Genomic DNA, 53,584 nt, shown 5'->3' on the forward strand with positions numbered 1-53,584 from the left:
GATGATTGCCGTGGCCCTGGCCGAGTACCCCAAGGTCAGGGTGATTCTCGCCGGTGGCCAGCTCAACCCGGCAACCCTGTCCGCCAGCGGCCATGAAGCACTGCGCATGATCCAGGGGATCAAGGCCGACCTGATGTTCACCGGCGTCTGCGCGATCCACCCGGAGATCGGTATCAGCTCCCTGCATTTCGACGAGGTGCCGATCAAGCAGGCAATGTTCGACAGTGCCAGCGAGGTCATCGCCGTGACCACCGCCGACAAGCTCGGCGCCATGGAACCCTTCGTCGTGGTGCCATGCAACCGCTTGCACCGGCTGGTCACCGAGCAGGAGGCGCCGGGTGTGGACATCGAAGGTTATCGGCAGTTGGGGATCGAGGTGCTGCAGGTCTGATCCGGCAGCGACCCCCCGTTGCCGGGGGCGGTGCAATTGCAGGGGTCAATTCCTGGATGGCGGCGGGGTCAGTGCCTGGCTCATCCACTGCGCCATCTGCCGCAAGCGGTCGCTGAAATCGGCGCCGGCGGGGGCCGTTGCCTCGGCGGCCTGGCGAAACACGTCGATGGGGCCTGCCATTGCCGGGTAGTGCTGCACAAACAGCCACACATGCTCATCCAGGCTCTGGGGCCAGCTCGGCTCCTGCTCCTGGCGCAGCAGGTTGGTGGCGCGAACGAGTTTGCGCGAGGCCTGCCGTTGCAGCCGGAGGACTTCGGCGGGCATCTGTTCGCGGTCGATGCGCTTGGCGTAGTCGTCCAGCACTGCGAGAAAGTCACCGTTCACCGCCAGGGCAATCTCCCGGCTGGGCCTGAAAGGTGCAAAGCGCGAGCGCAGGTCTTCGCCCCACAGGCAGCGGCAATGGTGCTTGAGCCAATAGCCCCAGCTGTCGAGGTTCCGCGTTTCCAGTACCTGGTTGAGGTCGCCGATATCGAAATCGATCTTCGACACCGGCGGGTGGCGCGCTTGCAGGGCCTGGCGCAGGTTTTCCAGATGCAGGCACGCGGCCGGGGCGGCGGGATCTTGCAGGATCAGGCACAGGTCCAGGTCGGAAGCTCCAGGCCGGGCGGTGCCACGGGCGACGCTGCCGTACAGGTACAGGCTATGCAGCGGCGGGCTGGCGGGAGCGATGAGGGCGGCGCACAGCTCGTCGAGCAGGGCTCGGTACTCGGGCTGCAGGGGTGGTTCGGCAGGAAGGGCGATCAAGCCGTCGGCATCGACGCCGAATGCGCTATCGGGTGACATGGGGTGGCCTGTAATGCGGGTTCAGCGGCCACCTTAGCAAAGTCTGCCCGGGCCGTTGGAGCGGCCCGGGCAGGGTTGGGTCCAGCCTCAGTTCTTGAAGGCCGAGTGCTTGCGGCCCTGGTCGAGGAAGGCGAACACCACCACCAGTACCGCGGCGACGGCGAGAATGATCACCACGCCGTCGGTGGAGTGGGTGGCCGAGGCCGTGACCAGGGACAGAGCGCCCAGCGGCGCCAGGCCACCAGCGATGGCGGTGCCGATCTCGCGCCCGGTGCCGAAGCCCGAAGAGCGGGTCGCGGTGGGGAACTGGCGGCTGAGGAAGGAGCCCTGTGGGGCGAACATCATCGGCGCCAGAATGCCGGTGCCGACGCCGATGGCGATGTAGATCATCAGGCTCTCACCGGTGTTGAGCAGGGCCAGGAAGGGGTAGGCGAACAGCACCGAGAACAGCCCGCCGAGGATCAGCACGGTCTTGCTGCTCCACTTGTCGCAGAGCCAGCCGAAGAACGGCACGGCGACGATGGCGATCAGGCTGGCGATGGTCACCGACAGCGAAGTGACATGCACATCGACGTTCTTGTACTGGGTCAGGTAGGCCAGGGAGAAGGTCTTGAAGATGTAGCTCAGGGCGTTGTAGCCCACCGCCACGAAGAACACCACGGCCAGGCCCTTGAGGTCGTTCTTGAACAGCGCCTTGAGCGGCGAGGCCTTGGCTTTCTGGCTTTCCTTGCTCAGTTCCTTGAACTCCGGGGTTTCCGGAATGCTGTTGCGCACCCACAGGCCGACGGCCACCAGGACGATGCTGCAGACGAACGGAATGCGCCAGCCGCCGGCCAGCAGGAAGTCGTTGCCGTTGATGGTCAGCAGGTAGATGGTCAGCGACGACAGCAGCAGGCCCAGGTTCAGCCCCAGCGCCGGCCAGGCGCCCTGGCTGCCGCGCTTGCCCTCGCTGGCATGCTCATAGGAGGTGACCGCCGCGCCGGACAGTTCGGCGCCGGCGCCCAGGCCCTGGATGATGCGGATTGCCACCAGCAGGATCGGCGCCCAGATGCCGATCGACGCGTAGCTGGGGATCAGGCCGATCAGCGCGGTGCACACGCCCATCAGGCAGAAGGTCAGCACCAGTACCTGCTTGCGGCCGAACTTGTCCCCCAGGTAGCCGAACAGGATGCCGCCGAAGGGGCGGGCGATAAAGCCGATGGCAAAGGTCGAGAAGGCCATGAGGGTGGCGCTTTTCGGGTTGCTGTTATCGAAGAAGATCTTCGAGAAGACGATGGCCGCCATGGTGGCGTAGAGGTAGAAGTCATACCACTCCAGCATCGAGCCGAAGATGGTGGCCGCCGCGACCTTGCGCAGGCGTTTCTTGGTTTGCTGTGGGGTTTCCGCTGCAGTACTGCTGGTTTCAACTGCGGTCATATCCGTACATCCTCATGAATCATTGTAGTTATTGTCGAGTTGACGCGAGCCTTGCGCGACGCGCCCTAAAGGGCGGCCAAGGGGTATTGCGGCGACACGTGGCCCGCTTGGCAGTGCCGGGGCAGTGCGCTGCAAGGTGATGGCGCGGGGTGTTTCAGGCGGCCTGGAAAATCCGGTCGGCAATCATCGAGCCAATGGGAATCGCCGAAGTGGCGGCGGGCGAGGGCGCGTTGCACACATGCAACATGCGCGGGGTTTCGGCGAACAGGAAATCGTGCACCAGGCTGCCGTCGCGCATCACCGCCTGGGCGCGGATCCCCGCCTCATAAGGCAGCAGGTCTTCCACTTGCAGGGAAGGGCAGTACTTGCGGCACTGCTCCAGGTAGCCGGACTTGAACAGCGAGTTCTTCATCTCGGTGGTGCCGGAGCCGAGGTTCTGCCAGATGGTTTTCCAGAAACCGGGGAAGCTGGCGTACTGCGCCACGTCGCGCCAGTTGATGGAGAACTTCCTGTAGTTCTCCCGGCCCAGGCCCAGTACCGCGTTGGGGCCGACGGTAACGCTGCCGTCGATCATGCGGGTCAGGTGCACCCCGAGGAACGGCAGCTCCGGATCGGGGATCGGGTAGATCAGGTGATTGACGATGTTGTTCTTCGACGCCGGCAGGCGGAAGTATTCGCCGCGGAAGGGGATGATCTGGTGGTCGATCTTCACCCCGGCCATCACCGCCAGGCGATCCGATTGCAGGCCGGCGCAGGCCACCAGCTTCTTAGCCTGCCAGCTGCCGCCGTGGCTGCTGACGGTGACGCTGTCGGCGCTTTCCTGGATCGCGGTGACGGTCTGGCTCAGGCAGATCTCGCCGCCCTCGCGGCGGATCACCCGGGCCATGGTGTCGCAGACTTCGCGGTAGTCGACGATGCCGGTGGCGTCGAGGAACAGCCCGCCAAGGCCGACGATATTCGGTTCGCGCTGGCGCAGTTGCTCGGCGTCCAGGCGCTCCACCTTCAGGCCGTTCTGTTGCGAGCGCTGGTACAGGGCCTCCATGCGCTGCACTTCCAGGGCATTGGACGCCACCAGCACCTTGCCGCAGACCTCGAACTTGATCCCGTGCTCGCTGCAGAACTGCTTGGTGGCCTCGGCGCCACGCTTGCACAGGTCGGCCTTGAGGCTGCCCGGAGCGTAGTAGATGCCGGCGTGGATCACCCCGCTGTTGTGCCCGGTCTGGTGCTTGGCCAGGACGTTTTCCTTTTCCAGGATGACCAGCGAAGCGCCGGGCTGGCGCTTGAGGATCTCCATCGCCGTAGCCAGGCCGACGATGCCGCCGCCGATGATGCAAAAGTCATAAATCATTGTTCTTGGGTACCTTGGATCCAATGCGTTTCGGTCTGGTTATCAGGTTGTCAGACTAACTAATCCGACAAAAAACCGCAGGCCGTGGCATGCGGCTTGAAGCATGAAGCTGGGGTCAATCGATAGTCGGCAGTTCCAGGCCCAGGCGCTTGGCCGAAGCCCGCAAGTGGGCGTCGGCGCAACCGGCGGCGGCCTGGCGGTCGCCAGCGGCAATCGCCTGGTACAGCGCCTGGTGTTCCTGGGTGGCATCGGCGGAACCGCCCACCATGCGCAGCGCCGAGTTCTCCCAGGCGGCCTTGCGGGCGCTGGTCAGCTGGCTGCGCAGAAAATCATGGAAGGCCACGAAATAGTCGTTCTTGCTGGCCTCGGCGATGGCCCGGTGGAACTCCACGTCGGCCAGCCCCGCGGCTTCGAAATCACTGCGCTTGTCGTGCATTTCCTGCAACGCGCCCTGCATCCGTTGCAGGTCGGCGGCGTCGCGGCGCTGGGCGGCGATCGACGCGGCCTGGGTTTCGATCCACAAACGCATCTCGAACATCTGCGCCAGATCCGGCAGGCGGCCATCGCCCTGGGGGAAGCGGAACACGGTGCCGGCCGGGGTCTTGGAAATGTACGAACCCAGGCCACGCCGGGCGATCAGTACGCCGTCGGCCTTGAGCTGGGCGATGGCCTCGCGAATCACCGAGCGGCTGACGTTCAACTGCTCGGCCAGTTGCTGCTCGGTCGGCAGGCGCGATTCGGGGGCCAGGCGGCCGGAGTCGATCTCGGTGCGGATCGCATTGACCACGCGCACAACGAGAGAGTCGGGTCGCTGGAGTTCAAGCATGGGTGGGTAAAACCTTGGTAGTCAGGTTGTCAGACAATAGCCGTTGGGAATTTTCGCTGTCAAGAAAAACCCACGCCAGTCAGGCGTAGGCGGGGTCGCGCAAACGCGCACTCAGGCCGTCAGGGGGCAGCTGAAAATCAGGTCGTCGAAGTCTTCGCCACCCCTGCGGAAGGCCCCTTCGTCACGTTGCTGGAAGACGAAACCGCATCGCTCCAGAACCTGGCAGGACGCAGCATTGCCGTCGGTGACCGTGGCCACCAGGCGCTTGATCCCCAGGCTGTGGCGGGCGTACTGCATCAGCGTGCGCAGGGATTCCGTGGCCAGGCCCTTGCCTTGATGACCGGGGGCCAGCAGGTAGCCGACCTCGGCTTCGGCGCTGGGCCGGTCGCTGACTCGCAGGCCGGTGAAGCCCAGCTCCTCGCCGCTGTGGCGATCGCGGATCACCAGACACAGCCAGTGGTCGCAATCCATGTCCCAATGGGGCAGGCGCGAGGTGAAACGCTCCTCGATCTGCATCCGGGAGAGCGGATCGCAGACATAGCGCAGGTTTTCCGGGTCGCTGTGCAGGGCCAGGAACAGCTCCCAGTCATGGGCGTTCAGGGGGCGCAGGTTAAGGCGAGGGGTGTGCAGTTCCAGCATGGGGGGCTCCCGATCCGTGGGCAGGAAAGATTTTGGGCACTTTACAGGAGAAAAGTCTGACCGCTGCGCTGCTTATTTCGCATAAGATCCCGGGCCTGGGTTTTCAGGGATAGGGCAGGTAAGCGTGAACTGGGACGATTTGCGGTTTTTCATTGCCGTCGCCAATGCCAGCAACATCACCGACGCCGGGCAGGCGCTGAAGGTGTCGGCCTCGACGGTCTCGCGCAAGATCCTGGTGCTGGAGCAGGCCTTGAGCAGCGTGCTGTTCCTCAAGACCACCCAGGGCTATTTCCTCACCGAAGCCGGCCAGGCCCTGCTGCCCATGGCCCTGGAGATCGAGGAGCGCTTGCGCCTGATGGAACGCCAGTTGTCCCGGCCAGGCGCGCGCATGGCCGGGGTGGTGCGCATCGAATGCCCGGAGTTGATGGGCAGCCACCTGATCATTCCCGCACTGGCGCAGTTTCGCTTGCAGCACCCGCAGATCAGCTTCGATTTCGTCAATGCGGCGCGCTCGGTCAAGCTCACCCAGAGCCACAGCGACCTGCTGCTGCGCCTGCAACGGCCGGAAGCCGGCAACTTCACCCTGCGCCGGGTCGGCGAGTTGACCCAGGCGCTGTTCTGTTCCCCAGGTTATGCCGCGGCCCATGGCTGCCCCGAGAAGCCTTCGCAGCTGCGCCAGCATTCGCTGATCGGCTGGAACCAGACCCTGGCCCACATGCCCCTGGCCCGCTGGCTGGACCAGCTCAGCGGTGATCAGCCGTTGTGGATGCGCACCGGCAACCTGGAGGCGCAGCTCAAGGCGGTGCAGGCGGGCCTGGGGATTGCCGCCTTGCCGGCCTATATCGCAGAACCCCTGGGCCTGCACCGGGTGTTGCCCCAGGCTCCGGCCCACCGCGCGGATATCTGGCTGCTGCGCAACCTGGCGACCCAGGGCCAGGAGCGGGTCGAGCGGGTGGCGGAATTTCTCTGCGATCTGCTGGCGCGCCAGGGCTTGCAGAGTGAGGGCAAGGCCGGCTGACGCGCTAGGCGCCACGCAGCAACAGCCATCCGGCCACCGCCATCAGCAGCAAGCCGAACAGCGCATTCTGCGCCAGCAGCAGGCGCGGGCGGTCGCGCATCAGCCGCTGCAGGCTTGAGCCCAGGCTGGCCCACAGCAGGTGGCCGAACAGGTTCACCGCGATCAGCGCGGCGCTGAGCGCCAGCACCACGGCAGTGCCCGCATCGGCGCCCGGGCTGAAGGTGGAGAACATGACCAGCAGCATCACCAGACCCTGCACGTTGCCCAGTTGCAGCATCACGCCATCACGAAACTGCAGGGCTTCACTCTGCTCGCCAGGCTTGCGCAACGGCCGCAGCAGCAGGCGCAGGCCCAGCCAGAAAATGTACAGGCTGCCCGCTACCCGCAGGCCCCAGAGCAACCCTGGATACGCCGCCAGGCTGTGATACAGCCCCAGCCCCACCAGTAACGCCAGGAGCAGGTAGGTCAGGTCCAGCCCGCAGATGAAGCGCAGGGAACGCCGCACGCCGCTGCGGGCGCCGGAGCTGGCCACCATCAGGTTGCCGGGGCCGGCGCTCAGGGCCATGGGCAGCATGGTGGACAGCCACAGCGGCCAGTTGATGTCGTGGATCGGGGGCACGGGCGGCTCCTGGAAGGCAGTGCGGATTGCACTGGCGCCAGCTTAAGGCGCCGCCACGCGTGGGGTTAGGGGCAGGAATGGAAAGCGGTTTTGCATCGCTCCAGTCCTTGCCGGGCGGGCGCCTCAAGCTTCGGCCGAACCCTGCAGCGCAGCCTGTAGCCACTGCGAGAAACTGCGGGTCAGCGGGCTGCTTTCACTGTCGCGGTGAATCAGCCAGGCCCAGGTCGGGCCGCGCACGCTCTGTTCGCACAAAGGGCTCAGCAAGCCCTGGCTCCGGGCCTGCTGGCTCAGAAGCTGGCTGACCAGGGCAATGCCGTGGCCGGCGCAGGCGGCGTCCAGCAGCAGGCCCGGGTCGGAAAAGTTCAGGCCGTTGCTGCGTTGACCAATGTCGCTGCCGCCTTCCACCAGCCAGTGGCTCCAGTCCATTTCCCGCTCGCCATGCAAGGTGGTGCGCAGTGCTTCGGGTTGCGCCAGCACGCTGGGGTGGCAGGCGGGGTAGAGGCGGTCGCTGTACAGCTCCAGGTAGCTGCATTCGGCCTGGGCGCTGAGGTCGTCGCGCAAGGTCAGGTCGATGGTCTGGGTGCTCATGTCCGGTGGCTCGAAGCTGGTGAACAGCCACAGGTCCACCTCCGGGTGCAGGCGATGGAATTCCCCCAGCCGCGGCAACAGCCAGTGGCGGGCAAAGGCCGGGCTGGTATTGACCACCAGCTGGTTGGGCTTGCGGTACTGCTCCAGGCGGCGGATGCCCACCGCCAGTTGCTGCAATAGCGACTGGGTGGTGCTGCGCAGGTCGTGCCCGGCGTCGGTGAGGGTCACACTGCGGCCGCTGCGATGGAACAGCGGCTGTTCGAGGAAGGTTTCCAGGCTGCGGATCTGCTGGCTGATGGCCGATTGGGTGAGGTGCAGTTCCTGCGCCGCCTGGTGAAAACTGCCCAGGCGCGCGGCGGCTTCGAAGCCTCGCAGGGCATTCAGGGGTGGCCAGTGTTTGAGCATGATTGATAAGTCTGGCTGATCAGGTGTGCGCTAAATCTATCGTTTGTTGGCGGTTTTTCAAAGCCATAGCATGGGCGCTGTGTTTCAACCTTGTTGGTTGATTGATAAAAAAACCTTACTTGAGAGGTGCAGGGCCCATGCAAGGCAATGACAGGCAGGACAGTGGCTGGCGGATGCCCGCCGAGTGGGCGCCCCACGCGGCGACCTGGATGGTCTGGCCCCACAACCGGGGGTTGTGGGAGTCGGTATGGGGCGTGACCCTGGCCGAGGTGCAGGCAGACTTCGCCCGGGTGGCCAATGCCATCGCCGGTTTCGAACCGGTGAAACTGGTGGTCGATCCCTCTGCCCTGGACAGTGCCCGACGCCTGTGTGGCGCCAATGTCGAGCTGGTCCCCCAGGCGGTGGACGACAGCTGGTGCCGGGATTCCGGCCCGAGTTTCATCTGCCATCCGCAGCTGGGGCTGGCCGGGGTCAGTTGGCGCTTCAACGCCTGGGGCGGCAAGTCCGAGCACAGCCTGGACCGCAGCCTGGCCCGGCGCCTGTTGGACCAACTGGGGCTGCCTTGCTTCGGCACGCCCCTGGCCAACGAAGGCGGGGCCATCCATGTGGACGGCGAGGGCACCCTGATCACCACCGAATCGGTGCTGCTCAACCCCAACCGCAATCCGGGCCTGGGCAAGGCCGAGACCGAGACGATCTTCCAGCGCCTACTGGGTGTGCAGAAGATCATCTGGCTGCCGGGGGACCCGGACCACGTGACCGGGGACATGACCGACGGCCATGTCGACGGGGTCTGCGCCTTTGCCCGCCCCGGGGTGCTGCTGGTGGATGCCACCCATGACCGGGGCTCGGTGTACGCCGAAGTGGTGCGCGAGAACCGTCGTGCCCTGGAGCTGGCGCGGGATGCCCGCGGGCGTGCCTTCGAGCTGATCGAGCTGTTCGAGGCCAGCGCCGCGGTGGACCACCGGGCCGAGGTGTTCTGCGCCTCCTACACCAACTTCTACCTGGCCAATGGCGCGGTGATCATGCCGGCCTACGGCATCGCCGCCGACCAGCAAGCGGCCCAGGTGCTGGCCCGAGCCTTCCCCGACCGGCAAGTGGTGCCGGTGCGGATCAACCATCTGGCCCACGGCGGTGGTGGCGTGCACTGCATCACCCAGCAGCAACCCCAATGGCCAACGAGGGCGCAGGCATGAACCCATTGATCGTCGCGACCACCCAGATGCCCTGCACCTGGGACCTGCCGGGCAACCTCGACCGCGCCGAACAGCTGGTGCGCGAAGCGGCAGCCCGGGGCGCCCAGGTGATCCTCCTGCAAGAGCTGTTCGCCACGCCGTACTTCTGCATCGAACAGCAGCACCGGCACCTGGCCCTGGCCGAGGAATACCCCGCGAGCCGGGTGCTCCAGCGTTTCGCCGCCCTGGCCCGGGAGCTGGGTGTGGTGCTGCCCCTGAGCTGGTTCGAAAGGGCCGGTACGGCCTATTTCAATTCCCTGAGCGTCGCCGATGCCGACGGCCGCTTGTTGGGGGTGTACCGCAAGACCCACATTCCCAACGCCGTGGGTTATCAGGAGAAGGAGTACTTCAGCCCCGGCGACACCGGTTTCAAGGTCTGGGACAGCGCTTTCGGCCGCCTGGGCATCGGCATCTGCTGGGACCAGTGGTTCCCAGAGACCGCCCGCTGCCTGGCGCTGCAAGGCGCCGAGGTCTTGCTGTTTCCCACCGCCATCGGCAGCGAACCGGGCAGCGCCGGGCTGGACTCCCGGGATCACTGGCAGATGACCATGCGCGGGCACGCGGCGGCCAATCTGCTGCCGGTAGTGGCAGCCAACCGGGTCGGCCGTGAAGTGGCGACCGGTGACCTGGCGCTGCACATGGATTTCTACGGCTCATCGTTCATCTGCGACCACAAGGGCCGGCTGCTGGCCGAGGCCGATCGTGACAGCACAGGGGTCTTGCTGCAGCGCCTGGACCTGGCCGCCATGGCCGAGGAGCGTCGCACCTGGGGCGTCTTCCGCGACCGTCGCCCGGAGATGTACGGGCCGCTGCTGAGCCTGGACGGCCAACACCTTCACCCACGCTGGAACCCCCGGGAGGCATGACATGCAGACCACAGGCAAACGCTGGAAACGCCGCTGCGCGGGCATGCTGGCCCTGACCCTGGTAGCGCTCCAGGCCCAGGCCGCACCCGAGGACAAGACCCTGCGCCTGTACAACTGGGCCGACTACTTCGCCGCCGATACCCTGGCGCGCTTCACCGCCGAAACCGGGATCAGGGTGATCTACGACGTGATGGAGGGCAGCGAAGTGCTGGAAGCCAAGCTGATGACCGGCGGCAGTGGCTACGACCTGATCTTTCCCGGTGACACCGTGGCCGAGCGCCTGATGCGCGCCGGCAGCCTGCAGACCCTGGATCCGGCCCGGCTGACCGGCCAGGACGATATCGAGCCCGGTCTGCAGAAGCTGCGCGCCCAGTACCCCGGGGCCCGCCAGGCCACGGTGCCCTACACCTGGGGCACCATCGGCCTGACCTACAACGCCCGGCAGATTGCCGAGCGCCTGCCCGATGCCCCGGTCAACAGCCTGGACCTGTTGTTCAAGCCGGAGCTGGCGGCGCGCTTCGCCGATTGCGGAATTTCCCTGATCGACTCGCCGGACGAGGTGCTGGCGGTGGCGCTCCACTACCTGGGGCGCGACCCGCGCAGCGCCCGGCCCGAGGATCTGCGGGCCGCCGGCGAGCTGCTGGGCAAGCTGCGGCCCTATATCCGCAAGTTCCAGTCGCAGCCGGTGACCGACCTGGTCAATGGCAACCTGTGCCTGTCCCTGGGCTACAGCGGCGACATGACCCAGGCCCAGCGCGCCGCCGACGCCGCGGGCAAAGCGGTCGAGTTCCAGTACCGCATTCCCCGGGAAGGCACCACGGTGTGGATGGACACCATGGCGATCCCCAAGGATGCGCGGCACCCGGAATATGCCTATGCCTTCATCAACTTCGTGACCCGACCAGAGAACATGGCGGCCATCAGCAACTTCACCGGCTACCCCACGGCCAATGCCCGGGCGCGGCCAAGTGTCGACCCGCAGATGGGCAACAACCCGGATATCTACCCGGATGCCGCCACCTTCGAACGCTTGATTCCCGGCCGCGACATTCCCCAGGCCGATATGCGGGCTCGAATGCGCACCTGGACCCAGTTCAAGACGGCCACCGCTGCCCGCCACTGACCGTGCGCCATGCGCTTGGCCGGCAAACCGGCTCCTACACTCCCGGGTGGGAACCGGCTTGTCGGCGAGGGCCCGCGCCGCGCCCCGAACCTTTTCATGCAACCCCTTGGACAAGAGAACCGCCCCATGCCCACCCGACGTCAACTGATCAAACAGGCCTCGTTGCTGGCCGCTGTCGCCGCCATGCCTGCCCTTGGCCTGGGGCCGCGCAGTGCCCGGGCCGCGGAGCAGGGCCACTGGTCCCTGCCCGATGAAGGCGACCACCAGCAGCGGGCCTTCATGGCCTTTGGTGCCCAGGAGGCCATCTGGGAAGACTTTACCGGCGACGTGCAACAGGCCCAGGGGCGGATCGCCCGGGCAATTGCCGCCTATCAGCCCCTGACCCTGTTCTGCCGGGCAGAGGAGCGCGGCCTGGCCGAGCAGTTGTGCGGCTCGCACAACATCACCTTTGTCAGCACCGAACTGGACGACATCTGGATGCGCGACATCGGTGCCAACTTTGTCGTCGATGGGGAAGGCGGATTGGGCGCGGTGGACTTCAACTTCAATGGCTGGGGCAACAAACAGCGCCACGCCAGGGACGCCCGGCTGGCGCGGCAGATGGCCGACGCTGCAGGCGCCCGTTATCTGCGCAGCGAACTGGTGGGCGAGGGCGGCGGCATTGAAGTGGACGGCCACGGCACCGGGATCATGACCCAAAGCAGCTGGATCAACGGCAACCGCAACCCGGGCTGGAGCCGGGCCGAGGTCGAAGAGGAACTCAAGGCTTGCCTCGGCCTGCGCAAGATCATCTGGCTGCCGGGGATCAAGGGCCGGGACATCACCGATGCCCATGTCGACTTCTATGCGCGTTTCGTCAGGCCGGGGGTGGTGGTGGCCAACCTCGACAACGATCCCGACTCCTATGATCACTCGGTAACCCTCGAGCACCTGGAGATCCTGCGAGCCGCCAGTGACGCCGATGGTCGCAAGCTGCAGGTGCATACCTTGTCGCCGCCGATGAATCCCCGGCAGAACCGCTTCAGCCGGGGCAACCCGGACTTCGCCGCCGGCTACATCAACTATTTCGTGATCAATGGGGCGGTGATCTCACCGCAGTTCGGTGACCGGCAGGCCGACGCCAAGGCCCATAGCCTGCTCGCCAGCCTGTACCCCGGACGGCAGGTGATCCAGCTGGATATCGACGCTATCGCCGCAGGGGGCGGCGGCATTCACTGCGTGACCCATCAGCAGCCCGGGCTGTGAGGGGTTGGGCAAAGTGGTCTGTTACAGATGGCAGAATTGGCCTGATAAAATCCGCCACTCACGCACTAACCTGCGCACTCTTCAATAACCGGGGCTGATCCCGGTGTGGATGATCAAGAGGAGCGCGTAATGAGCGATCAACAACCTGCGGTGGCGGTACGGGCGATTCAGCCTGGGGATTACCAGCAATGGCTGCCGCTGTGGCTGGCCTATCAGGATTTCTATCAGGTGACGCTGAGCGAAGAGGTCAGTCGCCGCACGTTCGAGCGTTTCCTCGATTCGCGGGAACCGATGTATTCGGCGGTGGCGGTGCAGGGCGATGAAGTCATCGGCTTCGTCAACCTGGTGTTGCACCGTTCGACCTGGGCCGTCGGCGACTTCTGCTACCTGGAAGACCTGTACGTGGCCCCGTCGATTCGCGGCAGCGGGGCGGGGAAACTGTTGATCGAGTGGGTGCAGGCCTTTGCCCGGCAACACCAGTGCGCTCGTTTGTACTGGCATACCCAGGAGAGCAACAAGCGGGCGCAACGGTTGTATGACTGGGTGGCGCACAAGCCGGGGGTGATCGAGTATCGGATGGAGTTGTAAGGGCCTGGCTGGATGCCCGTTGCTGCAGCAACGGCCACCCAGCCAGGATCAAGGCCTATGCCCCATGCCGAAATACCAGTGCCTTGAGCCCGCACTGCGGATCCGCATCCGGAAACTCCGGCGGGTTCTCCAGCCGCTGTTCAAAGCGCAACCCCGGCGCCGCTTCGGCCATCCCCTCCAGAAGAAAATCCACGCTAAACGCCGGATCATTCATGCACGCCAGTACGCAACCATCGGCCGTGAGCAACTCCGGCAGGCGCCGCAGCACCCGCGCATAGTCCTTGCCGAGGACAAAGCTGCCTTTCTGGAACGACGGCGGGTCGATGATCACCAGGTCATAGGGCCCGCCCTGCTTGACCTTGCTCCAAGACTTGAACAGGTCATGGCCGAGGAAACTCACCCGGCTGGTGTCGTGGCCGTTGAGCCGGTGGTTGTCGCGGCCGCGGCTCAAGGCCGCCCGGGACATGTCGAGGTTGACCACCCGCTCGGCGCCGCCGGCAATTGCCGCCACCGAGAAGCCGCAGGTATAGGCAAACAGGTTCAGGACATTCTTGCCCCGGGCATTGGCCCGCACCCAGTTGCGCCCGTAGCGCATGTCGAGGAACAGCCCGTTGTTCTGCTTGCTGCCCAGGTCCACCTGGTAGCGCAGGCCTTCCTCGGTGATGGTGCAACTGTCGATGGCCTCGCCCAGTAGCCACTCGCCACGGCTGTCGGGCAGGTAGCGGTGTTGCAGCATCAGGCTGCGGGCGCCGCTGGCCACCCATTGCGGGGTCGAGCCCAGCTCCGCCAGCAACTGCTGCAGGGCTTCGAGTTGCCCGGCTTCGGGTTCCTTGAACAAGGACACCAGCACTACCCCCTGCAGCCAGTCCACGGTCAGCTGTTCCAGCCCCGGCCAGCAGCGGCCGCGGCCATGGAACAGGCGCCGGGTTTCGCCGGGCGCGGCGGCCAGGGCGGTCAACAGGTGCTGGTTGAGGGTGGCGAGGGCGAGAGGGGTCATCAGCGGGGCCGGTCATTTTTTCGGGGCGGCATTTAACCACGGGCAGCAGCCCGCCCGCCAACCAGCAATTGCTGCTGGCTGGCGGCCGCCTGCTGTCGGGCCAGGGGCTTGTCGGCACGTGTTTCAACGCGGATCTGGACAGCGGTGGTGATGGCGGGCGACTGCACGCCAAGGGGCGACGAGCTCGAACCGTGCCGCACGTCGAGCAGGCTGCGCCCGTTCGCTCTTGCCCCTTGCCCCCGCTAGAGAATGGCGTTTGCCCATTTCTGGGTGCCGGCCAGGCGGCGCTTGACGCTGTCGATGCGCCATTGGCCGGCAACCCGCTTGACCACGAAGCGATGCTCGTAGCAAAGGGCCCGGGACGCCGGGTCGCGCACCAGCACTTCGGCCTGGGCGGGCTTGAGCAACTGGCAGCCCAGTAGCTCGTCGGCCTCGGCGTGGGTCGTGGGGTAACCATAGGAGGCTCGCGGATAGGCCCGCGGTCGCAGGGTACAAAAACGTTCGAGCAACTGTTGCGGTTCGGCCCAGAAGGCGGCGTCGAGCGCGTCGTGGCCCAGGGCATTGCCGCGCTGTTCCCAGGCGTACAAAGCCAGGGTATAGGCCCGCACCTGGGTGACCGGATCTGCGCTGCTGTCAGTGCCAGGCACCAGCGGCGGCCAGGGCAGGGAAGGGGCCGGTGCAGGTGCTGGCGGTGCCCCGGTACCGGCCTGCTCCAGCTGTTGCATGACCTGGGCATGGCCATTTTCTTCGGCCAGGGACCAGGCGTTGCGTTGCTGGAAATCCACGGGCGAGGGGTTGGCGCCGGCCTTGAGCAGCAAGGCCACCATTGCCTCGTGGCCAGCCTGGGCAGCGTTCATCAGGGCGGTGCGTTGCAGTTCGGGGCTGGCCTGTTCGAGCGCTGCGCCATGGGCGATCAGCAACTCGGCCAGGGCAGTGTCGCCGTGGCTGGCGGCCCAGGCCAGGGGGCTGTAGCCCAGGGCCTTGCACGGCTGCTGGACATTCGCGCCGCGCGCCAGCAGCAGCGCCACGGCCGGCCGGTGCCCGGCGATAGTGGCGGCCAGCAAGGCCGTGCGGCCGGTGCCCTTGTGCTGCCATTCAAGGTCCGCACCCGCATCCAGCAGGCGCTCGAGAGCAGCAAGGTCGCCGCGCGCGGCGGCTTTTTCCAGGAGATGGGACAAGGTCGGAAATCCGTTCGGTCAGGGGGCAGATGCCGCCGCATGGTAGCGCTCTGGGGCCAGGTTCTGCCACGCCCGGGCTACTCCACGCCCTGGTTCCGGCAGGCCGGGCGCGCTGGGCTGTACTGCGATACGCGACGCCGGCGTGGGCAGTGGGCTGTTTCGAGCGTCGCGGGTGGGGAGGGGAGGCTCATGGACGCCTTGCAGAGGCTTGCGTAGGATGGCGCGTTCGCGCTCTACGCCGTTGCAGCCAGCGCTGCAGCCTCCCTTGCCAACAGGAGTCCATGATGTTCAAGGCCATTGTGATCGACAAAGACACTGCAGGTTATCGCGCCCATCTGCGCGAGCTGGAGGAGGCGCAACTGCCTGAGGGCGATGTCACGGTCCGGGTGGCCTACAGCACCCTGAACTACAAGGACGGCCTGGCAATCACCGGCAAGAGCCCGGTGGTGCGGCAGTTTCCCATGGTCCCCGGTATCGACTTGGCAGGCACCGTCGAAGCCAGCAGCCATCCGCGCTTTCGCCCGGGTGAGCAGGTGCTGCTCAATGGCTGGGGCGTGGGCGAGAGCCACTGGGGCGGGCTGGCGCAGAAGGCCCGGTTGCAGGGCGACTGGCTGATCCACCTGCCTGAAGCCTTCAGTGCGCGCCAGGCCATGGCCATCGGCACCGCCGGCTACACCGCCATGCTCTGCCTGATCGCCCTGGAGCGCAGCGGCCTGACCCCCGAACACGGCGAGGTGCTGGTCACCGGTGCCAGCGGCGGGGTCGGCAGTTTTGCCATCAGCCTGCTGTCGCGCCTGGGCTACTCGGTGATCGCCGCCACCGGGCGTCCGGAGGAGGCCGACTACCTCAAGGCGCTGGGCGCCAGCCGCATCATCGAGCGCGCCGAGCTGTCCCAGCCGGGGCGTCCGCTGGCCAAGGAACGCTGGGCGGCGGCCATCGACTCGGTGGGCAGCCATACGCTGGCCAACGTCTGTGCCGGCACCGCCGCCGATGGCCTGGTGGCCGCCTGCGGGTTGGCCCAGGGCATGGATTTCCCGGCCTCGGTGGCGCCCTTCATCCTGCGTGGGGTGAGCCTCTTGGGGATCAACAGCGTGACCCGTCCCTATCACGAGCGGGTGCATGCCTGGGAACGCCTGGCCGCCGAGGTGGACCAGCAGCACCTGCAGCGGATCACCCGCGAAGTGGGCCTGGAAGAGGCCCTGACCGTCGCCCACGAGTTGCTTGAAGGCAAGGTTCGCGGGCGGGTGGTGGTCGACGTCAACCACTGATATAAACCCCGGGCCGCGCTGTCGGAACGCCGTGCGCGGCCTGGGTTGCTACATGTTTCAGGTCCGACGCGAGCCCCGTGCCACGGGGCTTCTTCGCGGCCCTTCGTCCTCTTGATCCGAGGTTGCCTGTTTCATGTCCATTTCCCCTCAGCGCCCCCTCTGGCAGGTGTACCTGGTCTTCCTGCTGCCCATGGTGCTGTCGAATTTCCTGCAGTCGTTTTCCGGCACCCTCAACGGTATCTACATTGGCCAGTTGCTGGGCACCCAGGCGTTGGCGGCGGTGTCGGGGATGTTCCCCATCGTGTTCTTCTTCATTGCCCTGGTGATCGGCCTGGGGGCCGGTGCCTCGGTGCTGATCGGCCAGGCCTGGGGTGCCCGGGAGCTGGATGCGGTGAAGTCGGTGGCCGGCAGTACCCTGATGCTGGGGGCCTTGATCGGCCTGCTGGGGGCGGTGCTGGGCATGCTGTTCGCCCGCCCGGCCCTGCAGGGCCTGGGCACACCGGCGGATGTACTGGACGACGCAGTGGGCTATGCCCGGGTGATGATGCTGATCATGCCGCTGCTGCTGGTGTTCGTGCTCTACACCCAGTTGCTGCGGGGTGTCAGCGATACCCTGTCGCCCCTGCTGGCCTTGATGGTCTCGACCCTGGCGGGGCTGCTGCTGACCCCGGCGTTGATCCGTGGCTGGCTGGGCCTGCCGCCCATGGGTATCCAGAGTGCGGCCTTCGCCGGGCTGGCGGGAAATATCCTGGCCATGGGGTTTCTGGTCTGGCGCCTGAGTGGCCGCGACCACCCCCTGGCCCCGGACCGGGCGCTGTTCGCGGCGCTGCGGCTGAACCGGGCGATACTCGGCAAGGTGCTGCGCATCGGCCTGCCCACCGGGGTGCAGATGGTGGTCATCTCGCTTTCCGAACTGGTGATCCTGGCCCTGGTCAACCGCCACGGTTCCCAGGCCACGGCGGCCTATGGCGCGGTGACCCAGATCGTCAACTACGTGCAGTTCCCGGCGCTGTCGATCGCTATCACCGCCTCGATCCTCGGCGCCCAGGCCATCGGCGCCGGGCGCCTGGAGCGCATCACCCCGATCCTGCGTACCGGGCTTGCGATCAACCTGTGCCTCACCGGCGCCCTGGTGCTGCTCGGCTACCTGATTTCCCACTGGCTGCTGGGCCTGTTCATCATCGACCCGGCAGCCCTGGTGCAGGCCCAGCACCTGCTGCACATCATGCTCTGGAGCATCCTGGTGTTCGGTTTCCAGGCGGTGGTCGGCGGCATCATGCGCGCCAGCGGCACGGTGCTGGTGCCGGTGGCGATCTCGATCTTCTGCATCCTCGGGGTGCAGGTGCCGGCGGCCTATGTGCTGGACGCACATTTCGGCCTGCAAGGGGTGTGGATGGCGTTCCCGGTGGCCTACCTGACCATGCTGGTGCTGCAGGTCTGCTACTTCAAGCTGGTGTGGCGCCACAAGGAGATCCAGCGCCTGATCTGAGGCCCGCGCTCAAGCGCCGCCGGCCAGTGGCTGCCGGGGCGGGCGCAGGTCGCGAACCACCAGGTACAGCAAGGGCCCGATGGAGACGAAGACCGCCGTCAGCAGCAGATAGGGCAGCACCGAACGCCAGGAGCGCCCACGGGCGCGGGCGTCTCCCAGCATCCACGCAGCCGCCAGCAGCGCCATCAGGTACAGGTCGATCACCACTTGTGCGGTGTCCGGGCGCGACAGCAGTTGCAGGCCGAATTGCAGCAGCGACTGTTCGGCCTGGAACAGGCAGTACAGGGTGTAGGCACTGAAGCCCAGTAGAGCCAGCAGGGCGGGGTAAGGGTGGCGCATGGCGCAGTCCTCGATCAGGGATGGGCAGGGTGTACGGCGCGGCGGTTGCGGGTGGCCAGGCCCAGCAGCAGATACAGCAGGCCGGCTGCGCCACAGCCAAAGATCAGGCTTTGCGACAGCAGGGAGTCGAACAGGTACAGCGGGTCGTCGCGCAGGCGTTGATGTAATCCGGCATGCAGCAGGGCGAGCGCCGCCAGCCACTGGCGGGCAAGCTCGCGCACGCGACGGCGCCGATGGCCGCACAGCTGGACCAGCCCGGCACACAGGGGGACGTGCAGGGCAATGAACAGGTGCTGCCCGAGCATGGGGTCGAGGTTGCGCAGGCCATACAGCAGGCGCCATTCACGCTGCGCCACGGCATCCAGCTCATGGCCGGCGAACAGCCCGATGCAGAGTCGCCAGAGTGTGTTTTTCACGGTGAAAATCCTTGAACAAGCGGGAGCGAACAGGCTAAGTGGCAAGCCTGTTGTCACTCAATGACCCCCCAGGTCATAGACAGCGGGGCGCTTCAGGCTGTCAGCTGGGGCGGTGCGACTTTCACTTTCAAGGATTGAACAGCGATGACTTCCAACCAGCAGGCTCCCGGCGCAGGCCGGGTGATCCGCGTGGCCGGGCCCGATGATGTGCCGGCCATGCTCGAGTGCGACACCTATGCCCAGGCCCACGCCAGCCGGGGCGATGCCGTACGCGTGGCGGTGGGCCGTGGCCAGGGTTGGGTGGAGGTGGCGGCCGGCCGGGTCGTCGGCTACCTGCTGCTGAACCATGACTTCTTCGACCATGGCTTCGTGTCCCTGGTGGTGGTGGCTCCGGGGCAGCAACGCCAGGGCGTGGCCCGGCGCTTGCTCGACGCCGCCGAGCAGGCCTGTCGCACGCCCCGGCTGTTCATCTCCACCAACCAGTCGAACCTGGCGGCCCGGGGCCTGATTGCCAAGGCCGGTTTCCAGCCCAGTGGGGTGATCGAGAACCTCGACGGGCAGGACCCCGAGCTGATCTTCTGCAAGCGTGTGGGCTGAGCCCGGATGCCTGTGCCCGACAGCGGTCGCGCCGCCATGCCCTGCACCCTTGAAGCTCCCCGCGCCGGGCCCTTGCCGGTGGGCGCACAGTTGCGCCAGTTACGGCGCCAGGCGCGCTTGAGCCAGTTGGACCTGGCGTTGCAGGCGGGGATTTCCCAGCGCCACCTGAGCTGCGTCGAGACCGGCCGCGCCCAGCCCAGCCCAGCCTTGCTGGATGCGCTGCTGACCACCCTGGACACCCCCTTGCCCCAGCGCAACCGGGTGTTCCTCGCCGCGGGCTATGCGCCGCGCTACGCCGCCTTGCCCCTGGCCGACCCCGGCCTGGCGCCGGTGCGCGCAGCGCTGATGCACCTGCTCAAGGCCAACAACCCGGCGCCAGCGATCGTCATCGACAGTGGCTGGCAAGTGCTGGCGGCCAATCAGGCTACCGCGGCGCTGTTCCAACTGCTGGGGTTGTCGCAACACGCCATGGAACAGGGCTTCAACCTGTTGACGGCCCTGCTGGAGCCCGGTGGTTTCGGTGACTGCCTGATCAATGCCGAGGAGGTGCGCCAGGTGGCCTGGCAGCGGGCCTCCCGAGAGGCCATGGGCGACCCCGGCTTGGCGGCGCTGCTGGCCGGCCTGCCGTTCCCCGGAGAGTCGCCGGCGACCCCGAGCCCGGCCGAGCCGTTGCTGCTGACCCGGGTGCGCGGGCCCGGGGGCGAGCTGCGTTTTCTGTCCACCTTCACCACCTTCGGCATGCCCCAGGACATCACCGTGGCGTCGCTGCGCATCGAACACCTGATTCCCGCTGACGAGCCGACCTGGCAGGCCCTGACCCTGGCTTGCGAACGCCCGGGTGAACTCGAACCGGGTTAGATCGCCAGGGCCCGGGCCGGCAGCCCCTGGGCGCTCGCCAGCGCCGGCAGTGCCCCGGCCAGCACCATGCGGGTCAGGGTGGCCGCGACGCTCTGGAAGTCCCTGCTGGAGGGCTGGGCTACGCCGCTCATCAGGGCGATCTGCCAGCCCAGGGTGGGGTAGGTCTGGGTCGCCGCTCCTATGAACAGCAGCAGGTGCTCCGGGGCAATGGCGCGGATCAGGCCACGTTCGGCCCAATTGCGCAGGCAAGCGATTTCACTGCGGTTCTGCGCCTCCAGGCTTTCACGCCAGGCCTCTGGCAACTGCTGCGCGCCGTGCAGCAACTCGCTGCAGAGAATCTTCGAACGCAGGGGGAAATCCTCGACGATCTGCATCCGCGCCTCGATGTAGGCCTGCAACGCCTGCGCCGGATCGGCCTCCGGGTGCAGCAGCCGCGACGCCTGGTGCAAGGGTTCCAGCAGGGGCTGCAGGACTTCGGCGTAGAGGTTTTCCTTGGTGTGGAAGTAGTAGTACAGGTTGGCCTTGGGCACCCCGGCGCGCAGCGCGATATCCAGGGTCTGGCAGGCACTGAAGCCCTTGGCGGCGAACTCGTTGCGGGCGGCATCGAGGATCAGTTGCCGATGCCGCAGGCGCGAGCGGCGTTCCTGGCGGGCTGGCGCTGGCACCCGGGGCGCTGCCGAGTCGGCCTCAAGCGCCTGCGAGGGCAGGCAAAACGGGGTGGATGAGGGGCAGTGCATGGGCAAATCTCGGGGGGTGTGAAATCGCAATATACAAAAGTATATAGCGAAACACCTGCCTCAGGCGTCGGCGCTGCTGTCTCGGCTGTTTCATAGAGGGGCGAACAGAGGAGGCAAGGCCGGAACGGTGCGCCGTTCCGGCTGGCGGCAGGCTCAGGCGCGGCGCTTGCGCAGCCAGCGTCGGGCCAGGTAGCCGTAGACCCAGAGGTTGATCAGCAGCACCAGGCTGCCCAGCCACAGCTGAATGCCCGGGGTCAGCCCGGCGGGGTAGATCAGCGGGATCAGGTAATGCTCGATGAAGCCGGCGCCGTAGCCGTCCTGGCCGGCGGCGTGGCGCAGCAGGTTTTCCCAGCGGGTCAGCGGGCACTCCAGGTGCAGCACTTCCACTGCCACGCCCCAGGCCGCGGCGGGCAGGTGCAGCAGCATCAGCCGCGGGTGGCGCAGCACCAGCAGGCCGCCCAGCAGCACGAAGACGATAAAGGACAGGTGAAACAGCACCAGGCTGTCGGCGGCAATACGGTAGAGCATGGGGGTTCCTTGTAGGGGGCAGATCCGTGGCGCAGGCGCCGGGGCGCAATATACCGAGGGCCGGTAGGCGGTGGCAGTGTTTCTTCGTGGTGCAGGAAAAAAGCCCGGCTCGCAATCGATCGGGCCCGCCTTTGCGCTACCTATACTGCTGGAACGCCAGGGCGACCTGTCGAGCCTGGCGCGGCCTTTGCGGGAGGTACATGCCTTGCGGCCAACGATGCTCTGCTGCCGCCACGGGGTCCTGGTGCTGATGCTGGTGCTCGCCGGCTGCGCCCATCGGGTCCCCGAGCCGGTGGCCGCGATGCCGGTCAGCCCGGCCACCTGGCGCCAGGTCAACCATGAACTGCTGGAAGCCTCCCGCAGCGCCACTGAACAGGCCGAGGTCTATGCCCAGGGCTCCATGGAGCACTGGCGGACCCGGGTCTACCAGCAGACCGAGGAAAACTTCATTCCCTGGTTCAGCGGCTACTGGACCCAGGAATGGCTGTCGCTCAAGGTCGGCTGGTATTCCTTGAACGATAAAGGCGACGCCGGGCAAGCTTCCCGGCGCCTGGCGGCCTACTTGCAGGAGCAGTACCAGGAACGGGTGCTGGCACCGGTGGCGCTGGAAGTTGATGCCGATGCGATCACCGGCGAGGCCATGGAGTTCTATGTGCAGTTGCTGCGCCAGCAACTGGCGCAGATCCGCAGCCGTTACCCACTGCCGGCACCGCAACTGGAACTCCATCTGGACCAGGTGCTAGCCATCGACCTGGGGCCGGCCCCCGAGCAGCGCGCCTCCTTGAACCAGTTGATACGGGCCGAGCCCATTGCCCGCTTGCCCGCCTATGGGCCCTTGCTGCAGCAGATCCATGGCGCCCCGACCGGCGAACAGGGAGCGCCGGCCCCGGGGGTGTCCCAGGTGGCGCAGGTGACCAGTGACAAGCTCCAGGCCCAGTTCGCCAGCCGCAGTGTGGCCGGTGCGGTGGCGGCGGCGGTGGGGCGGGTGGCCGGCGCGCTGATTTCGGTGGGAGTGGCCGGGGTCCGGGCGCTGGTCCAGGACCATGACCGGGAAGACCTGCAGGCCCAGACCCGACGGGACCTGGGCGCAGCCTTCGATCAGGCCTGGGCCAGGCAGTTGCATGACCCCGAGCATGGGGTCATGGCCGGGGTGTATTACCTCGGCCAGCAGCTCGAACGCCAGTTGCAGGCGCCGCTGGTCAATGAGGATGCCGGCGATGACCGGGGCCCCTGAGCCCGTCCTGGCGGCTCAGCCCCAGGTGGCCTCGGCACCAGGATCCAGCGGCACTTCGTAGTCGCTGACCCCGGCCGCATGGCGCCCGGCGATGTAGCCGAAGGTCATGGCCGGCCCCAGGTTGATACCGCCGGAGGGATAAAAACCGCCCATCACGCTGGCCATGTCGGTGCCTGCGGCATACAGCCCGGGGATCGCCGTGCCGTGCGAATCCAGCACCTGGGCCTGGGCGTTGGTCTTGAGCCCGGCAAAGGTACCGAAGCTGCCGGGCAGCACTTTCACCGCGTAGAAAGGCCCCTGTTCGATGGGCGCCACGCAGGGGTTGGGCCCGGGATACAGGGCGTCGCCCTGCTTGCGATTGTAGGGCGTCGAGCCGCGGCCGAACTCGGGGTCCTGGCCGTTGCGGGCATGCTGGTTGAATGCCTGCACCGTGGCCGCAAGGCCCTGGGGGTCGATGCCGCACTGGCTGGCCAGGGCCTGGATGGAGTCGGCCCGTACCAGGTAGCCGCTGCGCACCAGCGGCCCCACCGGCAGGGGGAAGGGCCGGGCAAAACCCAGGCCGTAACGGCGCTGGAAGCGGTGGTCGCAGATCAGCCAGGACGCCACTTCCTCGCCCGCGGGAACCGCCTCCAGCATGGCCGCGGTGTAGTCGTAGTAGCCGTCCGCCTCGTTGACGAAACGCTTGCCGTTGGCCAGCACGCCGATCAGCCCGGGTTTGGCCCGGTCGATGATGTGGGGAAAGTGGCCGATGCTGCCGTCGGCATGCCGCACCCGAGAGACGGGGGCCCAGGCCACCGGGCTGGCAAGGTCCGTGGCCAGCACGGCACCGGCCTGTTCGCCGAGGCGGATGCCGTCGCCGCAGCAACTGCGCGGCGGCAGGGCCAGGTGCTCGTCCGGCCCCGGGGCGCGGGGAAACAACGCCTGGCGCCGGGGCAGGTCATTGGCGAAGCCGCCGGCGGCCAGCAGCACTCCACGCCGGGCGCGGATTTCCCGCGGCCCCTCAGGCGTGTCCACCAGGGCGCCCTGCACGCCCTGGCTATCGCGCAGCAGCGAGCGGGCCGGGGTGGACTCCAGCAGGTTGACCCCCAGGTCCTCGGCGGACTTGCCCAGCCGGCCGATCAGCGCCACGCCGTTGACCAGGTGCATGGCCCGGCCGTGTAGCGCCAGGTCCCGCAGGTGGCGGGCAAAGCGCCCGGCCACATGCAGCAGCGACCTGAAGGAACGGGTCATGCTGAGAAAGGCCCCCAGGTCGGCCCCGGCCATGATCGGCATGCCCAGGAACGAGGTTTCCCGCAGGGTCTTGCGCAGCCGTTTGAGCAGTGGGCCGATGGCCCGGGCGTCATACGGCGCGGCGATCACCTGATGGCCCTCGATCCCGGCCCCGGGCACCTGGCCGTGGATATCCGGGATGCCATTGCCGTCGACGAATTGCAGGGCCGTGTGTTGTTCGAAGAAGGCCACCATCTGCGGCCCGTTATCCAGAAAGGCGTCGATGCGTGCGGCATCGTAGCGCTCCCCCAGCTCATGCTTGAGGTAGGTGCGCGGTTGCTGCGGGTTTTCATGGATGCCGGCGCGGCGTGCCAGGGGATTGCCCGGCACCCACATCCAGCCGCCGGACCAGGCGCTGGCACCGCCGAAAGTGGAATCCTTTTCCACAACTATCACCTTCAGGCCATGCCACGCGGCGGTCACCGCACAGGCCAGGCCGGCGGCGCCGGAGCCGATTACCAGCAAATCACAATCCAGGGGCGGGAGGGTTGCAGCGGGAACGTCGCTCACAATGACAGGGCCTTTTTTGAACTATGATAAAAAATGGAATTGAGTTCCATTAAGTTGAAAAACTATTCCACACTGCCTGGGAAGCTGTCAAACCGCGAGGAGGACCAGGCAGGCTCATTGGCGCAGGGGAGCAGAAGGCGCTTTTAGCTACGGGGGCACCTTCTGGAGGGGCTGCCGGAAGGGCAGGAAGGCGATGTCGCTCAGGTGGGAAAGTCAGAGTGGCCAGCAGGCCTCTTTGTGCTGCTCAAGGACGCAAGGCCGCTGCACAGAGGCGCTTGCGCTGCGGGTGGATGCCGGGCAAAAAAAACGCCGCGTTCCCAGGCAGCGAACGCGGCGTTGTTCAAGGCAGCAGGGCAGGGCTCAGTTGACCACGCGGTAGCACGGTACGTAGGCGGCGCCGCCGGGCAGCTTCATGCGGTGCTGCTCGACGAAGGCTTTGAGCAGCTGGTCCAGGGGCTGCATGATCGCCGGGTCGCCGTGGATGCTGTACGGGCCTTTCTGCTCGATCAGGCGGATACCCTGGTCCTTGACGTTGCCGGCGACGATGCCGGAGAACGCACGACGCAGGTTGGCCGCCAGTTCGTGGGGCGCCAGGGCATGGCTCAGTTGCAGGTTGGCCATGTTCTCGTGGGTCGGATCGAAGGGACGTTGCAGGCTCTCGTCGATCTTCAGCAGCCAGTTGAAGTGGAAGGCGTCGTTGCGTTCGCGGCGGAACTGCTTGACGGTCTTGAGCCCCTCGGTCATCTGCCGCGCCACTTCCGGCGGGTTGTCGATGATGATCTGGTAGTGCTGGCGCGCCGCTTCGCCCAGGGTTGCCAGGACGAAGGCGTTGAGCTGCTCCAGGTAGGGCGCCGCGCTCTTGGGGCCGGTGAGGATCACCGGGAAGGGCAGGTCGCGGTTGTCCGGGTGCATCAGGATGCCCAGCAGGTAGAGGAACTCCTCCGCGGTGCCGGCGCCGCCGGGGAAGATGATGATGCCGTGGCCGACGCGCACGAAGGCTTCCAGGCGCTTCTCGATGTCCGGCAGGATCACCAGCTCGTTGACGATGGGGTTCGGCGCCTCGGCGGCGATGATCCCCGGCTCGGTCAGGCCCAGGTAGCGGCTGCCGCTCATGCGCTGCTTGGCGTGGGCGATGGTGGCGCCCTTCATCGGGCCCTTCATCACGCCCGGGCCGCAGCCGGTGCAGATGTCCAGCTTGCGCAGGCCCAGCTCGTGGCCGACCTTCTTGGTGTATTTGTATTCCTCGGTATTGATCGAGTGGCCTCCCCAGCACACCACCATCTTGGGCTCCACGCCGGGGCGCAGGGTGCGGGCGTTGCGCAGCAGGTGGAAGACGTAGTCGGTGATGCCCTGGGAGCTGTCCAGGTCAATGCGCTGGCTGTCCAGTTCGTTCTCGGTGTAGACGATGTCGCGCAGGGCGCTGAAGAGCATTTCCCGGGTGCTGGCGATCATCTCGCCATCAACGAAGGCATCGGCCGGCGCGTTCAGCAGTTCCAGGCGTACGCCGCGATCCTGTTGGTGAATGCGCACTTCGAAATCGTGGTAGGCGTCGAGGATGGTCTTGGCGTTGTCGACGTGGGCGCCAGTATTGAGGATGGCCAGGGCGCACTGGCGGAACAGGGTATAGATGCTGCCGGAACCGGCGGCGCTGAGCTGTTGCACTTCACGTTGCGAGAGGGTCTCCAGGCTGCCTTTCGGGCTCACCGAAGCATTGATCACTTGTCTTTGCGGCATTCATCCATTTCCTGAAAGCGTCGCCACCGCACCATGCGCGGCCAGTGGCGAAAAAATAGCGGGGCAGTGAACAGAGCCACCGGTACGGGGCTTGGTTTCCAGCGGCAGGGCAAGAAAGCAAACGTCGTCGCGAGATTGTTCGCTGCTTGAATCTACCTCATGCGGGCCCGCCGTGGCGGGAAAAATGACGATCCGCCCTGGTCGTGGCGGATTTTTCACCGGCCTTCAGCACAGGCTGGCTCGGGTCGGGTCCAGCACCGGCGCTGCCCCGGCCAGGGCCAGGCGCTCCATCAGGGCCGGGTAGCCCTCGGCCTGGCCCCAGGCGTGTTCGGCCAGGGTCAGGCCGATGATCTGCAGAAATCCGAAGCGCCCGCTCAGCAATTGCCGGGGGCCGGCAAAACCCGGCGCGGGGATGAACAGCAGTGCCTGCAACAGGCTGTCGCCGCCATTGATCGGCTCGCCGGTACGCATGCGGTCCCATTCGCCCAACGGCGGCTGCTCGCCAAAACGGCCGGCGGCCAGCAGCAATTGGTAGGCGCAGAAATTGCGTAACAGGCGCAGGGCCCAGGGTGACTGTTCGCGGGTTTCCAGCAGCAGTTCGTGGCCCATGCCGGATTCGCCATCGGCATCGGGCCGGGCATCTTCCCAGGCATTGGACAGGCCCGAAGTGACGTATAGCCAACTGCTGCGTCCGGCATTGGGCGGTGATTCGAAGACCCCGTGGGTGAGCCAGCGCGGATCGACGTCGTGCTGGCCAAAGACCTGGCTGAACAGCGCCATGTCCAGGGGATAGATGCCCGGGCCCAGTGCGCCGAACAGCGCCGGGTAGATCTGTTCTTCACGTTGCGCCCAGGCGGCTTCGAGCCATGAAGGGTCGGGGGATTGCGGCATGTGAAAGCGTCCTTGAACAGAAGCGGCGGCCCGGCTTGAGCCGCCAGGGAATCAGGCAAAGGCCTGGCGCAATAGTTCCGGCAGCAACTGCCCGGCCTTGCCCTCCAGGCTGTATTACTCGGCGCCGGTGCAAGCCTGGGGCTGGGGGTTGATATGCACCACGCAGGCGCCGTGCTGCAGCGCCAGTTGGGGAATTCGCGCCGCCGGCTGGACCAGCCCGGAGGTGCCCACCGACAGCAGCAGGTCGCATTCTTCGGCGGCGTTGAAGGCGGCCTTGAGGGTCGCCTGGGGCAGGGGTTCGCCGAACCACACCACCCCGGGGCGGATCTTGCCGTTGCAACCGGTGCAGCGCGGCGGCTCCAGGCTGGCGCCCTGTTCCGGCAAGTCCGGCAAGGGCAGTTGGCCCTTGAACGGGCGGTTGCAGGCAAAGCACTTGGGGGTGTGCAGGCTGCCGTGCAAGTGCAGCACCGAGGGGCTGCCGGCGCGTTCGTGCAGATCGTCGACGTTCTGGGTGATCAGGGTCAGGCGCGGCACCCGCCGGGCCAGTTCGGCCAGGGCCAGATGGGCTGGATTGGGCTGGGCCTGGAGCACTTTCTGGCGTCGCCATTCATACCAGCCCCAGACCAGCGCCGGGTCTTCGCGAAAGGCTTGCACGGTGGCCAGGCGCGCCGGATCGAAGTGTTCCCACAGGCCGGTCAGGGCGTCACGAAAGGTCGGGATGCCGCTTTCCGCCGAGACCCCGGCACCGCTGAATACCACCACATGCCGGGCCTGGGCCAGGCGCTTGGGATCGAACTGCATGGTTGAAGATGTTCCTGCCGTGGGTGAAAGAACGGGGCGCCCGCTTCCGCGTGCGGATCGGACCGGTACTAAAAACGCGCCGGCCTTGCAGCGTAAATGAATTTATCGTCAAGGCGCCGCTCATAACTCTTGTCAGCGGTCCTGTGTGTAGCCGCCTCAATCCGTCAGGGAGTGTCACCCTCATGAACCCAGCCACGCCAGTCAATCCCGGCGCTCAATCCCGTTTGATCCTGGTGGTGGAGGATGAGCCGACGGTGCTGGAGTTTCTCTGCGAGATCCTGCAGGACGAAGGGTTTGCCACCCAGGCGATGGACAGCGCGGATCGGGCCTGGGAATTCCTGCAGGAACAGGCCGCGGACGTGGCCCTGCTGCTGACCGATATCACCATGCCCGGCACCCTCAATGGCGCGAGCCTGAGCAATTTGTGCGGCGAGCGCTGGCCGCAGTTGCCGATCGTGGTCATGTCGGGTTTCGAGACCCCCGAGAGTTCCGGGGTGCGTTATCCGGTGTCCTTCATCCGCAAGCCCTGGACCATCGGGCAGATCCTCGACTGCGTGGAAGGCACGCTGAAATCGGCCCAGGGTTGAGGCGTGGCGCCTCACCCCGGCCAATCGCCGGTGTTACTCCTTGACGCTCATGAACTCCTTGGCCCAGACGATGTACTCCTCGGGCTGGGTGTAGGTGTGGGCCAGTTCGGTGGCGCTCAGGTCCGACGCCTGGGTGAAGATCTGCCGCTGCTCGCGCAGGCAGTCGTAGGTGGCCTTGATCGCGGCGAAGTAGGCGGCATGACCGTCCACGGCGATCTTCACGCCCAGCTCGGCCAGGCGCGCATCGTCCCGTAGCGCCGGGTTGCCGTAGGTCACCAGCATCAGCGGCACGCTCAGGTGCTCGGAGATCTGTTCCAGCTGTTCGAAATCACGGATGCCCACCATGCAGATGGCGTCGGCGCCGGCACGCTCGTACTGCTGGGTACGGCTGATGATTTCCTGCACCGGAAGGATGCCGGCGTTGGTCCGGGCGATGATCGCCAGTTCCGGATCAACCCGGGCTTCCAGGGCGGCGCGGATCTTGCCGACGCCTTCGGCCACCGAGATGAGGTCGGTGGATTTGCGCCCGAACTGGGCCGGCAGCAGGGTGTCTTCGATGGTCAGCGCGGCAATGCCGGCGCGTTCCAGTTCGACCACGGTGCGCATCACGTTCAGCGCGTTGCCATAGCCGTGGTCGGCGTCGGCGATGACCGGCAACTGCGCCACGCGGCCGATGCGGGTGGCCTGTTCGGCGAATTCACTGAGGGTGATCAGGGCGAAGTCGGGGGCCGCCAGCACTTGCAGCGAAGCCACCGAGCCGCCGAGGATGCCCACTTCGAAACCCAGGTCGGCGGCGATACGGGCAGACATCGGGTCGAATACGGAAGCGGTGTGGTAGCAGGAGTTGGAAGCGATCAGTTCACGGAAACCGCGGCGCAAATCTTGATGGGAAAGCCTGGACATAACAGCTCCGAGATAGGATCGAGAGATCGACCTTGAGGTCGAGTCAAATTTTGCAATCAGTTCCCTTGGCGAGCCGGGGAAAGAGCGGCTCACAGCGAAACGTTAGTTGGGCAGATGAAGATGAAACAAGGTGGGTAGCAAGGCGTCTTTATCCCGTTCGGTTGCGCGAACCGACGGGTTTATTATGCGAGGCCGACATAGCAGGACGAGGCTATCACGCTCCAGGGCCGTAGATGATGAGGATTTTGCATAGCATTATGCCGGACCGGCATTGGCATTTTTTTCTAACTGAATATTACAAGCACTTGCCAGGGGCGTTTCGGGGGCATGTCGAAGGTTGGCGGGGGCTTGTCGAGCGCTGGCAAATCCACCAAGCTGCCGCGCCTCGAATGGCAGCGTTCACGCTGCGCAACGGCTTAGTTCAAGGATGCAGGCAATGGCGCTCAGGGTGTTGGTGGTGGGTGGTTATGGCAATTTCGGCAGCATCGTCTGCCGCTATCTGATCCATACCCCTGGGGTGCATCTGCTGATTTCGGGGCGCGACCCGCACAAGCTCACGGCCAAGGTTCAGGCCTTGCAGGCTGAAGGCGGGCAGCCCTGCGAAGGCTGGTGCGGCGATGCCATGGGGCCGCAATGGGTGCCGGCGCTCAAGGCCCTTAAGGTGCACTGGGTGATCCATACCGGCGGGCCGTTCCAGGGCCAGTCCTACGCGGTGGCCCGGGGCTGCATCGAGGCCGGGGTCAACTACTGCGACCTGGCCGACTGTCGCCAGTTCGTGCGCGGCATTGGCACTCTGGATGAGGCCGCCCGGGCCGCCGGGGTGACGCTGCTCAGCGGCTGCAGCTCGGTGCCGACCCTGTCGGCGGCGATGATCGATGAACACCGTGAGCGTTTTTCCCGCATCGAGCGCATCGAGCACGGCATTTCCTCCTCGGCGAAGATGCCCGGCCTGTCCACCATCCAGGGCGTGCTGGCCTATGCCGGCAAACCCATCCTGCAACTCAAGGACGGCCGGCCGCATCCGGTGATCGGCTGGCAGGGCCTGACCCTGCGCAAGCTGCCCAGGCTGGGCACGCGGCTGGTGGCCAATGTCGATGTGCCGGACCTGGATCTGTTCGCCGAGCGCTACGGTGCCCACACCCTGAGCTTCCAGGCCGGCGCCGGGCTGAAGATCGCCGGGTTGGCCAATGCGCTGCTGGCCCAGGCGGTGAAGCTCGGCCTGGTGCGCGACCCGGCGCCCTGGGCGGCGCGCCTGCATCGCTGCGGCACCTGGTTCGAAGGTTTCGGAGATGGGCTCAGTGCCCTGTACATCGACGTGCACGGCCTGGGCCAGGACGGCCAGCCACTGTCGATGAGCGTGCAGCTCACCGCAACCCATGACCACGGGCCGGAGATTCCCAGCTGCGCGGCGGTGGCGGTGGTGCACAAGCTGCTCGCCGGCCATGTGCCGGCCCCGGGGGCCCGGTCCAGTGCCGGCGAGGTCAGCGTGGAGGAGTACCTGCGGGCGATCGACGATCCGGATCACCTGCAACTGCAAGTGAGTTTCTCGCGCCCGCCGGTTTAACCCCCGGTCACCACAGCAGCGGCTTGGCGAAGTCCTTCCAGAACAGCCAGCGCTGCACTTCAAGGTGCTCGCCGGTGCCGATCTGCCAATCCGGGCGCCCGGCGTCCAGGTCAAGCTTGACGATGATCCCGGCATAGGTGGCGGCCACCAGGGTCTTGCCATCGGGGCTGATGTCCATGGCGGTGAGGGTCGAGCCGATATAGTGCTGCCAGCGTTCCTCGCCGTTTTCGCTGAAGGCCCGCAGGTAGCCGTAGGCGTCGCCGATGATGAATTCGTCGCCCCGTGACGCCGCGGCATACACCCGGGCACCTTCCTGCAGCACCGGGGTGCGCGCATCGTCACTGTAGAAATCGGTGGACAGCCCTGGCAGGTCGGCCACCGCCACTCCCACGCTGGCACCGCCATAGAAGTGGCAGGCATTGAGCAGCAGGCGATCGCCGCGCTGGTTGAAATGGGCGAAATGCGGGTACTCGCTGGCGGGGCCGATCTGCGCTACCCGTTGCAACCTTGCATCGAACACCAGGTGCGAGCTGCTTTGCTCGCCCACGGCGATCCACTGGCCATCGGGCGACACCGCGCCATGCTCCATGCTCAGGCCGATGCCCAGGTCCTCGGGGGCGACGCCATCGGCCAGCTCTTGCTGCAGGTCTTCCAGGCTCGGCAGCAGGCGCGTGGCGCCCTCGGCCTGCAGGACGAAGATGCCGTCGGAGCTCACCAGCAGTACCCGGCGCCCGTCAGGGAAGGGAATCAGGCTGCTGGGGCGAGGGCGCCCGGTGTCTTCAAGCGCCACCCCCGCCGGCAGGTTCGCGTGGGGATCGGGCCAGGCAAAACTTGCCACCTCTGGCCCGTTCCAGCCGTCGGTGAGCTGGATGCCGTCAGCCCGGGCCCAAGCGAAATAGCGCCGCTGGGGGCACATGCCGAAGCCTTCCACCTGCTCCAGGGTCTGGATCCTTGCGTCGTCGATATGCACCACCTCGCCAGCCTCGTAAGGTGCGCCGATGCGCGCCAGCAGGCTGCCGTCCGGCAACAGGGCCAGGGTCGGAATCATCCGTCCCTGGCTTTCCAGGCGTGGCGACAATGGGAAGTGCGCCGGCGGCCACTCCTGGCGGAATGCCTGGCGCCGGGCTGCGTCGTAGGGCTCCTGGTTGCTCGCTTCCAGGGCCGCCTGCCAGTCTGGCAGCAGGTGCTCGGTATCGGGCAAGTGCGGTTCCTTCAAGCCCTTCCAGCCGTCGCGGTTGCCGGTCTCGACATAGCGATTGATGTCGCGGGCATAGGTCAGCACGGCTTGCTGCCATTGCTCTTGCGGGGAGTGGTTCGAATTCGACTGGGACATGCGCGCAGGACTCCTTGTGGCGCTGGGAAAGGCGTAGCAGACCGGGGGATGGACCGGAAAAGCGCGCAGTTTATCCCTCGGGAGCGAGTTTTTTTCAGGTTTTTCCAGTGCTGCCGTTCAAGGCGCGTAGGTACTGACCCGGTTGCGCCCGGCGCGCTTGGAGGCGTACAGCGCCTGGTCGGCCCACTCGATCAGGCAGCGATGATCCCGGGCCGGACGGTCGAGGCAGGCGATGCCCAGGCTGATGGTGAAGGCGATGGCCTGGCCGTTGTGGATCACCTCCTGCTCTTCCACCGACTGGCGCAAGCGCTCGGCCAGGGTGCGGGCCCCGGCAAGGTCGGTGTGGGGCAGGAGAATGGCGAACTCCTCGCCGCCATAGCGCCCGGCCACGTCGCTGTCGCGCACATGCTGGTGGATCAGCTCGGAGACGCGCTTGATCACTGCATCGCCGGCCTGGTGCCCATGGCGGTCGTTGATCGACTTGAAGTGATCGATGTCCAGCATCAGCAGGGCGATGCTGCTGCCGTGGCGGCTGTATTCGAACTGCAGGCGCTGTTCCCAGTGGCCGCGGTTGTAGAGCTGGGTCAGGTGGTCGGTGCGCGACAGGTGCTGCAACTGCTGGTTGGCCTTCTGCAAGGCCAGGCTGTTGATTGCCACGTCGGTCAGGTCGTAGATCACCAGGCAGACGTGGTGGATCTCGCTGTTGGAAGAACGCAGCGGCAGCAGGGTGGTGTTCTGGTACATGAACTCGCCCTGGCCGGTGATCGGCTGGTAGTTGTTGAAATGCACCAGGTACGGCCGCTGCTTCCAGATGGTGAAGGCCGGCGTGCCGAGGGCCACCACGCGCCCCACCTTGCGGGTGAACCAGGGTCGCTCGACCTCGGGGAACAGCTCGAAGAACGACTGGTCGATGGCCTGCTTGGAGGGCACTCCGGAGCGGTTCTCCATGAAGCTGTTCCACACCTGGACCCGGCACTCCAGGTCGAGCACGACGATACCCACGTCGATGCTCTGGACCACCGCCAGCAACCAGTGCAATTCACTGAAATCCATTCTCTTAGGCATGGCTCAACTCATCAGGTAGGCGAGCTTCTGTTCCAGCAAGGCCATGGAGCCTTCGGTGAACAACAGCAACAGGTCGAAGTGGATGTTCTGTTCTTCCAGGCTGTAGCTGATTTCCACCGCCTGGGTCTTTTTCCAGCGCTGCTGGTTGAGCACGATCAGCTCGTCGATGGTGGTGTGTTCCCCCAGTACCTGGGGATGGCCCACGGAAAAGAACACGTCCAGCTGGTCGGCGATGCTGCTCAGGCAGGCGCCGATCAGCACGCTAGAGAGGTCGATCAGCACTTCCATTTCCTGGTAGGGGTCGGTGCCTTGCTCTATCAACTGGGCGATGTCGGCCACTTCGGAGTCGTAGAACATCAGCAAGGCTTCGCCGGCGATGCCGCTGCCGATGTAGCTCTGGCAGATGGCGGTCAGTTGCCGGGCGCGGTTGGCATCGGCCAGCAGCATCTGCAATTCGCCGGCTTCCAGCACATTGACGTGGGGAATCGGCAGGTGCACGAAGACATCCAGGACCTTGGCGATCAGTGCCGCGGCGTAGCCCATGGAAACGTTGACGGTTTCCCGGAAGGCGTCGCGAAAGGTCACCACCGGTGCTGGCGAAGGGGCTGCCAGTGGCTTGGTGTCAGTGCTGTCCAGCAGTTGCAGTTCGTTGAGCAGGGCGCGCAGTTGCTGCGGGTCGAAGGGCTTCTTGAGGAAGGCCCGTGCGCCCAGCTCGCGGGTGCGGCGCACGGCTTCTTCTTGAATGTCGCCGGAGATGACAATGATCTGCGCCTCGATGCCTTCTTCCTGCACCGCACTCAAGACCTGGTAGCCGTCCATCACGGGCATGGTCAGGTCCAGCAGCGCCACCTTGCCCAGCCCGCGGCGCAGGGCTTCCAGGCCTTCGCGCCCGTTGCAGGCCTGGGTCACGGACACCCGCCACTCGCTGGGCAAGGTCCGCAGCACCTGCTTGCGGGCCATGCTCGAGTCATCGCAGATGAGGAGGGGGATCATCGGTATCGGACGCTCATTCGAAAAAACCCGTAAGGGATAGTGTTCGGTAATAGGGCGAGTTGCCGCTTTATAGTTGTGCCGTATCGGGCTGTCCGTGCCGCGCCGCACTATAGTTCCCTCGGCAATAAAAGAACAAGTAGTGATGGCTTCGGTTATTTGCTCCAGATCATTGTCTGCTGCAATTCAAGCAGGCCTGGGCATGTAACTTAGAGTTGTTGCAGGGCAGCAGTTAAAAGGCCGCGGCGGCCCGTGGCGTGGGCTGTGGCAATAAACTTAGAGGCCTCTGTAAGCCTTGATATAGACCGATTTTTCTATCGGGGTAGGGAACTCGCGCCTGTTTTCTGACGTTTGAAAAATGACACTTTAGGTATAAGTTTCAAACTTTCGGAATCTTCTTGTTGATTGTTGCCGGAGGTTCTGCGAGTGGTTCGTTTCAATGGTTGTTAAGAGCGCTGGAATTGTGTGGGTTGAATGTGTCGTGCAGCGATTCTTATAAACAACCCAGGGCCGCTGTTGTATTGATTCGAATATTAAAGAACGGGCGCAAGGCTGTTGGAACGAGTGCTGCAGGGGCGTCGTTGTCGGGCTGCGCTCCTGCTGCATATGCAACAAAACCTTACCGCGAACCTGGTTGTGCCGACCGCTGGAAGGGCGCGAGCCCCGGTCGTGCGCGGCCTGTGGCAAGCCGACGACCAGCGCTGCGCCGTGGGCAAAAAAATGTCAGATTTTGAGTCCCGGCCTGGACCTTTTCCCGCAATGCGCAATCATTACTGCGTGGAAAACATAAGGAGAGACGCATGTTCATTCGGTCATTGACCTTCGCTACTCTGCTCGCTGTTGCCGGCCCTGTCCTGGCGGCCGACAACGACGGCCCATTGACCCAGGACCTGGGTAAGTCACGGCCACTGATCGTGATTGCCCCCAGCACCGTGGACCCGACCCTGGTGAGCCTGAAGAAGTCCCTGGAAGAGCCGGCCACCCGTCAAGCCTTCAACGAACGCAACATGGTCCTGTACACGGTGATCAACACCATCGGCCAGCGCGATGGCAAGGACATCGACCCGCAATCCACCATGGCCCTGATCCGCAGCCTCAAGCTGGGCGCCGGGGCGCAGACCAAGGTGATCCTGGTGGGCAAGGACGGCGAGAAGAAGCTGGAGCACTCCGGGGCCACCGAGCTCAAGGAAGTCTTCAGTGCCGTCGACCAGTTGCCGGCGGCGGAGAAACAGGCCGCAGCGCCGGCTCCGGCCCCCGAGCCGGAGGCCAAGCCGGCCAATGCCAAGGCCGGCAAGGCGGCCAAGCCCGCCGCAGCGCCCAAGGCGCTGGACGACTGAAGCCCATGGGCGGAGGCCGGGGCAGGCGCTGACCGCCCCGGTGCCTGCCGACTGCATTGCCCCGCCTCGCCCAGGCTAGAGCGCCTCCAGGGTCTGACGCAGCCCATCGACGATCATCTCCACTTCCTGCCCATCGATCACCAAGGGTGGCAGCAGGCGGATGGTGGTGCCCCGGGTGACATTGATCAGCAGCCCGTGGTCACGGGCGGCGACCTGCACCAGCTCTCGGGCCGGCTGCCGCAGTTCGATACCCACCATCAGCCCCAGCCCACGAATCTCCCGCACCGCCGGATGCGCCGCCAGTTCCTCGCGCAGCCGCCGCAGCAGTTGGGCACCGCGCTGTTCGGCGTTGGCCAGCAACTGCTGGTCCTCGATGACGTCCAGTACGGTGCAGGCCGCGCGGCAGGCCAGGGGGTTGCCGCCGAAAGTGCTGCCGTGGCTGCCCGGAGTAAACAGCTGGGCAGCCTTGCCCCGGGCCAGGCAGGCGCCGATGGGAATGCCGTTGCCCAGGCCCTTGGCCAGGGTCATCACATCCGGCACCACGTCTTCGTGCTGGCAGGCAAACCAGCGCCCGGTGCGGCCGATGCCGCTCTGGATCTCGTCGAGCATCAACAGCCAGTTGCGCCGGGTGCACAGCTCGCGCACGGCCTTGAGGTAGCCGGGTGGGGCCAGCTGGATGCCGCTTTCCCCCTGGATCGGCTCCATCAATACGCCACAGATGCGTGGAGCATGCTCGGCGACGGCCGATTCCAGGGCGGCCAGATCGCCGAAGCGCACCTTGAGAAAACCGCCTGGCAACTGGCCGTAGCCCAGGCGCACTGCCGGGCCGTCGCTGGCGGCCAGGGTGGCCAGGGTCCGGCCATGAAAGGCGTTTTCCATGACCACCACCAGGGGCTGCTCGATGCCTTTGTGCCAGGCGTGCAGGCGTGCCAGCTTGAGGGCGGTCTCGTTGGCCTCGGCCCCGGAATTGTTGAAGAACGCCCGGTCCATGCCGCTCAACTGGGTCAACTTGGCGGCCAGTTGCTGCTGCCAGTGGATGTCGTAGAGGTTGGAGCTGTGCAGCAGCAGGCCGGCCTGTTCGCTGATGGCGCCGACCAGCCGTGGGTGGCTGTGGCCGATACCGGTCACCGCGACCCCGGCGATGGCGTCCAGGTACTCTCGCCCGGCCTGGTCCCAGAGACGGCTGCCCAGGCCTTTGCAGAAGCTCAGCGCGAGGGGTTGGTAGGTGCTCATCAGGCAGGCGGCGGTCATGGCGGGTAGCTCCATCTTGGGGGTGTGCTATCAGTATCGTTAGCCACCCAGGCTAGATAAACTCGCTATTTCTTTAATAATCTTGAAGTCAGGGTTGATAATGGATCTGTTCCAGGCAATGTCGGTGTACGTCAAGGTGGTGGAGGCGGGGAACATGACCGCCGCGGCCCGGGAGTGCGGCATGTCCACCACCATGGTGGGCAATCACCTGCGGGCCCTGGAGCAGCGCCTCGGGGTGCGTCTGCTCAACCGCACGACACGGCGCCAGCGGCTTACCGATTTTGGCCGTGACTACTACCAGCGCTGCCTGGCGGTGCTGGGGCTGGTGGCGGATTCCGAGCGCCTGGCGGAGCAGGCCCAGGGCGAACCCACCGGTACGTTGCGCATCACCGCACCCCTGACCTTCGGCACCGAACGCCTGGCGCCAGCGCTGGACGAGTTCCGCCAGCGCTGCCCCCAGGTCAAGGTCGAGCTGACCCTGGCCAACCAGCGCTTCGACCTGACCGATGGCACCTTCGATGTGGCGGTGCGCCTGGGCAACCTGGACAACGCCTCGCTGATTGCCCGGCGCCTGCAGGACTACACCCTGACGATCTGCGCTGCGCCGGAGTATCTGGAGCGCTGCGGCACGCCCCAGGTCCCCGAGGACCTGCAGCGGCACAACTGTCTGGCATTTGCCTACCCGGCCGGTGATGAGTGGAGCGCCACCGCCACCCTGTGGCCGTTGCGCGGGCCTGAAGGCGATGTGCAGATTCCGGTGTCGGGGTCATTGCTGGCCAACACCTCGTCCGGCTTGCATCGTGCGGCGCGGGGTGGCCTGGGGCTGGTGATGATGCCCGATGCGCTGGTGGAGGAAGACCTGCAGCAGGGCCGGCTGGTGCCGGTGCTGCAGGACTATCAGTTGCCCTTTCGGACGATGCACCTGCTCTATGCCCAGGACCGCTATCGCCTGCCCAAGCTGCGCAGCTTTGTCGACTTTGCCCTGGAGAAGTGGGGGCGTCAGGCCGACTCGTTGGCCAGCAGCATCATCGCTGCCGACAGCGTGTGACCATCGGTGATCTGGCCGGCGGCGATCATTGCCAGCAACTCCTGGCGGCTGGCCCACAGCACATGGTCCACTTCGCCATCGGTGGCGGCGGCCTGCTGCTCGGCGATCTGCACCTGGCACACCGCCACGGCGCTGGCGATCAGCGAAGTGTTGCTGTGCAGCAGCCCCAGCTGGCGTACCTCTGAGGCTTGCCAGCCGGTTTCCTCCAGCAGTTCCCGGGCCGCCGCGTCGCAGGCGCTTTCCCCGACATCGATGGCGCCCCGGGGAAACTCGATGGACTGGCCGCCGATGGCCCGGCGCCGCAGGTTGACCAGCATCAGTCGGCCATCGGCCAGGGTCGGCACGGCCACGACGCCGTTCACCGCCTGGGCTTCCTTGATGATGAAGTAGCCGTTTTCACGGACCACCTTGAAGTACGGGGTTTCCAGCAGGCACTGGGTGTCGGGGGTGGAACTCATGGGGGCTATCACTCCAGGAAACAACGATCGAACAAATACAGCTCGGCGGGCTTGAGCTGCTCCACGGTGGCCTGAGGCCGGCCGCCGTCGCCGCTCTTCTTGCGCCCGGTGTCGCGCAGGTAGCCGGCCTCGCTCATCTTCAGCAGGCGCTGGCGGATGCTGGTCTTGAGCACCGGACGCTGCAGCACCAGGGAGAAGATGCTCACCGCCTCGGGGGCGCTGAACTCGTTGCCGAGAAACATCAGCGGCAGGCTGCTGTACAGGGATTTGGAAAACAGCCGCTCGTGCACCTGGGCTACCAGGGCGTTGTGGTCGAAGGGCAGCTTGAAGGCACCGCTGGCCACCTCGCCGAGGGCGAAGAAGCCCTGTTGCGCGGCGGGCTCCACCGGCTCGCTGAGGATCCCCAGGTAGAAGGTCGAGGACGACCAGCAGCGCGGGTCGCGAAAGGCGTCGCCCACCGTGCCCACCTGTTCCAGCCAGGCCAGGGGCATGTCCACCTTGCTCGAACGGCGCAGGCGTTCCACCGCGTCATTCAGGCTGCGGTCTTCGACGTCGCCGTTGACCACGATGCCCGGCAGCGCCCAGTGCCCGGCGAAGGGCTCGGCATCCCGTTGATGGAGGAGGATCTGCAGCTCGCCGCGTTCGCGGTGATAGCGCAGCAGGCACAGGTCGATGGTGTGCAGGTAGGCGCTGGGGAGGGTGGTGCGGTCGTGCATATCAACTTCCGTGGACGGCGTAGAGGCCGTAGTTTAGCGGATTCATTCCCGGGGCCAGCCATTGCCTGGGCGGCGTTTCGCCACGGGCCAGGCATTGGCGCAACACGCTGCTGCGCACCCCGGGCTGCTCTTCGATGCAGAGGACGGAAAAGCGCCGCAGCAGTTCCTCGCCGCGATGGAACCTGGGCAACTGGCGCGCCACGTCTTCGCCCACCACCAGGGCGATGCGTTTGCCGTCCAGGGCCAGGTCGTCGGCCAGGCGTTGCAACAGGGTGAAGCTGTAGACCGGGCCCGGGTCTGCCAGGGCCAGTTGCCGTTCCAGGCGGCTGACCGCCAGCTCGGCGTCGCACTCTGGCTGCAGGTGCGCGGTGATTGCCTGCAACCAGCCGGCGCGCTGCTCGAAGTCGGCCATGCGCTTGCCGTCCGGGTGGCGGAAGCTGGGCACTACCAGTACCCGGCGGGCATGGAGGGCGGCTTCGAGCATCACCTGGGCGTGCCCGGCGTGGGGCGGGTTGAAGGCGCCGCCATAGAGGGCCAGTTCAAACATCTGCTTTTCCTCATTTGGTACATGACGTGTACCTTATCATCGCTTTTGTCAGTGGGAAATAATCTTCTGCACCTTATTTGTGCGTGGTTATTGAATTTGGTTCGAGAAAAATAAAACCTGCAGGGTCTTGCTATGAAAGTACATGACATGTACTTTGTGCTCCGTGCAGAGGAGAGACCCAGCATGAACAGCCAAACGATGAAGACCGCTTCCTTCGATGTCGATGCGCAAAAGAGCTTTACCCCGCTGTGCCCGGACGAGTTGCCCGTGGCTGAAGGCGATCGCATCGGCGGCGAGCTGAATTTCATGGCGACCCTGGCCAGCCTGCGTATCGGCAGCAAGGACGCCCACAGCCCCCAGGCGCCTTGGGTGGTGGCCGGGCACGCCCAGATGCTCCAGCCCACGGGCCTTGAACATGCCGATCTGACCTGGGTCAGCCACTGCGTTCCGGGCACTGAAGGCTTCACCCTTTTGGACGAACTGCCTGCGCCCTATGACTACGACTACTTCGTGTGGAAGGGCGTGGAGCCGGACCTGCACCCCTATGGCGCCTGCTACCACGACCTGCACGGCAAGCTGTCCACCGGGGTCATCGAGTACCTCAAGGGCCAGGGCGTACAGCAAGTCATAGTCGGCGGCCTGGCGTTGGATTTCTGCGTCAAGACTACTGCCCTGCAACTGGCCGCTGCCGGTTTCAAGGTGCTCATCCACCTGCCGGCGTGCCGGGCCATCAGCGCCGAGGGCGCTACCCAGGCCATCGCCGACATGCAACAAGCGGGCATCACGGTTGCCGCGACCCGCGAAGAAACCGCCAGATTGGCCAAGGCTTGAGGAGTCACCATGGAAAGTGCATTTGACCGCAACAACGGCGTGATCCAGAGCCTGCTGGATACCGACTACTACACCTTCACCATGATGCAGGCGGTGTTGCACCAGCACCCCAATGTGGACGTGGAATACCAGTTCATCGTTCGCTCCAAAGAGTCCCTGGTGCACCTGATCCCCGAGATCCGCCAGGAACTGGAAAAGCTCGCCGGCCTGCAGATGCGCGAAGGCGAACAGCGCTTTTTGTTCAACAAGCGCTTTCGTGAATACCTGACCCCTGACTTCGAACAGTTCCTCGGTCTGTTCCGCTTCAACCTGCGTTACATCCACGTGGCGGCGGTCGACGGCCAACTGAGCATCCGCGTCCGCGGCCCGATGCTGCACTGCATCATGTTCGAGCAGCCGGTGCTGGCCATGGTCAGCGAGTTGCGCAACCGCGATAAGTACCCCGAGGTGGAGCTTGAGGATGTCACTCGCCGGCTCTACCAGAAGTTCGAATGGCTGGAGAAAAACGCCAGCCGCGACGAGCTTGCCGAGTTCCGCGTCTCGGATTTCTCTACCCGCCGGCGCCTGTCGTTCAAGGCCCAGCGCGAAGTGGTAAAGATCATGCGCAGCGATTTCCCCGGGGTCTTCGTCGGCACCAGCAATGCGCACCTGGCTTACGAGTTCGACCTGCCACTGATCGGCACCATGGCCCACCAATGGCTGATGGTGCACCAGCAACTGGGGCGGCTGCGCGAGAGCCAGAACGCGGCCCTGGAGAACTGGGTGCACGAGTACCGCGGGCGCCTGGGCATTGCCCTGACCGACTGCATCAGCACCGATTTCTTCCTCAAGGACTTCGACCTGTACTTCGCCAAGCTCTACGACGGCCTGCGCCAGGATTCCGGGGACCCGATCCTCTGGGCCGACAAGGTCCTGGCCCGCTACCGGGAACTGGGCATCGACCCGCGGACCAAGGACCTGATGTTTTCCGATGGCCTGAACTTCGAGAAATGCCTGCCGATCCTGCGCCACGTGCGTGGCCAGGCCCGCTTCGGTTTCGGCATGGGCACCAGCCTGGCCTGCGATGTGGAGGGCGTGGAGCCGCTGAGCATCGTGATGAAGCTGGTGCGGGTGCATGGCGAACCGGTGGTGAAGTTCTCCGACGACCCGATCAAGAACGTCTGCGAAGACCCGTCGTTCCTCCGGTACGCGGCCCAGGTGTTCAACGTCGATCTTGCCCACTCGCCCCTGGAGGCCTGACATGAGCAATTCAACCCAAGCACGCATCGCCCGGGAACTGGGCATCGACCGGCAACTGGTTCGCGGTGGCGAGGCCGCCGAGATCGCCCGGCGTGTGGCCTTTATCCAGCAGGTACTGCGCGACTCCGGCTGCAGCACCCTGGTACTGGGCATCAGTGGCGGGGTGGATTCCCTGACCGCCGGCCGCCTGTGCCAGTTGGCGGTGGAGCAGATGCGCGCCGCGGGGCAGGAGACCCGTTTCATCGCCATGCGCCTGCCTTATCGGCAACAGGCGGATGAAAGTGATGCCCAGGCTTGCCTGGACTTCATAGGCCCCGACGCGGTGAGCACTTGCAACATTGCCGACAGCGTCGAGGGCCTGATGAACCAGGTGCGGATCGACGGCCTGCAGCCTTCGCCGGCCCTCACGGACTTCGTCAAGGGCAACGTCAAGGCCCGGGCGCGGATGCTGGCCCAGTACGCGGTGGCCAACTTCAGCAACGGCCTGGTGGTGGGTACCGACCACGGCGCCGAGGCTCTGATGGGTTTCTTCACCAAGTACGGCGACGGCGCCTGCGACCTGGCCCCGCTGTCGGGGCTGACCAAGACCCAGGTGCGGCTGCTGGCCGAGGCCCTCGGCGCGCCAGGGCATCTGGTGTACAAGGCGCCCACCGCGGACCTGGAGGAACTGGCTCCGGGCAAGCTGGACGAAGACGCCTATGGTTGCAGCTACCAACAGATCGACGCCTACCTGATGGGGGAAACAGTGCCCGAGGCGGTGCGTAGCCTGATTGAAAGCGCCTATGCGCGAACCGCTCACAAACGCGCACTGCCGCGGGTTCCGGCCTGAGATTGGCTGCCGGCCTTGCTGCCTGATCCCTGCGATCCCGCCAGGTCCCGTGATGCCTTCGGCGGCATTGTGGAGCCTGGTTTTTCATCTTTTGCGCAGACAGATGGCCCCAGGCCGAGTGCAGGTCCTTGTGCCTGGCAAGTGCGGGCGCGATCCGCAGGGTGAGGTGCTCAGGAGGCGGGCACCGGCCTGTGCCTCATGTCGCAGGGAAGTGGCCCCGAGCGACTTCAGTCCGGCCACTTGCGCAGGGCTGCCCGACATTCCTCGGCAAGGCCGGGCAGGTCATCCCGCAGGGCCTAGCAGTCCAGGCGCACCAACGCCGCGCTGGCCGCCTGGCGCAGCGGCTGCCAGTCAGGATGCTCGAAACCGTTGCTGTCCAGGGTGCCGTAGGCTCCGGGGCTCAATTGCTCACAGGCGCCCAGCAAGGCTTGCAGCGCCTGATGCAGTCCGGGCTCCAGGCGTGGCGGAAAGTCTTTGACGAACAGCGCCAGGTATTCCAGGTAGTCGGACCACAGGTTGCATTCGGCGCAGCAGCCGATGTTGTCCCGTTGCCCCTCGGCATCCAGAACCAGGAACTCCAAGGCTGGTTGCAGTTCGCTCACCAGGATGATCAGCCGGTATTGGTCGGCGCCGTACCAGCCCCAGATCCTTGAACCGATGCTTTCACCCGGGTTCTGTGGTGCTTCAGTCATGGTGCTTGTTCACTCTGTTAATGTCCGGGGGAGCCGTCGACTCCGCCCCTGCGGTTGCTGCCCGCATCTGTTCGGCCAGTCTCCGGCAACCCTGGCTGCCGAACAGCGTGTCGATGTGTTCGACGCTGGCAATGGCTTGCTGGATATCGAAGTCGTGACCGTCCAACGTTTCCAGCGCCCGATTGTGCAGGGCGTAGGCCAGATGGGCAGCCACGGCGCCGGCCGGATCGTCTGATTCGAGGTCTCCCAGCCTGTGGGACAGGAGCAGGCGGATTTCATACAGCGCCAGGGCCAGCAGGCGTTCCCGAGGTGTGCTCATGGCCGGCTGCCGCCGCTGTCATTCCAGCCCAGGGTCGGCCCCTGGAACAGGCCGGCGCAGCGCACCAGGCTGTGGATCTCTTGCTGCGTCGGGAAGTGCTCCTGCTGCGCCGCCCAGTTGAGCAGCACGTGCCCGTCCCACCAGCGCTCGATCTCCAGCTGGCTGATCCGGTTATCCTGCACTCCGGCGTAACCCAGGCCCTGTTCACTGACATGGCGGGCCGCCCGGAGCAGGGCCCGTTCAGGGTCAAGATCGGCCACATACAGGGTGCATACCGCAGCACTCCATTCGGCTGGCAGGTGATTGCTGCGGTTCACATCCAGCAGCACCGGACAGTGAAACAGCTGGCAGCCCTCGACATACAACGGCCTGGAGCCTGCTTGCAGTTGCGTCCTGAAAGCCTGCGGCAAGCCTTCGAGGAACATGATGTCCAGCGCCAGTACCCCGGCGCAGCCTGCAGCAACGGCACCGCGCTCCTGGGCAGGCAACGACGGCGCCTGGAGAATCAGGGCCAGGCGCACCTGCGCCTCGGCGCTGTGTTCGACGCGTGCCAGCCAGGCATTGTCGACCTGCGGATGGGCGGCCAGGCGCTTGGCCAACTCATAGCGCGCCGGCTCCACCCCATTGCCAGCAGGATCGCCCCTATAGCGCAGGCTGGCGGTTTGCACGGACAATTCTTCGGCGCCGCGGGCGGTTTTTCCAAACAGTGACTTGAACACCGCTTTGCTCCTCAGCTGGCGCTTTCAGGGGACGACATGGGCCGCCAGCCGTCCGGCCATTGATCGTTGAATGCGTGAGCGCTTGGCAGCAGCGCGGGATCATGGTTCTGGTCAAAACAACCCAGCAACAAGGCCACGGTCGGCGCATCGTCGAGGGCGCCGAGGGAGCTGCCGCACTGCGGGCAGAACGCCCGGCTGGAATAGTCCGATGAGCGAAAGTGCGCAGGGGCGCCGCCCGGGCCGGTCCAGGTCACCTGTTCTCGGGGAAACTCGACCCAGGCCGCGGTCAGGGCGCCGGTATGACGCTGGCAGAATTTGCACGAACAGCTGTGGGGGTTTTCTGCCGGCCCCCGCGCCTCGAAGCGAATCTGCCCGCACAGGCAGCCACCCTGGTAAAGGCTGTCGATCATAAGCGTGGGTTCTCCAGGGGAATCAAGCGATCCCGTGCCAGGTCTCGCAGCAGTTCATCGAGCATTTCCCGACGGCTTTCGATTTGCACTGGCGGTACATACCAGGCCGCGACGCTGTAGCCTTCGCGACGGTAGGTGTAGGTCTTGAGTAGCTGGCCGTCCTTGAGCAGGCTGCCGCGCAGATTGCTCTGGTAAGAGTACGGCAGGGGGAAGGTCAGCAGGGTGATGGCGTTCAGCGCTCCCAGAAAACCCGCGCTCTTGCCTCCCGGTTCGCTGATCAGCAGGCTGTAGCCGCTGCGGCTGTAACCACCATCGAGAAACGAAAAGGCCCCGGTATTGCGCAGTGCCGAGAGGGTTTCCCGTTGTTCCTGTTCATCGAAGCGGTTTTTTGCCGGCCCCAGGTCCAGGGTCAACGGCACATAGGGCTGTTGGCTGCGGTATTCCAGCGGTTGCATCTGGGTGCCGCAGCCGCCGATGAACAGGCTGGCGCACAGCAGGGCATTCACGCCGATCCGCTTCATTGTGCCGGCTCCGCCGTGGGCAACAGGCGATCCTGTTGCAGCTCGCCGGCGAAGGCACGGGCGATGCGCTGGATGTTCTGCTCCTGCATTTCCCCGCCCTGGTCCAGCAGCCAGGTGTATTTGTGCGTGAGGTTGCGATAGCTGTACTGCTTGAGCGGCTTGCCCTGGTGCAGCAGGGTGATGTCGGTGTGGGTGTCGATGCCGTTGGGGATCGGCAGCAGGAACAGCGTGGCGGCACTGAGGAAGATCAGCGGCATCGGTGGCATGTCGCGCTCGGTGTTGAACTGGATCCGGGCGCTGTAGTCGCCGGGTTGCCCGGTGCCGGCCTGGACATTCTCGAACACCCCCGTGGCACGCAGGGCATTGCGCAATTGGGCCGCGTGCAGTGGGTCATCAACCATCACGTACAAGGGCTTCAAGTAGGCTTGGCCTTCGGCTAGCGAATGGTCTGGCAAGGTGTCGGTTGCCGTGCAACCACCGAGCAACATCAGGGCACAGAGCGTCAGTCTGGATTTCATGGGCGAAGCTCCGCAGTGGTCTTGGCATGCTTGTCCAGGGGCAGGATGTAGGGCTTGGCCTGGTCCAGGTCCAGCGTCAGCAACTGCAGGTCCGGCAAGCCCGGCACCTGGCGTTGCGCGATAGCAGCGTCCCGGGGCATCTGGTTGCTCCAGGCAAAGAAGCAGAGGGTCACTTGACTGCAGATCGAGCGGAACTCGCCAATGTAATACGCCTTGCCTGCTTCCAGGCGCAGCGGCAGGACGAACTCTTCTCGTGCTTCCTGTGATTGCAGGCGTGATCCCAGTCCCGGGGCATAGACCATGGACCAGAACTGGAAGTTGTAGAACTCGTAGTCACCGGGTTTGAGCGGCATGACGAACACACTGCCGGCGGCACGCGGTTCCAGGATATCGGCAGGTGTTGGCCGTGGGTCACTTTGCCAAAGCGCGGCGGCGCCATTGATCGAGCCGCGTTTGCGAAACAGCAGGCGCAGGTTGGTGGCGGCACCACCGTTGGCCAGGTACTGCGGACCGATGGAACCCACCAGATAGCTCGTGGGTTGGTTGACTGCGGGTTGCAAGGGGGCACTGACAAAAGACGCGGGTTGGCTGATACAGCCGGAAACTGCACTGCCGGCCAGCAGTAAGGCGCAAGCCTTGATTATGCGGAGCATGGTGGACCCTGAGAGAGACTTTCGATGAAGCGCGGCAGGGATGAATGTCTGTGAGCCTTCCCTGGCGCAACCGGTGAACCGCGCCGATGGTAAGAGATTGGTCGGACATTGGGTAGTCGCTGCCGAAGGTCGTGCTCGACGAATAAGTGCCTGCCCGGGCGGGGGGCAGCCAGGCTGCGTGTTCAGGCTCTGCCTGTTCTTGCACGCAGTTGCGCTCCCGTTCCTCGCCGACGTCGCGGGTGCTGGCAGAGCCCCGGGGCTGCTTGAATGGTCATGACTAAAGCTCATGGCCGCATGACTTTTAATGGTTACGGGCCGTCGCCAGGGCGGTGATACAACGGCGCCAACCCAGCTCATCCATAACAACAAAGAGCGTGTGCGCCATGACTCCATCCCTCCCAGCCCGGTTCCCGGGTGACTGCTGCGCCCGTCCCGGGCTGCGCTCTTTGCATTCCCCGTTCGACTCGCTGCGGCCCCGGCGTCGCTGAGCCGATTCGCACCTTTCCCTTGTGTCCTCAAAGAGTAAGCACCCATGACACCACTCGACCTGTATATCGGTGAAGGCTTCGAAGGCCCGGGCGTCAATGCCGCCCATATCAATATCCTCATCGGCCCGCGCAACGGTCCGGCCGGGCAGGCGTTCGCCAGCAGCCTGGCCTCGCCGAGCCAGGGCCATTGCCCGTTCATGGTGATCGCGCAGCCGAACATTCCGGTCAAGCCCATGACCCTGTACGTGAACAAGGCCGCCATCGCCGGCGAGCTGCACGGCAACGCCACCTGGGGCGCATCCCAGGCCGGGATCGCCAAGGCGGTGCTGGAAGCCTTGCTCGACGGCACCTTGCCCCCCGAGGCCGAGGACCAGTGGGCGATTGTCACCGCCAACTGGGTCAACCCGGCCTGCGATGACCTGGATGCGGTCTACCGCAACAACTACAACGCCTGCCGCACGGCGATCCGCGCGGCCCTGGCCGGCAAGCCCGAGCGCGCTCAGCTGGCCGACGTGGTGAACCAGATCAGCAACCCGTTCTACACCCCCAAAGCCTGAGGTCCGAGCCATGCAATACATCCGTCTGGGCCACTCCGGCCTGCAGGTTTCCCGTCTCTGCCTGGGCACCATGAACATGGGCACCCCGGACTGGAAACCCTGGATCTTCAATGAGCAACAGAGCGAGCCGATCGTTCGCCACGCCCTGGAGCATGGGGTGAACTTCATCGACCTGGCGGACTTCTATTCCGCCGGCGTCGGTGAGGAGGTAGTAGGGCGCATCGTCAAGCGCCTGGCCCGTCGCGAAGACCTGGTGATCACCACCAAGGTCGGCTACGGCACCCGCAGCGGGATCAACGCCAGCGGCCATTCGCGCAAGCACATCCTCGACAGCATCGACGCCTCGCTCAAGCGCCTGGACATGGATTACGTCGATGTGTTCATGCTGCATTACTTTGATCTGAACACCCCGGTGGAAGAGACCATGAGTGCGATGAACGACATCGTGCGCTCCGGCAAGGCTCGCTACATCGGCGTGTCGACCATGCTCACCGGGCAACTGGCGAAGATCCTCATGGCTTGTGAGCGCCATGGCTGGGCCAAGCCGATCAACATGCAGCTGCAGCTCAATTGCGCCTATCGCGAGGAGGAACGCGAGATGCTGCCGTTCTGCCGCGACCAGGGCCTTGGGGTCTCGGTGTTCAGCCCGCTGGCCCGTGGCCTGCTCACCGGCGATGCGCAGTCGACCCGCAACCAGACCGATTTCTTCACCCAGCAGATGTACAGCGATCAGGCCTCGTTCGAGATCGCCCATTCGGTGCAGCGCGTGGCCCGCGCCCGTGGCGTGTCCAACGCGCAGATCGCCCAGGCCTGGGTGCTCAACCACCCGCAAGTGGATTGCATGCTGGTGGGCGCCGACACCACCGAGCAGTTCGACAGCGCCCTGGCGGCCCTGGACACCCGGCTGGATGCCGAGGAGCTGCACGAACTGGAACGCAACTACACCCCATGCGATGTGATCAACGATTACACCGCAGGCAAACGCATCCTGCGCAGTGCCCGCCCGGGCCTTGAGCGCTTCACCCTGACCGAGGCCGTGGCATGAGCACGCTGATCCGCAATGGCAACTACATCGATGGCCACTGGTCCAGCGGTGGTCCCAGCTACCGGGTGCTCAACCCGGCCAACGGCGAGCTGATCGCCGAGGTACAGAAGGCCGGTGCCGAGGCCACCGGCCAGGCCATCGACGCCGCCCACCGGGCCTTGCCGGCGTGGCGCAAGCTCACCGCCAAGGAACGCAGCCAGAAGCTCAAGCGCTGGAGCGAACTGATGCTGGGCAACCAGCGTGAACTGGCGATCTTGCTCAGCCGCGAGCAGGGCAAGCCCCTGGCCGAGGCCATGGGCGAGGTGGTCTACGCCGCGAGTTTTCTCGAGTGGTTCGGCGAGGAAGCCAAGCGCGCCTACGGCGACGTGATCCCCAGCCACAAGGCCGATGCGCGGATCATCGTGACCAAGGAAGCGATTGGCGTGGTGGCGGCCATCACACCCTGGAACTTCCCCCTGGCGATGGTCACGCGCAAGGTCGGCCCGGCCCTGGCCGCCGGGTGCACGATGATCCTCAAGCCCTCGGAAGAGACGCCGCTGTCGGCCTTTGCCCTGGCGGTGCTGGCCGAGCAGGCGGGTATTCCAGCCGGGGTGTTCAACATCGTGTCCGGGGATGCGCTGGCCATTGGCGGTGCGCTGCAAGCCTCGAGCATCGTGCGCAAGTTGTCGTTCACCGGCTCGACCCGCACCGGCAAGCTGCTGATGCGCCAGGCCGCCGACACCCTGAAAAAAGTCTCCCTGGAACTGGGCGGCAACGCGCCGTTCATTGTCTTCGACGATGCCGACCTGGACGCCGCGGTGAAGGGCGCCATGGCCTCGAAGTTCCGCAACACCGGGCAGACCTGCGTCTGCGTCAACCGCTTCTTTATCCAGGAGGGTGTGTATGAGGCCTTCACCACCAAGCTGGCCGAGGCGGTTGCCGCGCTGCGGGTTGGCGGTGCCCTGGACGGCGATACCGAGCAGGGGCCGCTGATCAATGCGGCGGCCCTGGCCAAGGTCGAGGCGCATGTTGGCGATGCATTGGAGAAAGGCGCCGGGCTACTGTGCGGCGGCCGTCGCCACACCCTGGGCGGCACCTTTTTCGAACCCACCGTCCTCACTGAAGCCAGCGACGCGATGCAGATCGCTCAGGAAGAAACCTTCGGTCCGGTGGCGGCATGCTTTCGCTTCAAAGACGAAGCCGAAGTGCTGCAGCGAGCCAATGACACGCCATTCGGCCTGTCGGCCTACTTCTACAGTCGTGACATCGGTCGGGTGTGGCGCATGGCCGAAGGCTTGGAAGCGGGCATGGTGGGCATTAACGAAGGCATCATTTCCACCGAAGTGGCGCCCTTTGGCGGGATCAAGGAGTCGGGTCTTGGCCGCGAAGGTTCCAGATACGGCCTGGACGACTATCTGGAGATCAAATACCTGCTGATGGGTGGCCTCTAGCCCTCACATCCTCCAATGCAGGAGCTGGCCGGGCGGCGTTCCGCTTGCCAGCGAAAGGGCGCAAGGCCCAAGGGCTCCTTCGCCAGCAAGCCGGCTCCTGCGTGGTTCGATTCATCTCTTATTCAAAAACAATAAATGGAGACGAACATGAGCACTGTAACCGTCAAGATCGATGACCTGCCCATTGGCCGGTTCCACTTGAAAATCGCCGGCCTGACCTTCGGCGCGCACTTCACCGACGGCTATATTCTTGGCCTGATCGGCATCGCCTTCACCCTGCTCAGCCCGCAGATGCAGCTGGATGCGTTCTGGCAGGGCCTGATCGGCGCCTCGGCGCTGATGGGGCTGTTTATCGGCAGCCTGTTCTTCGGCTGGATCTCCGATCATCTGGGGCGACAGAAGATCTTCCTGGTTAGCTTCGTGCTGATCACCCTGGCTTCGGTGATGCAGTTCTACGCCGAGACTGCCATGGGGCTGTTCCTGTGCCGGGTCCTTATCGGCATCGGCCTGGGCGGTGACTTCAGCGTCGGCCACGCCATGCTCGCCGAGTTTGCCCCCAAGAAGCACCGTGGTGTGCTGCTGGGTTCGTTCAGCGTGATCTGGACTTTCGGCTACGTCGCCGCGACTTTCGTCGGTACCGCGATGCTCAGCCTCGGCGACGATGCCTGGCGCTGGATGCTGGCGTCCTCGGCGATTCCCGCCGGCTTGATCCTGCTGGCGCGCATCGGCACCCCAGAGTCGCCGCGCTGGCTGGTCAACCGCGGACGCGTGGCCGAGGCCCGCGCCATTGTTCACAAGCACCTGGGGGCCAACGTGGTGCTCGACGAACAGCCCTCGGGTGAAACCCGTTCCGGCTACGCGGTGCTGTTCAGCCCCGAGTACCGCAAGCGCACCGCCTTCAACTGCCTGTTCTTCGTATGCATCGTCATGCCGTACTTCGCCATCTACACCTTCCTGCCGTCGATCCTGCAGAAGATGGGGCTGGCCGAGGGCTTTGGCACCGAACTGATGCTCAACCTGCTGCTGATCCTCGGCGCGTTGATCGGCATCTGGTGCACGGTGAAGTTTTCCCGCCGGGGGTTCCTGATCAACTCCTTCATTATCCTGGCGGTGGCGCTGTTGCTGCTGGCGGTATTGCCGGGTAGCGCAGCCTGGTTGATGGTACTGCTGTTCGGCGTGTTCACCCTGGTGCTGTCGGCGGTGAGTAACCTGGTGGGGGTGTTTCCGGCGGAGAGTTTCCCCACCGAGGTACGTGCCAGCGGCATTGGCCTGGCCACCGCTGTGAGTCGCCTGGGCTCGGCTATCAGCACCTTCCTGCTGCCGGTGAGCGTAGCCGGGATCGGCCTCAGCCCGACCATGGGCATTCTCGCCGGGATTCTGGCTCTGGGGGCGCTGATTTCCTGGGCCTGGGCGCCAGAGACCAAGTCCCTTACGCTCAACCAGGCGTGCAGCGTGAGCGCTGCTGACTTGGTCGGACGCGATCTGCCGAAGGTCGCCTCACCGATCTGATGTTGCCCCGCCCGACCGTTGTAGAGGCCGGCTTACCGGCGAAGAGGCCAGAGAGTGTTGCATAAGTCTTGAGGTTGCCTTCGCTGGCAAGCCAGCTCCTACGAGAAACCACGGGCCCTCAGGGGTTGCTCACCAGCCCCAGCCATTGGGTGAACAGCTGCACTTTGGACAGCCCCTGCTTGCCATTCGCCACGTCCAGCCAGTAGCCGTAAGGGCCGATCACCTCCACCGGGGTGATCGGTAGCAGGCGGCCGTCCGCCAATTCCCGTTCGATCATCTGGCGGTCGATCACCGCCAGCCCGCCACCGGCCAAGGCTGTGTGGATCACCTGGTCCAAGGTGCTGAACTCCAACCCCGCCTGGGCGTCGATGTCGTTGCGGCCTACGGCCGCCAGCCAGTTCTCCCAGACCTGCAAACGCTTGCCGGCATGCAGGATGTGCAACAGCGGAAAGCGCCTGAGATCCGGCGCCTGGCCGGCGCTGAACAGCTCCGGGCTGGCCACGGCGATATGCCGCTCCATCACCAGCAGCTGGCTCTGGCAATGAGCGGCGGCCTGCAGGCCGAAGCGGATTTCGCAGTCGACTTCAGCCGGGCTGTCGTGACTGTTGTGCTGGGTCACGCTGAGGCTGATATCCGGGTAGCGCTGGCAGAAGTCCCGCAACTGCGCCGACAGCCAGCGGGTGGCCCAGGTCGGCGGTGCGACGATGCGCAGGCGCTGACGCAGATTGGGGACGCGCAGGGCTTGCAGGGCGCGCTCGATGTGATCGAAAGCCTGGCCCAGGTGCGGCGCCAGGGCCGTGCCGGCTTCGGTCAGCGCCAGCCCGCGCGGGGTGCGGCTGAACAGCGCCACGCCGAGGTAGTCCTCGAGCTGCTTGATCTGTCGGCTGACTGCGCCCTGGGTGACGTTGAGCACCACAGCGGCCTGGCTGAAGCTGCGGTGGTGGGCGACTTCCTCGAAGACCCGGAGCATGTTCAGGGAGGGCAGTTGGCGCATGGCGGGCAGACTCCGCACCTGACGCCAGAAAACAGCGATCCAAGCCTGGCGGGCTGAGCGCAGGAAGTGGCGGGGCAGGCTTATTGTTGTTGTAAGGCGCTTCTTTTAGGGCGCCCATCTTATCCAGTAGCCGCCCTCCGAGGGCGCTGGCTTGCCAGCGAAAGGGCCGGCAAGGATTCAGAAGTAGTAGCCGATATTCACATACACCTGGTTTTCCCACTGGTTGCTGCCACCGGCCCCCAGGCTCTGGGCATAACTGCTGCCCCCGATGTACGGATCGTTCTTGCCGAACAGCCATTCGGTGGCGATCCACAGCTTGCTCAGAGAGAACGAGCTGCCGAGGATCATCCTCTGGGAGGTCTTGTAGGCACTGGCCGATTTGTCGAAGGCGCTGTAATTGGCGTACAGCTTGACCCCGCTGATTTGGTCGAGCAGGTACTTGCCGCCAACGTCGTAGCTCAGGTCGGCGACATACAGGTTGCCGCGGCTGGCGACGTTGAAGGTGCCGTCGTAGCCGCCCAGGGTCACCAGCTCATCGGTGCCAGGGTTGCGTGGCGACATCTGCTGGCGCGCCGCCTGCAGCTGCAGGCCCCAGGGGCCGTTTTTACCCAGGTAGTGAACCGCCATGGCGTTGCGCCGGCCGTCGCTGTGGGTGTCGTTGTTCTTTAGGGTCGAGGTCAGGCCCGAGACTCCGACTTCCGAGGCCCAGCCTCCCAGTTGTACGGCCCTGGCCACTCGTAGCACCAAGGTGTTGCGCTCGCGGTTGTCGCTGCCGTCGGCCACGTAACTGTCGGCCGAGGACACCACGCTGGAATAGGTACGGCCGTTGCTGGTGCCCTTGCCTTGCCAGGCCGGGCGCAGGTAGTAACCGGCCTGGAGGTTCCAGTCGCCGCTCTGCTGGATGTATTTGGCGCCCACTTGCTCGATGTCCTCCAGGCCCACCACGTTGCCCAGGGTTTCGAAAAAGGTGCTGCCGAAATACGGCTGCAGGCCGAACGGAATCTGATTCAGACCGACCTGTACCTGCTGCTCGGG

The 53,584-nt window shown here is 65.4% G+C and carries 56 protein-coding genes and 1 pseudogene (2 of these 57 cut by a window edge); 23 read left to right on the forward strand and 34 right to left on the reverse strand.

Annotated elements, in window-relative coordinates; translation table 11 throughout:
- A protein-coding gene (locus tag AC1RGE_RS02185) for a DeoR/GlpR family DNA-binding transcription regulator (protein WP_342403616.1) crosses the window boundary here: on the forward strand, positions 1-391 show its final stretch. 392 nt of this gene lie to the left of the window's left edge; 391 of the gene's 783 nt are visible here — the last part of the coding sequence; its start codon lies off the left edge, out of view; the stop codon is at positions 389-391.
- A gap of 45 nt (positions 392-436) precedes the next feature.
- Here AC1RGE_RS02185 and AC1RGE_RS02190 read toward each other — a convergent pair whose 3' ends face one another.
- The 5 genes from AC1RGE_RS02190 to AC1RGE_RS02210 all read right to left on the reverse strand — a co-directional run bounded on the left by AC1RGE_RS02190 (position 437) and on the right by AC1RGE_RS02210 (position 5,463).
- Positions 437-1,234, reverse strand: coding sequence for a nucleotidyltransferase domain-containing protein (locus tag AC1RGE_RS02190; RefSeq protein ID WP_492583184.1), 798 nt, complete (start codon positions 1,232-1,234; stop codon positions 437-439).
- Between the two features lie 87 nt (positions 1,235-1,321).
- Positions 1,322-2,650: an MFS transporter gene (locus tag AC1RGE_RS02195; RefSeq protein ID WP_015635186.1), complete on the reverse strand. Its 1,329-nt coding sequence runs from the start codon at positions 2,648-2,650 to the stop codon at positions 1,322-1,324.
- Positions 2,651-2,804: 154 nt separating this feature from the next.
- Positions 2,805-3,998, reverse strand: a complete 1,194-nt coding sequence (lhgO, locus tag AC1RGE_RS02200) for an L-2-hydroxyglutarate oxidase (protein ID WP_065363738.1) — start codon at positions 3,996-3,998, stop codon at positions 2,805-2,807.
- 115 nt (positions 3,999-4,113) lie between these two features.
- Positions 4,114-4,824: a FadR/GntR family transcriptional regulator gene (locus AC1RGE_RS02205; protein ID WP_011060731.1), complete on the reverse strand. Its 711-nt coding sequence runs from the start codon at positions 4,822-4,824 to the stop codon at positions 4,114-4,116.
- 111 nt (positions 4,825-4,935) lie between these two features.
- Entirely contained in the window at positions 4,936-5,463 is a 528-nt protein-coding gene (locus AC1RGE_RS02210) for a GNAT family N-acetyltransferase (protein ID WP_011060732.1), read from the reverse strand.
- Between the two features lie 124 nt (positions 5,464-5,587).
- On the opposite strand from AC1RGE_RS02210, the gene AC1RGE_RS02215 reads away from it, so the two are divergent.
- Positions 5,588-6,481: a LysR family transcriptional regulator gene (locus AC1RGE_RS02215; protein WP_492583186.1), complete on the forward strand. Its 894-nt coding sequence runs from the start codon at positions 5,588-5,590 to the stop codon at positions 6,479-6,481.
- Between the two features lie 4 nt (positions 6,482-6,485).
- On the opposite strand, the gene AC1RGE_RS02220 is transcribed toward AC1RGE_RS02215, so the two are convergent.
- Both AC1RGE_RS02220 and AC1RGE_RS02225 read right to left on the reverse strand, forming a co-directional pair.
- Complete coding sequence (locus AC1RGE_RS02220; RefSeq protein WP_183000451.1) at positions 6,486-7,100, reverse strand: LysE family translocator; 615 nt, start codon at positions 7,098-7,100, stop codon at positions 6,486-6,488.
- Positions 7,101-7,223: 123 nt separating this feature from the next.
- Entirely contained in the window at positions 7,224-8,093 is an 870-nt protein-coding gene (locus AC1RGE_RS02225) for a LysR family transcriptional regulator (RefSeq protein WP_077933882.1), read from the reverse strand.
- A gap of 137 nt (positions 8,094-8,230) precedes the next feature.
- Here AC1RGE_RS02225 and AC1RGE_RS02230 point away from each other — a divergent pair, with 137 nt between their 5' ends.
- The 5 genes from AC1RGE_RS02230 (at position 8,231) to AC1RGE_RS02250 (ending at position 13,150) form a co-directional block, all read left to right on the forward strand.
- Positions 8,231-9,289 carry an agmatine deiminase family protein gene (locus AC1RGE_RS02230; protein ID WP_492583188.1) on the forward strand — a complete coding sequence of 353 codons (1,059 nt, stop codon included), beginning with the start codon at positions 8,231-8,233 and terminating at the stop codon, positions 9,287-9,289.
- The gene (gene aguB, locus AC1RGE_RS02235; RefSeq protein ID WP_492583190.1) at positions 9,286-10,194 is read left to right on the forward strand and encodes an N-carbamoylputrescine amidase; all 909 of its coding nucleotides are present in this window, start codon (positions 9,286-9,288) and stop codon (positions 10,192-10,194) included. Before AC1RGE_RS02230 ends, aguB begins: the two co-directional genes overlap by 4 nt.
- Before the next feature lie 43 nt (positions 10,195-10,237).
- Entirely contained in the window at positions 10,238-11,317 is a 1,080-nt protein-coding gene (locus tag AC1RGE_RS02240; protein ID WP_492584236.1) for an extracellular solute-binding protein, read from the forward strand.
- A gap of 126 nt (positions 11,318-11,443) precedes the next feature.
- Positions 11,444-12,562 carry an agmatine deiminase family protein gene (locus tag AC1RGE_RS02245; protein ID WP_492583192.1) on the forward strand — a complete coding sequence of 373 codons (1,119 nt, stop codon included), beginning with the start codon at positions 11,444-11,446 and terminating at the stop codon, positions 12,560-12,562.
- Positions 12,563-12,691: 129 nt separating this feature from the next.
- Positions 12,692-13,150, forward strand: coding sequence for a GNAT family N-acetyltransferase (locus AC1RGE_RS02250; RefSeq protein ID WP_492583194.1), 459 nt, complete (start codon positions 12,692-12,694; stop codon positions 13,148-13,150).
- Between the two features lie 55 nt (positions 13,151-13,205).
- On the opposite strand, the gene AC1RGE_RS02255 is transcribed toward AC1RGE_RS02250, so the two are convergent.
- Together AC1RGE_RS02255 and AC1RGE_RS02260 are read right to left on the reverse strand one after the other, a co-directional pair.
- Positions 13,206-14,147, reverse strand: coding sequence for a class I SAM-dependent methyltransferase (locus AC1RGE_RS02255; protein ID WP_463588289.1), 942 nt, complete (start codon positions 14,145-14,147; stop codon positions 13,206-13,208).
- Between the two features lie 242 nt (positions 14,148-14,389).
- A complete protein-coding gene (locus AC1RGE_RS02260) occupies positions 14,390-15,325 on the reverse strand; it encodes an ankyrin repeat domain-containing protein (protein WP_401334490.1) in 936 nt (311 codons plus the stop codon).
- Between the two features lie 284 nt (positions 15,326-15,609).
- On the opposite strand from AC1RGE_RS02260, the gene acuI reads away from it, so the two are divergent.
- Positions 15,610-16,593 carry an acrylyl-CoA reductase (NADPH) gene (gene acuI / locus AC1RGE_RS02265; RefSeq protein ID WP_011060738.1) on the forward strand — a complete coding sequence of 328 codons (984 nt, stop codon included), beginning with the start codon at positions 15,610-15,612 and terminating at the stop codon, positions 16,591-16,593.
- Between the two features lie 133 nt (positions 16,594-16,726).
- Positions 16,727-18,082 carry an MATE family efflux transporter gene (locus tag AC1RGE_RS02270; RefSeq protein ID WP_011060739.1) on the forward strand — a complete coding sequence of 452 codons (1,356 nt, stop codon included), beginning with the start codon at positions 16,727-16,729 and terminating at the stop codon, positions 18,080-18,082.
- Between the two features lie 9 nt (positions 18,083-18,091).
- Here AC1RGE_RS02270 and AC1RGE_RS02275 read toward each other — a convergent pair whose 3' ends face one another.
- Together AC1RGE_RS02275 and AC1RGE_RS02280 are read right to left on the reverse strand one after the other, a co-directional pair.
- Positions 18,092-18,421 (reverse strand): DUF2834 domain-containing protein, encoded by a 330-nt coding sequence (locus AC1RGE_RS02275; RefSeq protein WP_011060740.1) that lies wholly within the window; start codon positions 18,419-18,421, stop codon positions 18,092-18,094.
- Between the two features lie 14 nt (positions 18,422-18,435).
- Positions 18,436-18,837 carry a DUF6713 family protein gene (locus tag AC1RGE_RS02280; RefSeq protein ID WP_019094428.1) on the reverse strand — a complete coding sequence of 134 codons (402 nt, stop codon included), beginning with the start codon at positions 18,835-18,837 and terminating at the stop codon, positions 18,436-18,438.
- 144 nt (positions 18,838-18,981) lie between these two features.
- On the opposite strand from AC1RGE_RS02280, the gene AC1RGE_RS02285 reads away from it, so the two are divergent.
- Complete coding sequence (locus AC1RGE_RS02285) at positions 18,982-19,434, forward strand: GNAT family N-acetyltransferase (protein ID WP_053150808.1); 453 nt, start codon at positions 18,982-18,984, stop codon at positions 19,432-19,434.
- A gap of 36 nt (positions 19,435-19,470) precedes the next feature.
- Positions 19,471-20,292 carry a helix-turn-helix domain-containing protein gene (locus tag AC1RGE_RS02290; RefSeq protein WP_011060743.1) on the forward strand — a complete coding sequence of 274 codons (822 nt, stop codon included), beginning with the start codon at positions 19,471-19,473 and terminating at the stop codon, positions 20,290-20,292.
- Here the strand turns inward: AC1RGE_RS02290 and AC1RGE_RS02295 are convergent.
- Positions 20,289-21,029, reverse strand: coding sequence for a TetR/AcrR family transcriptional regulator (locus AC1RGE_RS02295; protein WP_170866306.1), 741 nt, complete (start codon positions 21,027-21,029; stop codon positions 20,289-20,291). The genes AC1RGE_RS02290 and AC1RGE_RS02295 overlap by 4 nt on opposite strands.
- A 153-nt stretch (positions 21,030-21,182) precedes the next feature.
- A complete protein-coding gene (locus AC1RGE_RS02300) occupies positions 21,183-21,557 on the reverse strand; it encodes a DUF2784 domain-containing protein (protein WP_011060745.1) in 375 nt (124 codons plus the stop codon).
- A 205-nt stretch (positions 21,558-21,762) separates the two neighbouring features.
- Between AC1RGE_RS02300 and AC1RGE_RS02305 the strand changes: the two genes are divergently transcribed.
- Positions 21,763-22,791: a hypothetical protein gene (locus tag AC1RGE_RS02305; RefSeq protein ID WP_492583196.1), complete on the forward strand. Its 1,029-nt coding sequence runs from the start codon at positions 21,763-21,765 to the stop codon at positions 22,789-22,791.
- A gap of 15 nt (positions 22,792-22,806) precedes the next feature.
- Here the strand turns inward: AC1RGE_RS02305 and AC1RGE_RS02310 are convergent, their stop codons facing one another.
- The 4 genes and pseudogenes from AC1RGE_RS02310 to AC1RGE_RS02325 form a co-directional block, all read right to left on the reverse strand.
- Entirely contained in the window at positions 22,807-24,570 is a 1,764-nt protein-coding gene (locus AC1RGE_RS02310) for an FAD-dependent oxidoreductase (protein WP_492583198.1), read from the reverse strand.
- A 360-nt stretch (positions 24,571-24,930) separates the two neighbouring features.
- Complete coding sequence (ppnN, locus tag AC1RGE_RS02315) at positions 24,931-26,304, reverse strand: nucleotide 5'-monophosphate nucleosidase PpnN (RefSeq protein ID WP_041117516.1); 1,374 nt, start codon at positions 26,302-26,304, stop codon at positions 24,931-24,933.
- A gap of 225 nt (positions 26,305-26,529) precedes the next feature.
- Positions 26,530-27,195 (reverse strand): suppressor of fused domain protein, encoded by a 666-nt coding sequence (locus AC1RGE_RS02320; RefSeq protein WP_410037010.1) that lies wholly within the window; start codon positions 27,193-27,195, stop codon positions 26,530-26,532.
- Positions 27,196-27,312: 117 nt separating this feature from the next.
- A pseudogene (locus tag AC1RGE_RS02325) lies at positions 27,313-27,996 on the reverse strand (SIR2 family NAD-dependent protein deacylase); the annotation flags it as partial.
- Positions 27,997-28,178: 182 nt separating this feature from the next.
- On the opposite strand from AC1RGE_RS02325, the gene AC1RGE_RS02330 reads away from it, so the two are divergent.
- Positions 28,179-28,583 carry a response regulator gene (locus AC1RGE_RS02330; protein ID WP_492583200.1) on the forward strand — a complete coding sequence of 135 codons (405 nt, stop codon included), beginning with the start codon at positions 28,179-28,181 and terminating at the stop codon, positions 28,581-28,583.
- A 33-nt stretch (positions 28,584-28,616) separates the two neighbouring features.
- Here the strand turns inward: AC1RGE_RS02330 and AC1RGE_RS02335 are convergent, their stop codons facing one another.
- The gene (locus AC1RGE_RS02335; protein ID WP_011060752.1) at positions 28,617-29,486 is read right to left on the reverse strand and encodes an isocitrate lyase/PEP mutase family protein; all 870 of its coding nucleotides are present in this window, start codon (positions 29,484-29,486) and stop codon (positions 28,617-28,619) included.
- Positions 29,487-29,922: 436 nt separating this feature from the next.
- Here AC1RGE_RS02335 and AC1RGE_RS02340 point away from each other — a divergent pair, with 436 nt between their 5' ends.
- The gene (locus AC1RGE_RS02340; RefSeq protein WP_492583202.1) at positions 29,923-31,050 is read left to right on the forward strand and encodes a saccharopine dehydrogenase family protein; all 1,128 of its coding nucleotides are present in this window, start codon (positions 29,923-29,925) and stop codon (positions 31,048-31,050) included.
- A 7-nt stretch (positions 31,051-31,057) separates the two neighbouring features.
- Here AC1RGE_RS02340 and AC1RGE_RS02345 read toward each other — a convergent pair whose 3' ends face one another.
- From AC1RGE_RS02345 to AC1RGE_RS02355, 3 genes are all read right to left on the reverse strand, one after another.
- Positions 31,058-32,383: a YncE family protein gene (locus AC1RGE_RS02345; RefSeq protein ID WP_212806238.1), complete on the reverse strand. Its 1,326-nt coding sequence runs from the start codon at positions 32,381-32,383 to the stop codon at positions 31,058-31,060.
- 117 nt (positions 32,384-32,500) lie between these two features.
- Positions 32,501-33,448 carry a sensor domain-containing diguanylate cyclase gene (locus tag AC1RGE_RS02350; RefSeq protein WP_011060755.1) on the reverse strand — a complete coding sequence of 316 codons (948 nt, stop codon included), beginning with the start codon at positions 33,446-33,448 and terminating at the stop codon, positions 32,501-32,503.
- 3 nt (positions 33,449-33,451) lie between these two features.
- Positions 33,452-34,441, reverse strand: coding sequence for a response regulator (locus AC1RGE_RS02355; RefSeq protein WP_072442325.1), 990 nt, complete (start codon positions 34,439-34,441; stop codon positions 33,452-33,454).
- A 797-nt stretch (positions 34,442-35,238) separates the two neighbouring features.
- Between AC1RGE_RS02355 and AC1RGE_RS02360 the strand changes: the two genes are divergently transcribed.
- Entirely contained in the window at positions 35,239-35,775 is a 537-nt protein-coding gene (locus AC1RGE_RS02360; RefSeq protein WP_492583204.1) for a DUF4174 domain-containing protein, read from the forward strand.
- 75 nt (positions 35,776-35,850) lie between these two features.
- On the opposite strand, the gene AC1RGE_RS02365 is transcribed toward AC1RGE_RS02360, so the two are convergent.
- Positions 35,851-37,026, reverse strand: coding sequence for an aspartate aminotransferase family protein (locus tag AC1RGE_RS02365; RefSeq protein WP_011060758.1), 1,176 nt, complete (start codon positions 37,024-37,026; stop codon positions 35,851-35,853).
- Between the two features lie 100 nt (positions 37,027-37,126).
- On the opposite strand from AC1RGE_RS02365, the gene AC1RGE_RS02370 reads away from it, so the two are divergent.
- Entirely contained in the window at positions 37,127-38,074 is a 948-nt protein-coding gene (locus tag AC1RGE_RS02370) for a LysR family transcriptional regulator (protein ID WP_019094420.1), read from the forward strand.
- Here AC1RGE_RS02370 and AC1RGE_RS02375 read toward each other — a convergent pair.
- Genes AC1RGE_RS02375 through AC1RGE_RS02385 form a run of 3 tightly spaced genes read right to left on the reverse strand, consistent with a single transcriptional unit; the run spans position 38,026 to position 39,795 of the window.
- Complete coding sequence (locus AC1RGE_RS02375; protein ID WP_492583206.1) at positions 38,026-38,532, reverse strand: NUDIX hydrolase; 507 nt, start codon at positions 38,530-38,532, stop codon at positions 38,026-38,028. The two genes, AC1RGE_RS02370 and AC1RGE_RS02375, sit on opposite strands and share 49 nt — an antisense overlap.
- Positions 38,533-38,540: 8 nt before the next feature.
- Positions 38,541-39,248 (reverse strand): NUDIX hydrolase, encoded by a 708-nt coding sequence (locus AC1RGE_RS02380; RefSeq protein WP_011060761.1) that lies wholly within the window; start codon positions 39,246-39,248, stop codon positions 38,541-38,543.
- A 1-nt stretch (position 39,249) separates the two neighbouring features.
- A complete protein-coding gene (locus AC1RGE_RS02385; protein WP_346624136.1) occupies positions 39,250-39,795 on the reverse strand; it encodes an adenylyltransferase/cytidyltransferase family protein in 546 nt (181 codons plus the stop codon).
- A gap of 183 nt (positions 39,796-39,978) precedes the next feature.
- Here AC1RGE_RS02385 and AC1RGE_RS02390 point away from each other — a divergent pair, with 183 nt between their 5' ends.
- From AC1RGE_RS02390 to nadE, 3 genes are read left to right on the forward strand one after another with little or no spacing between them, the layout of a single operon-like run.
- Positions 39,979-40,626: a nicotinamidase gene (locus AC1RGE_RS02390; RefSeq protein ID WP_492583208.1), complete on the forward strand. Its 648-nt coding sequence runs from the start codon at positions 39,979-39,981 to the stop codon at positions 40,624-40,626.
- 9 nt (positions 40,627-40,635) lie between these two features.
- Positions 40,636-41,865: a nicotinate phosphoribosyltransferase gene (gene pncB, locus AC1RGE_RS02395; protein ID WP_077933899.1), complete on the forward strand. Its 1,230-nt coding sequence runs from the start codon at positions 40,636-40,638 to the stop codon at positions 41,863-41,865.
- Between the two features lies 1 nt (position 41,866).
- Positions 41,867-42,694 carry an NAD(+) synthase gene (nadE, locus tag AC1RGE_RS02400; RefSeq protein ID WP_492583210.1) on the forward strand — a complete coding sequence of 276 codons (828 nt, stop codon included), beginning with the start codon at positions 41,867-41,869 and terminating at the stop codon, positions 42,692-42,694.
- A gap of 296 nt (positions 42,695-42,990) precedes the next feature.
- Here the strand turns inward: nadE and AC1RGE_RS02405 are convergent, their stop codons facing one another.
- From AC1RGE_RS02405 to AC1RGE_RS02435, 7 genes are read right to left on the reverse strand one after another with little or no spacing between them, the layout of a single operon-like run.
- Positions 42,991-43,386, reverse strand: a complete 396-nt coding sequence (locus AC1RGE_RS02405; protein ID WP_492583212.1) for a hypothetical protein — start codon at positions 43,384-43,386, stop codon at positions 42,991-42,993.
- Positions 43,379-43,705 carry a hypothetical protein gene (locus tag AC1RGE_RS02410; RefSeq protein WP_492583214.1) on the reverse strand — a complete coding sequence of 109 codons (327 nt, stop codon included), beginning with the start codon at positions 43,703-43,705 and terminating at the stop codon, positions 43,379-43,381. The genes AC1RGE_RS02405 and AC1RGE_RS02410 overlap by 8 nt, the downstream gene beginning before the upstream one ends.
- The gene (locus AC1RGE_RS02415; protein ID WP_492583216.1) at positions 43,702-44,424 is read right to left on the reverse strand and encodes a hypothetical protein; all 723 of its coding nucleotides are present in this window, start codon (positions 44,422-44,424) and stop codon (positions 43,702-43,704) included. Before AC1RGE_RS02415 ends, AC1RGE_RS02410 begins: the two co-directional genes overlap by 4 nt.
- An 11-nt stretch (positions 44,425-44,435) precedes the next feature.
- Complete coding sequence (locus tag AC1RGE_RS02420) at positions 44,436-44,834, reverse strand: GFA family protein (RefSeq protein WP_492583218.1); 399 nt, start codon at positions 44,832-44,834, stop codon at positions 44,436-44,438.
- Entirely contained in the window at positions 44,831-45,355 is a 525-nt protein-coding gene (locus tag AC1RGE_RS02425) for a hypothetical protein (RefSeq protein ID WP_492583220.1), read from the reverse strand. The genes AC1RGE_RS02420 and AC1RGE_RS02425 overlap by 4 nt, the downstream gene beginning before the upstream one ends.
- Positions 45,352-45,873 carry a hypothetical protein gene (locus tag AC1RGE_RS02430; RefSeq protein ID WP_492583222.1) on the reverse strand — a complete coding sequence of 174 codons (522 nt, stop codon included), beginning with the start codon at positions 45,871-45,873 and terminating at the stop codon, positions 45,352-45,354. The genes AC1RGE_RS02425 and AC1RGE_RS02430 overlap by 4 nt, the downstream gene beginning before the upstream one ends.
- Positions 45,870-46,526, reverse strand: coding sequence for a hypothetical protein (locus tag AC1RGE_RS02435; protein ID WP_492583224.1), 657 nt, complete (start codon positions 46,524-46,526; stop codon positions 45,870-45,872). The genes AC1RGE_RS02430 and AC1RGE_RS02435 overlap by 4 nt, the downstream gene beginning before the upstream one ends.
- Positions 46,527-47,058: 532 nt before the next feature.
- On the opposite strand from AC1RGE_RS02435, the gene fae reads away from it, so the two are divergent.
- The 4 genes from fae to AC1RGE_RS02455 all read left to right on the forward strand — a co-directional run bounded on the left by fae (position 47,059) and on the right by AC1RGE_RS02455 (position 51,555).
- Positions 47,059-47,571, forward strand: coding sequence for a formaldehyde-activating enzyme (gene fae / locus AC1RGE_RS02440; RefSeq protein ID WP_492583226.1), 513 nt, complete (start codon positions 47,059-47,061; stop codon positions 47,569-47,571).
- A gap of 10 nt (positions 47,572-47,581) precedes the next feature.
- On the forward strand, positions 47,582-48,616 hold the full coding sequence (locus AC1RGE_RS02445) for an aldo/keto reductase (protein WP_492583228.1): 1,035 nt from the start codon (positions 47,582-47,584) through the stop codon (positions 48,614-48,616).
- The gene (locus tag AC1RGE_RS02450) at positions 48,613-50,046 is read left to right on the forward strand and encodes an NAD-dependent succinate-semialdehyde dehydrogenase (protein WP_492583230.1); all 1,434 of its coding nucleotides are present in this window, start codon (positions 48,613-48,615) and stop codon (positions 50,044-50,046) included. The genes AC1RGE_RS02445 and AC1RGE_RS02450 overlap by 4 nt, the downstream gene beginning before the upstream one ends.
- A gap of 147 nt (positions 50,047-50,193) precedes the next feature.
- Complete coding sequence (locus AC1RGE_RS02455; RefSeq protein WP_492583232.1) at positions 50,194-51,555, forward strand: MFS transporter; 1,362 nt, start codon at positions 50,194-50,196, stop codon at positions 51,553-51,555.
- A 118-nt stretch (positions 51,556-51,673) separates the two neighbouring features.
- On the opposite strand, the gene AC1RGE_RS02460 is transcribed toward AC1RGE_RS02455, so the two are convergent.
- Both AC1RGE_RS02460 and AC1RGE_RS02465 read right to left on the reverse strand, forming a co-directional pair.
- A complete protein-coding gene (locus AC1RGE_RS02460; RefSeq protein WP_492583234.1) occupies positions 51,674-52,549 on the reverse strand; it encodes a LysR substrate-binding domain-containing protein in 876 nt (291 codons plus the stop codon).
- Between the two features lie 177 nt (positions 52,550-52,726).
- A protein-coding gene (locus tag AC1RGE_RS02465; RefSeq protein WP_492583236.1) for a hypothetical protein crosses the window boundary here: on the reverse strand, positions 52,727-53,584 show its 3' portion. It continues 315 nt past the right edge of the window; 858 of the gene's 1,173 nt are visible here — the last part of the coding sequence; its start codon lies beyond the right edge, outside the window; its stop codon occupies positions 52,727-52,729.

This window comes from Pseudomonas sp. GW823-FHT02C05, from assembly GCF_058797595.1.

What these genes read in the sequence shown, in the direction of transcription:
- AC1RGE_RS02370 (WP_019094420.1), top strand. Translation starts at nt 37,127, where the DNA reads ATGGATCTGTTCCAGGCAATGTCGGTGTACGTCAAGGTGGTGGAGGCG.
- AC1RGE_RS02435 (WP_492583224.1), bottom strand. Translation starts at nt 46,526, where the DNA reads ATGCTCCGCATAATCAAGGCTTGCGCCTTACTGCTGGCCGGCAGTGCA.
- AC1RGE_RS02250 (WP_492583194.1), top strand. Translation starts at nt 12,692, where the DNA reads ATGAGCGATCAACAACCTGCGGTGGCGGTACGGGCGATTCAGCCTGGG.
- AC1RGE_RS02445 (WP_492583228.1), top strand. Translation starts at nt 47,582, where the DNA reads ATGCAATACATCCGTCTGGGCCACTCCGGCCTGCAGGTTTCCCGTCTC.
- AC1RGE_RS02245 (WP_492583192.1), top strand. Translation starts at nt 11,444, where the DNA reads ATGCCCACCCGACGTCAACTGATCAAACAGGCCTCGTTGCTGGCCGCT.
- aguB (WP_492583190.1), top strand. Translation starts at nt 9,286, where the DNA reads ATGAACCCATTGATCGTCGCGACCACCCAGATGCCCTGCACCTGGGAC.
- AC1RGE_RS02460 (WP_492583234.1), bottom strand. Translation starts at nt 52,549, where the DNA reads ATGCGCCAACTGCCCTCCCTGAACATGCTCCGGGTCTTCGAGGAAGTC.
- AC1RGE_RS02345 (WP_212806238.1), bottom strand. Translation starts at nt 32,383, where the DNA reads ATGTCCCAGTCGAATTCGAACCACTCCCCGCAAGAGCAATGGCAGCAA.
- AC1RGE_RS02350 (WP_011060755.1), bottom strand. Translation starts at nt 33,448, where the DNA reads ATGCCTAAGAGAATGGATTTCAGTGAATTGCACTGGTTGCTGGCGGTG.
- AC1RGE_RS02270 (WP_011060739.1), top strand. Translation starts at nt 16,727, where the DNA reads ATGTCCATTTCCCCTCAGCGCCCCCTCTGGCAGGTGTACCTGGTCTTC.
- AC1RGE_RS02255 (WP_463588289.1), bottom strand. Translation starts at nt 14,147, where the DNA reads ATGACCCCTCTCGCCCTCGCCACCCTCAACCAGCACCTGTTGACCGCC.
- fae (WP_492583226.1), top strand. Translation starts at nt 47,059, where the DNA reads ATGACACCACTCGACCTGTATATCGGTGAAGGCTTCGAAGGCCCGGGC.
- AC1RGE_RS02425 (WP_492583220.1), bottom strand. Translation starts at nt 45,355, where the DNA reads ATGAAGCGGATCGGCGTGAATGCCCTGCTGTGCGCCAGCCTGTTCATC.
- AC1RGE_RS02390 (WP_492583208.1), top strand. Translation starts at nt 39,979, where the DNA reads ATGAACAGCCAAACGATGAAGACCGCTTCCTTCGATGTCGATGCGCAA.
- AC1RGE_RS02410 (WP_492583214.1), bottom strand. Translation starts at nt 43,705, where the DNA reads ATGAGCACACCTCGGGAACGCCTGCTGGCCCTGGCGCTGTATGAAATC.
- AC1RGE_RS02205 (WP_011060731.1), bottom strand. Translation starts at nt 4,824, where the DNA reads ATGCTTGAACTCCAGCGACCCGACTCTCTCGTTGTGCGCGTGGTCAAT.
- AC1RGE_RS02295 (WP_170866306.1), bottom strand. Translation starts at nt 21,029, where the DNA reads ATGCACTGCCCCTCATCCACCCCGTTTTGCCTGCCCTCGCAGGCGCTT.
- AC1RGE_RS02360 (WP_492583204.1), top strand. Translation starts at nt 35,239, where the DNA reads ATGTTCATTCGGTCATTGACCTTCGCTACTCTGCTCGCTGTTGCCGGC.
- AC1RGE_RS02450 (WP_492583230.1), top strand. Translation starts at nt 48,613, where the DNA reads ATGAGCACGCTGATCCGCAATGGCAACTACATCGATGGCCACTGGTCC.
- AC1RGE_RS02455 (WP_492583232.1), top strand. Translation starts at nt 50,194, where the DNA reads ATGAGCACTGTAACCGTCAAGATCGATGACCTGCCCATTGGCCGGTTC.
- AC1RGE_RS02285 (WP_053150808.1), top strand. Translation starts at nt 18,982, where the DNA reads ATGACTTCCAACCAGCAGGCTCCCGGCGCAGGCCGGGTGATCCGCGTG.
- AC1RGE_RS02335 (WP_011060752.1), bottom strand. Translation starts at nt 29,486, where the DNA reads ATGTCCAGGCTTTCCCATCAAGATTTGCGCCGCGGTTTCCGTGAACTG.
- nadE (WP_492583210.1), top strand. Translation starts at nt 41,867, where the DNA reads ATGAGCAATTCAACCCAAGCACGCATCGCCCGGGAACTGGGCATCGAC.
- AC1RGE_RS02225 (WP_077933882.1), bottom strand. Translation starts at nt 8,093, where the DNA reads ATGCTCAAACACTGGCCACCCCTGAATGCCCTGCGAGGCTTCGAAGCC.
- AC1RGE_RS02420 (WP_492583218.1), bottom strand. Translation starts at nt 44,834, where the DNA reads ATGATCGACAGCCTTTACCAGGGTGGCTGCCTGTGCGGGCAGATTCGC.
- AC1RGE_RS02290 (WP_011060743.1), top strand. Translation starts at nt 19,471, where the DNA reads ATGCCCTGCACCCTTGAAGCTCCCCGCGCCGGGCCCTTGCCGGTGGGC.
- AC1RGE_RS02230 (WP_492583188.1), top strand. Translation starts at nt 8,231, where the DNA reads ATGCAAGGCAATGACAGGCAGGACAGTGGCTGGCGGATGCCCGCCGAG.
- AC1RGE_RS02380 (WP_011060761.1), bottom strand. Translation starts at nt 39,248, where the DNA reads ATGCACGACCGCACCACCCTCCCCAGCGCCTACCTGCACACCATCGAC.
- acuI (WP_011060738.1), top strand. Translation starts at nt 15,610, where the DNA reads ATGTTCAAGGCCATTGTGATCGACAAAGACACTGCAGGTTATCGCGCC.
- lhgO (WP_065363738.1), bottom strand. Translation starts at nt 3,998, where the DNA reads ATGATTTATGACTTTTGCATCATCGGCGGCGGCATCGTCGGCCTGGCT.
- AC1RGE_RS02320 (WP_410037010.1), bottom strand. Translation starts at nt 27,195, where the DNA reads ATGCCGCAATCCCCCGACCCTTCATGGCTCGAAGCCGCCTGGGCGCAA.
- AC1RGE_RS02365 (WP_011060758.1), bottom strand. Translation starts at nt 37,026, where the DNA reads ATGACCGCCGCCTGCCTGATGAGCACCTACCAACCCCTCGCGCTGAGC.
- AC1RGE_RS02355 (WP_072442325.1), bottom strand. Translation starts at nt 34,441, where the DNA reads ATGATCCCCCTCCTCATCTGCGATGACTCGAGCATGGCCCGCAAGCAG.
- pncB (WP_077933899.1), top strand. Translation starts at nt 40,636, where the DNA reads ATGGAAAGTGCATTTGACCGCAACAACGGCGTGATCCAGAGCCTGCTG.
- AC1RGE_RS02195 (WP_015635186.1), bottom strand. Translation starts at nt 2,650, where the DNA reads ATGACCGCAGTTGAAACCAGCAGTACTGCAGCGGAAACCCCACAGCAA.
- AC1RGE_RS02330 (WP_492583200.1), top strand. Translation starts at nt 28,179, where the DNA reads ATGAACCCAGCCACGCCAGTCAATCCCGGCGCTCAATCCCGTTTGATC.
- ppnN (WP_041117516.1), bottom strand. Translation starts at nt 26,304, where the DNA reads ATGCCGCAAAGACAAGTGATCAATGCTTCGGTGAGCCCGAAAGGCAGC.
- AC1RGE_RS02405 (WP_492583212.1), bottom strand. Translation starts at nt 43,386, where the DNA reads ATGACTGAAGCACCACAGAACCCGGGTGAAAGCATCGGTTCAAGGATC.
- AC1RGE_RS02240 (WP_492584236.1), top strand. Translation starts at nt 10,238, where the DNA reads ATGCTGGCCCTGACCCTGGTAGCGCTCCAGGCCCAGGCCGCACCCGAG.
- AC1RGE_RS02375 (WP_492583206.1), bottom strand. Translation starts at nt 38,532, where the DNA reads ATGAGTTCCACCCCCGACACCCAGTGCCTGCTGGAAACCCCGTACTTC.
- AC1RGE_RS02340 (WP_492583202.1), top strand. Translation starts at nt 29,923, where the DNA reads ATGGCGCTCAGGGTGTTGGTGGTGGGTGGTTATGGCAATTTCGGCAGC.
- AC1RGE_RS02300 (WP_011060745.1), bottom strand. Translation starts at nt 21,557, where the DNA reads ATGCTCTACCGTATTGCCGCCGACAGCCTGGTGCTGTTTCACCTGTCC.
- AC1RGE_RS02430 (WP_492583222.1), bottom strand. Translation starts at nt 45,873, where the DNA reads ATGAAATCCAGACTGACGCTCTGTGCCCTGATGTTGCTCGGTGGTTGC.
- AC1RGE_RS02190 (WP_492583184.1), bottom strand. Translation starts at nt 1,234, where the DNA reads ATGTCACCCGATAGCGCATTCGGCGTCGATGCCGACGGCTTGATCGCC.
- AC1RGE_RS02385 (WP_346624136.1), bottom strand. Translation starts at nt 39,795, where the DNA reads ATGTTTGAACTGGCCCTCTATGGCGGCGCCTTCAACCCGCCCCACGCC.
- AC1RGE_RS02275 (WP_011060740.1), bottom strand. Translation starts at nt 18,421, where the DNA reads ATGCGCCACCCTTACCCCGCCCTGCTGGCTCTACTGGGCTTCAGTGCC.
- AC1RGE_RS02210 (WP_011060732.1), bottom strand. Translation starts at nt 5,463, where the DNA reads ATGCTGGAACTGCACACCCCTCGCCTTAACCTGCGCCCCCTGAACGCC.